Raw genomic sequence first — 56,503 nt, 5'->3', positions numbered from 1 at the left:
CGCGGTGCAGGTACGCCGGGCGCTTCCAGCCGTCGATCCGGACCGGGACCAGCTCACCCTCCTCGACCAGCTCGGCGATCGCCTGTTGCGTCGGTGCGGGCGCCGTCCGGAAGTAGTCACGCAGGCACTGCGCGGTAGCCACCCCGTGGGCCCGGGCCGCGATCGACACCAGCCCGCGGTGCGCCTCGTCGAGTGTCGGGGTCGGCGTCTCCACGACCGCGCGGGGCAGCACCCGCTCGGGTACGTCGTACAGCCGCTCGAACTGCTGGTTGCGGCGGGCGACCGTGATCTCGCCCGCGAAGAACAGGAACTCGAGGGCGCGCTTCACGTCGGACCAGTTCCAGCCCCAGTTGTCGCGGGCCCGCTCGACGTCGTCGTCGATCTCGCGGGCGGTCAGCGGACCGTGGTTCCGGACGTCGGCGAGCACCTGCTTGATCAGGTCCGGCCGCTCCTTCGCGATCGATCGCGGGCCGCCCCACGCCTCGGTCGTCGCCCGGGCCATCCGCCAGCGCATCAGCGGGTGCGTCTCGACCGGGATCAGCGACGCCTCGTGCGCCCAGTACTCCACCAGGCGGCGCGGAGCCTTCCCGGCCGCCCGGTCCAGCAGGTCGCGCGGGTAGGGGCCGAGCCGGGAGTAGAGCGGCAGGTACTGCGTCCTGCTCAGCACGTTGACCGAGTCGATCTGGATCAGCCCGATGCGGCCCAGCACCCGGCTGAGGGCCCGCATGTCGGCGACGCCCTTGGGGCGCGGGTCCGTGAAGCCCTGCGCCGCGAGCGCCACCCGGCGCGCCTGAGCCGTCGAGAGCTGCAACTGCGTCGTCATGCCGCAGATTCTGCCGGAGGCCACCGACAGTCCCGCCCCGTCTTTGAGAACCCACCAACCATTTCCGCGGCCCGAAAACGGTTGGTGGGTTCTCAAAGACATGCGGACATAACTCTGGTGTTACCCAAAGTGGGAGGTGCGCTACGGATGGTGTTCGAGGGAACCTGCGAGGAGGCCGTCCGCCCGTGCGGCCCCTATCACCCTGGAGTGAGGCATGACAGGAAAGAAGCATGCGGTCCGCGCTGCCCTCGCGGCCGGCGTACTCGCCGCGGCGTCCCTCGGTGCGGTGGCCGTCGCAGGCTCCGCATCGGCCGCGCAGTCGCCCGACGGACCCAAGACCCGCATCGTCGGCGGCACCATCGCCCACACCGCCGACACCCCGTGGGCCATTCAGCTGTCGAACAGCGGCTCGCCGTCCCCGAACCTCGAGTGGTGCGGCTCGACGCTGGTGAAGGCGAACAAGATCGTCACCGCGGCGCACTGCGCGCAGGAGGCCGCATCGACGTACACCGCCATTCAGGGCCGTGACGACCTGAGCGACAAGTCCGTCGGCAAGGAATCGAAGATCAGCAGCATCTGGGTGGACCCGGAGTACGGTAAGTCGCCCGGTCACGACGTGGCCGTGATGACGCTGGCGACGCCGTTCGAGGGTGTCGACACGCTGGCGCTGGAGACCGACAAGGCGGCCGACGCGGCCGGCGCGGCCTCGATCGTGTACGGCTGGGGCGAGACCGAAGGTACCGGCCCCGCGGACACGTTCCAGAAGGTCGACGTACCGGTGCTGGGCGACGCGTACTGCGAGAAGGCGTACGCGAGTGAGGGCTACACCGCCGACGGCGAGATCTGCGCCGGCTACGAGGAAGGCGGCAAGGACTCCTGCCAGGGCGACTCCGGTGGCCCGCTGGTCCTGAACGGCCGCCTGTTCGGCGTCGTCTCGTGGGGCATCGGCTGCGCGGACGCCGGCAACCCGGGCGTGTACGCCGAGGTCGCGACGTACGCCGCCGAACTGCAGCAGCAGATCGACAGCTGACCTGAACACCACAGCGAAGGGGCCCGGGCGGATCGCCCGGGCCCCTTCGTCCGTGCACCTCCTGAGGTCCTAGACGGCCAGCCGGATGACGCCGTAGTCGTAGCCGCGGCGCCGGTAGACGACACTGGGCTGGTTCTCGTCGGCATCGACGAACAGGTAGAAGTCGTGCCCGACCAGTTCGAGCTCGTAGAGCGCCTGGTCCAGGGTCATCGGCTTGGCGGTGTGGGTCTTCTCGCGCATCACCAGCGGTCCGTCGCCGGTGACCAGGAGAGATCCGTACTTGTGCGTCGCCACCTCGTCCTCGGCGACTGGTTCCTCCACTACAGGTGCGTTGCCGTTGAGCGGCTGCTTCGCGTTCACGTGCCGCAGGCCTTCCGGCGCACGCTCACCACGGTGCACACGGCGGCGGTCGGCCGCCTTGCGGACCTGGGACCGGAGCCGGTCCAGGCAGACGTCGAACGCTGCCTGCTTGGTCTCCCCGCACGCCTCTGCGCGGACCACCGGACCCTTGGTGTACATGGTGAGCTCGACACGCATCGCCCGATCGTGCTGTCGCGGGTTCTTCTCCTGGCTGACTTCCACCTCGCACCGCAGTACCCGGTGATCGACCTTCTCGATCCGCTCGAGTTTTTCCTCGACGTACTGCCGGAAGCGGTCACTGACCTCGCAGTGATGACCCTTGACAACGACGTCCACGGAAACCTCCATCGATCGGCGACTTCTTTTACGTGTTCGGACCCCCGTACTCGTGGTGACGGTGCCCGAAACGAGAACACCCGCTGTCGAACCCGTCGGACCCGGTGGCGAGGAATCCGGCTGATCCGGTCCTCCACCACTCCACTGCCCGACAAGCCCTAGCGGGTGTCATAAGCCAACGCTAGTCGGCTTCGGCGAAAACCGGTAGGGAAGTTCTCATGAACCAGACGTCCGGTGTCGCGAGGTCGCCGCGAGCAGCGCACAGCCGAGGACCTGGATTCCCCGGGATTCCAAGGCGCGGCAGGCCTCGCTGAGCGTGGATCCGGTGGTGATCACGTCGTCGACCAGCAGGACCGGTTGATCGATCAGCGTTTCAGCCCAGCGCGAACGCAGCCCGAACGCCCCGTCCAGGTTCGCGGTACGGCGTTCCGCGGACAACCCGGCCTGGTCGTCGGGACGTCCCACGACCCGCAGCGCGGCGGCCGTCCGGGCGTCGATTCCCTGTCTGCGCAGGGATCTGACGGCTGCCTTCGTCATCCGCCCGAGCGGGTCGTGCCCGCGCCGGCGGACCGTTGCCCGCGGCGACGGCACCGGGCAGATCCACGCCGCCTGCCGCTGCTCCAGGGCCGCCCGTACGACGTTCGCCAGCAGCTCACCGAGTGGCCTGGCAAGGGCGTACCGCGCGTGCTCCTTGTGCGCGAGGATCAGGTTCCGGAGCTCCCCGGCGTACGGCGCGGCGGCGGTCGGGGGCGCGAGACCGGGTGGACGCGGGTCAGGCCATGTACGGAACGGAGTCAGTTCGGTCAGTAGCCGACGGCAACCACCACAGAGAGTGACGCCGGGTCGCGTGCAGCCCGCGCACCGCCCGCCGAGCACCAGGTCCACGCACCCGTCCCACCCGCGCACCACCTCACGGTCCACGATCCGCGGCGGCCCCCGCAACCCCGGCCGCCCGAGCCTGTGGACAACCGGGTCAGCCGGGGATCAGCCGGGGTAGGTGGGGATGATGGTGGCCTCGCTGTTGTCGGAGTCCATGGAGACCCAGCCAAGGTCCTTGCTGAGCCAGTGGATGCGGCCGGCGTCGTCCTGGATCACCGGCAGCGTGTCCTTGTGCGTGTTCGACGCGACGTGTTCGGGGACGAAGCCCGGCGCCGAACCCGGCAGCAACTGCAGGCTGGAGCCGTCCGTGCTGACCAGCCAGGCCTGGGGCGCCGCGTTGCCGGACCCGATCACGATGATGTTCTGCTTGTCCCAGGCCGCGTCCGTGATGTTGGTCAGCTGCAGCCTCAGCTGCCGGAACTCCCGCAGCATCAGTTGCTTGCCGCCGTCCGTGGTCTGAACCGTCGCGGTCTGGACATAGTTCTGCCGGGTGGCCGCGCTGTGCATCACCAGCAGCGCCCGGACACCGTCCGGCGCCATCCTCAGAGCGACCGGAGTGTCTTTCCCGAAGTCGGTCGCGACCGAGACCAGACGCCCGTCGTCACGGCGGACGCGCAGCCGCGGGTGGTCGCTGTCGGCCCTGTCCAGGAACCACAGGTTGTCCTGGCCGTCGAAGCTCGGCGTCAAGGTCTTCCCTTCGACCTGGATCGGGGTCACCTTGCCGGCGTTGTCGGCCGGCTCCAGCTTCCCGTAGACGACCTTGTGACCGTCAGCGGTGACGATCGCCCCGGCGTCGCCCGCCAGCGTGACCGCGAAGGCCCGTGCCTTGTAGAGCGCCAACGGGCCTGAGTTCAGCGGCTCGGCGGAGATGTTCGAGGACCCGTCCAGTCCGACGATCCGCTGCGGTTTCTCCGCCAGCAGCCCGTACAGCTTGGTCATCGCACCGACCGACGCCTGCGGGTCGTACGCGCTGAAGTTGGTGAACGGCAGCACCTCCGGCTCGTCCGGCAGCAGCGGCGCGCCGCCGACGGTGATCTTGGCCCGGAGATTGAGCTGGTTGAGCGTCCAGACGATCTGCGCCGCCAGCAGCCGCCGGTCCTGGTCGCGGAGCGATCCGGCGGTGTCGTTCAGCGCCACGGTGGCCACGCCGAGGTCCACCGGGACCGACACCTGCACCTCGGTGCCGGGCGGTGCGATGGAGACGACGCCGTTGCCCAGCCGCGTGGTCGGGCCCTTCAGCAGCTCCTGGATGAGCTGCGTCGCGGCCTGGCCGGACGGGAGGTTCTGCGGCAGCCAGACCTGGTCCGGCACCAGCAGGTTCCTGGGCTGGTTGAAGAAGTACAGGTCCCGGGGGGCGAGTTTCAGGTCGACCTGGTTGCTGCCCAGGTACGCGCCCGGGGGCGCCTTGGCGACCCGGAGCTGCCCGTCGACCTTCTTCAGCTGGAAGAAGAAGTCGGCCTTCTCGTTCGACGCGGCCGGGGTCCACTCACCGCGCGCACCGATCGTGGCGATCTTCTTGGCGGTCAGCTGGATCCCGCCCTCCTTCCGGGTCAGTGACTCGGGGTTCTGGTCGTACACCACGGTCTGCGACTCCGGCTTCCATTGCCCCGCGGCCTCCGGGGTCATGTACTGCCGCGCCACGTCGTACGCCTGGGAGTCCGACATCGCCTCCAGGAAGCCGCTGACGATGGACATGTCGTCGACGTTCGCCCGCGGTGGCTTCGCCTCGACGCCGACGCCGCCCAGGTCCGGTGCGAGGCCCTGGCGCTCGCCGTTGCGGACGGTGCCCTTGGTCGGCACGGTCGCGCAGCCGCCGAGCAGCGCCACGGCCAGCAGTACTCCGAGCAGCCGGCGTCTCACAGCTCCTCACCGCCGCTCAGCTTCTGGTACGGCGCACCGACGTCGACGAGCTCGGTGACGACCCGGGTCGCGTCGGCCGGGCGCGGTGGCAGCGGCGAGCCGGTGAGCGCCACGTCCGGGCGGCGCGGCAGGGTCAGGCGGAAGTACGCGCCGTCGCCGGGCGAACCCCACGCGTCCAGGCGGCCGCCGTGCAGCCGGGCGTCCTCGAGCGCGATCGACAGGCCGAGACCGGTGCCACCCGTGGTCCGGGCCCGGGCCGGATCGGCCCGCCAGAACCGGCTGAACACCATCTCCGCCTCCTCGGACCGGAACCCGACCCCGTGGTCGCGGACGGCCACCGCGGCGGCATCGTCGTCGTACGCCGTGCTGATCTTGATCGGCAGGCCTTCGCTGTGCTCGATCGCGTTGCCGATCAGGTTGCGCAGGATCCGCTCGATCCGGCGGGAGTCGACCTTGGCCCGGCACGGCCTCGGCATGTCCAGCTCGACCGGGCAGCCCTTGCGGTCCAGCAGGGTCTCGTGGTTCTCGAGGACCCGGTTGACGATGTCGCGCAGGTCGACGTCCTCCAGGTCGAGGGCGGCCGCTCCGGCGTCGAACCGGCTGATCTCCAGCAGGTCGGCGAGCAGCTCCTCGAACCGGTTGAGCTCGTTCTGCAGCAGCTCCACCGAGCGGCGGCTGATCGGGTCGAACTGGTCACGGCTCTCGTGCAGCAGGTCGGCGGCCATCCGGACCGTGGTCAGCGGCGTCCGCAGCTCGTGGGACACGTCCGACACGAACCGGCGCTGCAGCCGGGAGAGCTCCTCCAGCCGGCGGATCTGCCGCTGCAGGTTGGAGGCCATCTTGTTGAACGACACCGCCAGCCGCGCCAGGTCGTCGGTGCCGCGGACCTGCATCCGCTCCTCGAGCTTGCCGGCCGCCAGCCGCTCAGCGATGCGCCGGGCCATCCGCACCGGCGTCACGACCTGCCGGGTGACCAGCCAGGCCACAGCACCCAGCAGAACGATCAGCAACAGACCCGCGGTCACCAGAGCCCGCTGTACGACGTCCAGGGTCTCCTGCTGCGCCGTGAGCGGGAACAGGAAGTAGATCGCGTACTTGTCGCCGGTCGAGTCGATCCGGATCTGCGAACCGATCACCAGCCCCGGGACGCTCGGGCTCTCCCGGTAGTTGATCAGCGTGTACGTGTCCCACAGCTTGGAGCCGTCACTCACCACGGAGGAGGCCAGCGGCTGCGGGATCGAGTTGCTGTCGACCAGTCCGGTGTAGCGGATCGCGTTGGACGCCGCCTGGTCGGTCGGCACCAGCAGGACGTCGTACAGGCCCGGGCGGTTGGAGCCCAGGACCAGCTTGGACAGCTCCTGGTTGACGGTGTTGCGGTTGGCGGCGTCGATCCGCACGGTCAGCTGCTGGAGCTGCGCGCGGACCTCTGCCTGGGCGCTGTCGCGGCGGGACTCCAGGACACCGTCGGTGACCTGGCTCATCATCACCCAGCCGACCAGGATCAGGACCAGCGTCGACATCAGCAGGGTGCCGGTGACGATCCGCGCCTGGATGGACCGCCGCCAGATGTCCGGCCAGTGCTTGGGGTGGGTCCGCCAGAGTGGCTGCGGCTGGGCAGACCAGTCCACCGCGGCGACGGTCACCAGTTCCGTCCCGCGGGACTCGGCCACCTCCTGCTCGGGCGGTGCCGTCGGCTGCCCACCCTGATGGTCGGCGATCTGTCCGGTGTGTACCTCGGTGCCGGGGTCCACACCGGAGTCGTCGGCGGCAGCCTGCGACTCTTGGCCGCGTCCGTACTCGATCAGTCCGCACCCGCCTTGTATCCGACACCGCGGACCGTGACCACGATCTCCGGGTGCTCAGGGTCCTTCTCGATCTTGGAGCGCAGCCGCTGGACGTGCACGTTCACCAGCCGGGTGTCGGCGGCGTGCCGGTAGCCCCAGACCTGCTCCAGCAGCACCTCGCGGGTGAACACCTGCCAGGGCTTCGACGCCAGGCAGACCAGCAGGTCGAACTCCAGCGGCGTCAGCTGGATCGTCTCGCCGGCCCGCTTCACCGAGTGGCCGGCGACGTCGATGGTGAGGTCGCCGATGGTCAGCGACTCCGGGCCGGGCTCGTCCATCCGGCGCAGCCGGGCCCGGATCCGGGCCACCAGCTCCTTCGGCTTGAACGGCTTGACCACGTAGTCGTCGGCGCCGGACTCCAGCCCGAGCACCACGTCGACGGTGTCGCTCTTGGCGGTCAGCATCACGATCGGCACGCCGGACTCCGCCCGGATCGCCCGGCAGACGTCGATCCCGTCCATACCGGGCAGCATCAGGTCGAGCAGCAGCAGATCGGGCTTGAACTCCCGGAACGCCGGTACCGCCTTGTCACCGGTTGCGACCAGATAAGTGTCGTAGCCCTCGTTGCGCAGCACGATGCTGAGCATCTCCGACAACGCTGTGTCGTCGTCGACGATGAGGATGCGGCCCCGCATCGTCCGGTTACCGTCTGCCACGCCCTTAGCTCCTTGCCGTCCGCTGCCGACCGATTCGACTGCTCGGGGTGCGCCCGGCGGGTGCCAGGCCGTACGCACTACGGATAGTGTCCCATTCCCCCGGTACTGCACACGCCGGATCGCCGTATGACCCCGAGTTGGGCTGTGATCATGGTGCACGGCGGGGGTTCACCACAACTCACGTGCCGGCTGGTACGACGGTTCACCCAAGACAGTCACCGGGAGGAGGTACGCAGTGGCCGACCAGAGTATGCGCCTGCACGACGACGTGGCGACCGAGCCGCTGCGGCCGTGGCTCCCGGCGGATCTGCTCGACAACGCCGCCCGGACCATCTCCGACAACAAGACGATCATGCTGGGGCTGCCGGTGCTGGCCGGGATCGCCCTGGTCGCGGTGCAGGCCGTTCTGACCGAGGTCGCCGTACCGGGTGGGCTCGGCGGGTTCTTCGGGACGGAGGATCCGTTCGGGCAGGCCGGTGCGGCGCTTTTGCTCACGTACGGCGTACAGGTGGTGCTGTTCTCGGTGGTGTCGAGCATGCTGGCCGGCATCATCGCGCTGGCGGCGGTGCGGAGCCAGCTGGCGCATCGGGCCGGTCCACGCGAGCTGATGCGGCTGGTGCGACCTGCGCTGCCCGCACTTGCTGCTGTCGGTCTGGTGCAGTCCCTGTCGTTCATGCTGCTGATCGGCGGCTGGGGACTCGCGGTGCTCGGTATCGGCGCCGGAGCGGACGCGGCGGTCTCTTCCGCGGCGGCTGGAGCCGCAGCGCTGGCGATGATGTTCGTCGGCGGCATCCTGGTGCTGATCTTCGGTATCCGGCTGGTGCTCGCGGGCACCGTGGTGCTGATGGAAGGCCGGCACGCACCGGATATCGGTCTGTACATCCCGGTCCGGGTGGGTGTCTGGGGTGCGCTGCGGCGGTCCTGGCAGCTCGTGAAGGGCAAGTTCTGGCGGGTGTTCGGGATCCTGCTGTTCGGCGGGTTGGTGGTGAACATCATCGGCTACGCGCTGCAGTTCGGTGTGACCGCGCTGATCGTCACCGTCGGCGCGTGGGCCGATCTGAGTGACAGCACCGGTGCCGTGGTGGTGACGATCGTGCTGGGCGTGGCGGCGGGGATCGCGACGCTGATGACGCTGATCGCGAGCCTGGCGTTCATGTCCGCCGTGCAGGCCCTGATCTACCTCGACCTCCGGGTCCGCCGGGAAGGTCTCGACCTGTGGATGCGGCCGGCCCTGCGGTTCGAGGAGACCGTGTGACCTTCTTCGTGACCTTCTTCCCGCTGGAGCCGCCGGTCGACATCGACCGGGACCAGGCCGCCCAGGAGGCGGCCAAGGAGCTGTCCAAGTCCGCGTACCGGGACTCCGGCTCGCTGATCGAGCGGGCCCTCGGCAAGGTGGTGGACTGGATCGGAGACCTGCTGGACAGCCTCACCGGCTCGTCACCCAACGGCCACGCCGGCCTGACCATGCTGATCGGTCTGCTGGTCCTTGTGGTGGTCGTGGTGCTCTGGCGGTCCGGCGTACTGCGAACCAGCCGGAGGGTGAAGGCCCAGGCCGTCTTCGACACCACCCGTCCGCAGAGCGCCGCGGAGTACCGCGCGCTGGCGGAGCGGGAGGCTGCGGCCGGAGACCTCGCGTTGGCGATCCGCAGCCGCTTCCGGGCGTGTGTAGCGGAGCTGACCGAGCGGACCGTGCTGGACGAGCGGGCCGGACGTACGGCGTACGAGGTCGTTGCTGATGCGTCGCGAGCGGCACCTGTACTTCGGGATCCACTGCAGCCGGCCGCACTGGTGTTCACGGAGGTTGTCTACGGCAACCGCCCTGGAACGCCGGAGCGGTACGCCGTTGTCGTGGCTGCTGATGACGCGGCGCGGACTGCACGGGTGGCTGCATGAGTACGCCGGTCGGGCGGAGCGTTGGCGAGAGCTGGCGTGCGTTGCGGACACCGCTCCTCGTCACTGGCCTCATTGTGCTGGCTGCGATCGTTGTCCTGATCGCAACGACCGCACGGACGTCAGGACAGTTCAGCCCGGACTCCACCGAGTCCACGGGAGCACGGGCGCTGGCAGCGTTGCTGGAGGACCACAACGTCGACGTGCACGGCACAGAGTCGCTGAACGACGCCGTACAAGCAGGAGGCGGCAGCACGCTCCTCATCGGCCCAGGTGGCTCACTGGACGACGGGGACTGGCGGCGGATCGCAGAGGCGCAGTGGAGCCACGTCATCCTGATGCGGCCCGGCAGTCGCGCTCTGGACGCTCTGGCGCCCGGTGTACGGCCGACTGGCAACTCGCTGGCCGTCCGCAGCCGTCAGCCTGGCTGTGAGCTTCCCGCCGCGGTGAAGGCCGGCACGGTCACCGTCAACGGACCGACGTACTCCGCTCCTGAGGGCGCGACCACCTGTTACGGCGACGGCATCAACAACACCGTCATCCGGCTGCAGGTCGGCGACCGGCTCGTCGACGTGATCGGTACGCCGTCGTCGTTCATCAACGACCGGCTCGCGGAGGACGGCAACGCGGCGTTGGCGCTCAACCTGCTCGGCACGCACCAGGACCTGACCTGGTACCTGCCGCAGTGGGAGTCGGACTACCCCGACTCAGACGGCGAGAGCAGCGCACAGCTGATCCCGCCTGATGTCCGCTACATCGCCTGGGCGCTGGCGTTCGCCGTACTGGTCGTAGCGATCTGGCGCGGGCGGCGGCTCGGCCCTGTGGTGGCAGAGCGGCTGCCGGTGATCGTGCACGCGGCTGAGACGACCGAGGGCAGGGCCAGGCTCTACCGACGCTCACGGGCCCGCGACCGCGCCGCGTCGGCCTTGCGCGAGTCCGCACTCGGCCAGCTGCACGAGGCGCACGGCATCCCGCGGCGGGCCGATCCGTCGGCCGTGGTCGCGACTGTCGCCGCACGCACCGGCCGGGACCCAGCCATGCTGTACGAGCTGCTCTACGGCCTGCCGCCGCTCACTGACGCCGCTCTGATGTCCTTGTCCCAGGAACTCGACGTACTGACGCAGGAGGTACGACACCCGTGACGACTACCGAGGTCACCGCGGACCAGGCCCGGCAGGCGCTGGTCGCGCTCCGGACCGAGATCGGCAAGGCGGTGGTCGGCCAGGACACTGCTGTGACCGCACTGGTACTCGCCCTGCTCTGCCGTGGCCACGTACTGCTGGAGGGCGTCCCGGGTACGGCGAAGACGCTCATGGTGCGGGCGCTGTCGACGGCGATGCGGCTGGACACCAAGCGCGTGCAGTTCACCCCCGACCTGATGCCGGGTGACGTGACCGGGTCGCTGGTGTACGACGCGAAGACGAGCGAGTTCGAGTTCCGGCCGGGCCCTGTGTTCACGAACATCCTGCTGGCGGACGAGATCAACCGGACGCCGCCGAAGACGCAGGCAGCGTTGCTGGAGGCAATGGAGGAGCGGCAGGTCACTGTGGACGGTGAGCCGCGCAAGCTCCCGGTTCCGTTCGTCGTCGCCGCCACCCAGAACCCGGTGGAGTACGAGGGCACCTACCCGCTGCCCGAGGCGCAGCTGGACCGGTTCCTGCTGAAGGTGACGCTGGACATCCCGCCCCGCGACGCTGAGATCGCCGTACTCGCTCGGCACGCCCAGGGCTTCGACCCACGCGACTTGGAGGCGGCTGGGTTGCGCCCGGTGGCCGGCCCGGAGGACCTGCTGGCCGGACAGAACGCCGTACGCCGGGTTGCGGTCCGGGAGGACGTACTGGCGTACGTCGTCGACCTGTGCCGCGCCACGCGCCAGTCGCCGTCGCTGCAGCTGGGTGTCTCGCCGCGTGGTGCCACGGCGTTGCTGGCGGTCTCCCGCGCGTGGGCGTGGCTGTCCGGCCGCGACTACGTGATCCCGGACGACGTGAAGGCGATGGCGCGTCCTTGCCTTCGGCATCGAGTGCAGGTGCGGCCGGAGGCTGAGCTGGAGGGTGTCAGTGCGGACGCGGTGCTGGAGAGCGTGCTCGCGACGGTGCCGGTGCCACGCTGATGGTCCTGACTGGCCGAGCCGGCCTCCTGGCTTCAGCTGGAGTGGTGTTCGTCGCTCTGGTGATGCCGTCGTGGGCCGGCGTCGGTGCGGTCGTTGCTGCGGTCCTGGTGGTGTGTCTGGTGGACATACTGCTGGCTGGATCGCCGCGGCGGCTGCAGTTCAGTCGGGAAGGCGACAACGCCGTACGGCTCGGTGAGCAGGCTGCGGTGAACCTCCTGATCACCAACCCGGGACGGCGAGTGCGCGGGTTGCTGCGGGACGCGTGGCCGCCGTCCGCCGGCGTCCTGGATCTGCCGCACAAGCTGGACCTGCCGTCGGGCGAGCGGCGGCGGCTGACAACACATCTGCTCCCGACGCGCAGGGGCGACCGGCACGCGTACCGGGTGACTGTGCGGTCCATCGGCCCACTGGGGTTCGCCGGACGTCAGGGATCGCATCAGGTCGCCTGGACGCTGCGGGCGCTGCCGCCGTTCAAGAGCCGGAAGCACCTACCGTCGCGGCTGGCCCGGCTGCGGGAGCTGGACGGCCGTACGGCGCTGCTGGTGCGCGGGCAGGGGACGGAGTTCGACTCGCTACGGGACTACGTGCCCGGTGACGACGTACGGAGTATCGACTGGCGCGCGACGGCGCGGCGCGGGAACGTCGTACTGCGGACCTGGCGACCGGAACGGGACCGGCAGGTCGTGATCGTGATCGACTCCGGACGGCTGTCCGCGGGCCGGGTCGGGGATGCGCCGCGGCTGGACCACGCGATGGACGCCGCGTTGCTGCTGGCCGCGCTGGCCACCCGCGCCGGGGACCGCGTCTCCTTGCTGGCGTGCGATTCCGCGGTGCGGGCCGACGTACGGCGTCCTGCGCCGGAAGACGTGCTGCCGTCGTTCGTGAACGCTCTCGCGAACGTCGAGGCAGAGCTCGTGCAGACCGACTTCCGCATCGTCGTGTCACAGGTGCTGGAGCGGTTGGGGCAACGCTCCCTCGTCGTTCTGCTGACGGGCCTCGACCCGGCGGTGATCGAGGAGTCCCTGCTACCCGTCATCGGCCCGCTGCTGCGCCGTCATGTCGTCCTGCTGGCGTCCGTCGCCGACCCACGCCTCACGGAGCTCGAGGCGGCCCGCGGCGATCTACTGGACGTGTACGGCGCTGCCTCGGCCGCTCGCACCCGCCTCGACCGGGACCGCCTCACCGCCACTCTCACGCGGGCCGGTGTCACTGTCGTCGACGAACCCCCGGACCACATCGCCCCCGCGCTCGCGGACACATACCTCGCCCTCAAGAAGGCCGGCCGCCTCTGAACACCGCTCTGTTAGCGAGCGTGAAGTCGTGTTCGCGGTAGGACCAGGCGATGCGCTCGGCACGGACGTCGTCCGCCACGTCGATGCTCGCCTCGGTCCAGAACTGGACGTTACGGAGCTGACGTTCGAGCGTGGCGTCGACGAGTGCGGTGCGGTCCGTCGCAGGTAGTCCGTACGCGTCCGCCAGGACACCGACCTGCGCCGCCTGGCGGTCGGCGTCGCCGTACTTGGACGCGATGCACCAGGTCCAGGCGGCGTACCCGAGGTCCTCAAGGGGATCGCCGGGCTCAGCCAGGTCGAAGTCGATCAGCGCGACGGGCAGGTCGTCCGTGAAGACGAAGTTGGTGGGAGCAGGGTCGTGGTGACAGACAACCTGCCGGCCGGCGGCCAAGGGGCTGTCTCGGGTGGCGTCGTGGAAGGCCCGGATCAGTGCACCTGCGGCGGCGACCTGGCGGTCGGACCAGCGTTGGTATCTCGACGGCACCCAGCCCTCGACGTACGTGAGGATGTCGCGGCCGCTGTCGTCCTGGCCCAGGTACTTCGGAGCGGCCGTGAACCCCTTGTCGGCAAGGAGTTCCAGGAGGTCCGCGGTGAACGCCGAGAACTCCGACGCGGGCCGGCGTACCGTGTCGGCGACCCGAACCACCCCGGCCGTCATACGGCCCCCGGTGAGCGGCTGCTCGGTCACGCCATCGTCGGGCGGGCCTGAGCGAACGTCCACTGGTGGCCCTCCAGGTCCTCGGCTTCGTAGCAACGGTACCCGTGCTGGTGGATGTCCGAGAGGATCTTCGCGCCATTCTCCTGACTGTGCGCGAAGTGGGCGTCGAGATCGTCGACGTACACCCAGACACCGTGGTCCAGTTGCGCGGTACGCTTCTCCGTGAGCCTGAAGAGCAGGATCGCGCGGGCGCCGACCTGCAGCTCGATCCAGGACGGGTCTGTGCCCTCGGCCGGGATCTTGTCCCACGAGTCCAGGCCGAAGACCGTGTGCAGCCAGCGGGCCGCGGCGGCAGGATCCTCGTAGTACAAGGCGATCGCGAGCCGGTCCAGCTCACGCGGTGTCCGTGACGCGTGATCGCGCCGTTCGGCCCAGGCCGGGAGCCAGTGGATCACGTTCGGCCAGAAGTAGAAGGCCTTCTTGCCACCGGGGACGAGCGACTGTACGACGGTCACGCGAGTGCCGCCGTCGTACGCCTCGAAGCCGATGCGGGTCTCGGTGTCGTCGACCGAACTGCGATAGGCGAACAGCGCGCCCGGGGTCCAGTCGGTGATCTTGCCGAGCTCGAGGACATCGTCGGGCGGCGAGTACACCTCGAGGATGCGGCCTCCGACGCCGGGCTCGATCTGCATCGCGGTGGCGCGGGCGGCGTCGAAGAAGTTGATCGGGCCGCGCACCCACCACAGATCGATCTCCTCGGTGAAGATCTCGAACGCAGTTGCCGGATCGACGGCGACCTCGACCGATGCGGTCGCGGACGGTTCAGTCATCGGACTTCCCTTTCTGCTCGACATGGCGTTTGAAGGAGCCCAGTTGCTCGCGCCAGTGCGCCTGGACCTGGTCGAGCCAGGCCTGGACGGCGACGACGGGCTCGGGGTTGAGGCGGAAGACGCGGACCCGGGCGTCGTCCGGGACACGCTCGTCGGCGACCAGGCCGGCCTCGAGCAGGATCCGCAGGTGCCGGCTCATCGCGGGCGACGACGCCCCGGTCGCGGCGGCCAGCTGCCCGGCGCGCCGCGGGCCTTCACCCAGCAGCTGTACGACGTGCCGCCGGGTGGGATCCGCCAGTACTTCGAAGAACCGATCCACCTGATCTTCCGCCATACCGCAATAGTTCTACTTCTTGTTAACTATTGTCAACCGCTCGAAGAACCCGCGGGCTGGTTGGATGGCGGCATGAGTGAGAGAGATGTCGAGAAGGACTACTCGGTCGCCGACTTCGCGGCCAAGCTGCGGCGGCTCGCGGACGCGCTGGAGTCGGGCAAGCCGTTCCGGATCCAGGTCGCGGGTGAGCGGTTCACGGTGCCGAAGAACGCGCGGATCAGCGTCGAGCACGAACGCGGCGAGGACGAGGAAGAGGTCGAGTTCCAGCTGAAGTGGGCGCTCGCCGACGCCGACCAGGAGCCCGAGGACGACGACGAGGTCTGAGCCGGTTCAGGTCGTCGCGAGGTAGCACGCGACCTGGGACTCCGTGCCTGCGGGCAGGATCTGTAAGGGTCGCGTGCTGCACTCCGGTTTTCCGTTGCCGGCGGCTACCAGTTGGCAGCGGGGGTGGAAACGGCAGCCGGCCGGGATGCGGGTCGGGTCCGGCGGTTCGCCAGTCAGGACGATGCGTTCTGGGGACTCGGGAAGAACGCTCAGAAGCGCTTGTGTGTAAGGGTGTTGCGGGTTCTTCAGGACCTCCTCGGTGGGGCCGGACTCGACGATCCTGCCGAGGTACATGACGGCGACCCGGTCGGCGATGTTCCAGGCCAGGCCGAGGTCGTGGGTGACGACGAGCGCGGACAGCCCGAGGTCGTCGCGCAGCCGGAGCAGAAGCGAGAGGATCTCGCCGCGGACCGAGGCGTCCAGGGACGCGACGGGTTCGTCGGCGATCAGCACCTTGGGGTCGAGCGCGAGCGCTCCGGCGATCACGACGCGTTGACGCTGGCCACCACTCAACTCGTGCGGAAAACGCTGGAAGAACCGTTCCGGCGGCCGCAGACCGGCCCGCGCGAGGGCGTCGGCCACCACGGCCTCTTCGTCGGGCAGGCCGTGGATCCGCGGGCCTTCGGCCACCGCCTCGTACACGGTGTGGCGGGGATTCAGCGATCCCATCGGGTCCTGCAGGACCAGTTGCACCTGACGGCGGAAAGCCCGCAGCGCGCGGCCGGAGTAGCTCAGCGGCGTACCGTCGTACGCGACCGTGCCGGACGTCGGGCGCTCCAGCCCGAGCAACGTGCGCGCGAGCGTGGTCTTGCCGCAGCCTGACTCGCCGACGAGGGCGAGGATCTCACCCGCGCCGACGGACAGGTTCACGCCGTCGACGGCCCGCGCCCGGCGGCCGCCGCGCCCGGGGAACTCGACCCGAAGATCAGTTGCCTCTAGCAAGAGTCACTCCCCTACCAGCACACAGGCGGCGGTCCGGTCGGCGCCGGACGCCCGCAGTTGTACGTCGGAGGTCGCACAGGACTCGAGTGCGACCGGGCAGCGCGGGTGGAAGGCGCAACCACCCGGCAGCTGTTGTGGGTCCGGCGGGTCTCCGGCCAGGCCGCGCGGGGCGAGGCGGGACGCGGGGTCGCCGACGGTCGGGAACGCCGCCGCCAGCGCCTGGCTGTACGGGTGCCGGAACTCCCCGGACGAAGGGCCGACCTCGACCAGCCGCCCGGCGTACATCACGGCCAGCCGGTCGCACACGTCCGCGAGCACCGACAGGTCGTGCGAGATCATCAGCAGCGAGATGCCGTGATCCGCGATCAGCTGGCGGATCAGCGTCAGCACCTGCGCCTGGACCATCAGGTCGAGCGCGGTGGTCGGCTCGTCGGCGATGATCAGCTGGGGGCCGCACGCCAGGGCCATGGCGATCATCACTCGTTGCCGTTGGCCACCACTCAGCTCGTGCGGATAGCTCCGGGCGCGCCAGGCCGGTAGACCGACCTGTGCCAGCAGCTCCCGTACCCTGGCCGCCGCGTCCGCGCCGGACGCCTGCCGGTGGACGAGCAGCGGCTCCGCGATCTGGTCGCCGATCCGCTGCACCGGGTTCAGTCCGTGTTGCGCGCCCTGGAACACGATCGACGCCGACGACCACCGAACGGCCCGCAGCCGGCCCCACTTCATCGCCAGCACGTCCTCGCCGTCCAGCAGCACGCGCCCGCTGACGGCAGCCGAGCGCGGTAGCAGCCGGAGCAGCGCGAGCGCGACCGAAGACTTCCCCGACCCCGACTCTCCCGCCAGCCCGAGAGCCTCGCCGGCGGTCAGTTCCAGCGAGACTCCCCGTACAGCGGGCACGTCGGCCGACTCGAGCCGGTACGTGACGGACAACTCGTCGAGCTCAAGCATGGGCACGCGTCCGCAGCCGGGGATTGAGCACTGTCTCCAAAGCCCTTCCGCACAAGGTGAAAGCCATCACCACGGTCACGATGCACAGACCCGGCACGAGGATGTACCACCACGCGCCGGAGGTCGCCGCACCCCAGTCGTAGGACCCGCGCAGCATCGTTCCCCACGAGGTCTTGTTCGCGCTCACTCCGAGGAACGCCAGCGTCGACTCGGTGACGATCGCACTCGCCACCTCCAGCGTCGTACTGGCCAGCAGCAACGGTGCGACGTTGGGCAGCACGTGCCGCGTCGCGATGTGCCAGTGGCCGGCGCCGAGCGCCAAGGAGCGCTCGATGTACGGGCGTGCCTCCACGGCCAACGTTTGCGCACGGATCAGCCGCGCCGTCGACGGCCAGGACGTCACGCCGATCGCGACGATGATCGTCGCGGTGGAGCCACCGAGGATCGCCGCCAGTACGAGTGCGGTGACCAGCGACGGGAGCACCAGGAACCAGTCGGTCACCCGCAGGATCACCGCACCGATCCAGCGCCGGAAATGCCCGGCCGCGATACCGAGCACGGTTCCGATCACCATGCTGAGCAGTGCCGCGAGGAAACCGATCAGCAGCGAGGTCCGGGAACCCCACCAGATCATCAGCAGCACCGACCGCCCCGACTCGTCCGTCCCCAACGGGTCGTCGAGACTCGGCGGCGCCATCTTCTCTCCGGTGCCGCTGACCACGTTCGTCACGCCGGCGTCGATGAAGAGTGGCGCCAGCAGCGCCAGCACCACGGCGACGGCCAGAATCACCAGGCCGGCGACACCGGCACGGTGCGTGCGGAAATCCGCCCAGAACCGTCCGATCGCGCGCCGCCGACGTACCCAGGCCACAGTGCTCATGCTGACCTCACTCGCGGATCCAGCAGGTGGTAGACGACATCGGCCAACGTGTTCATCAGGATCACCGACACCGTGATCAGCAGGAACGTTCCTTGCATCAACGTGAAGTCCGGCACCCGGATCGCCTCGTAGAACAGCTGCCCGAGCCCCGGCCAGCTGAAGATCGCCTCGACCGTCACGGCGCCCCCGACCACGAACCCGATCCGCATGAACACCAACGTCACGGTCGGCAGCAACGCGTTGGGTACTGCGTGTTTCCGTCGAATGTCGTCGTCGCGCAGGCCCTTCGCCCGCGCCGTCGTGATGTAGTCCTGGCCGACCTCGTCGATCACCGACGACCGCATCACCAGCAGGTACTGCGCGTAGACGACCGCCACCAGCGTCAGGCACGGCAGCACCATGTGCTGCCCGACGTCCAGGACGCCGGCGAATCCGTCCGGCTTGTCGACGCTCGAACTTCCGCGGGTCGGGAACATCCCCGGAATCGGGCCGATTCCGGCCGCGAACACCATCAGCAGCAACAGCCCGAGCCAGAACGTCGGCACCGACCACAGCACCAGCGAGATAGCGGTCGACACTTTGTCGAACCTGCTGCCGGGCTTCCATCCGGCGCGCGCTCCCTGCCAGAGACCGAGGCTCACCGCGAGCACCAGCGCCGTACCGGTGAGCAGCAGCGTCGACCCGATCCGCTCCCCGATCAGGTCGAGGACCGGCCGCTTGTACTCGTACGACACCCCGAGGTCGAACCGCAGCGTCTGACCCACGAAATGCAGGAACTGCTCAGGAATCGACTTGTCCAGCCCGAGCCGCGCACGCTCCAGATCCAGCTGTTCCGGCGTCATGTTCCGGCCCTGCGCGAGCGCCCGGACCGGATCGCCCGGCAGCATCCGGAACAGGAAGAACGTCGCGACGATCACCATCGCGATGCTGAGCAACGCCCCGCCCGCCTTGGTCGCCGCGTACCGCAGCAGACCATGGCGGACCGGCGTCTGCTCGAGCTCTTCGACGGTTGTCGTCATTCGCGCTCGTCGGCCGCACCGCCGCGGCGCCGCAGGACGAAGAAACCGGCCAGTGCGAGAACGACGACACCGCCCGCGACACCCGCGATCACGCCGGCGTTCGAGCCACCGCCGTCAGCCGACGCGCCGTCCTTCGACACCGCCTCGAGCGTGTAGAACGGCCAGTACCCGGAACCGCCGTACAGCAGGCCCTTGTCCTCCGGGATCGGGGTGATGCTCGCGATCCGGTCCTTGCGGTAGCCCTCGAGGTCGTTCGGGTAGTAGAGCGCGATCACCGGAGCGTCGGTGTAGAGCCTTTCCTCCATTTTCTTGATCGTTTCCGCGCGCTTTCCGCGGTCGAGCTCCTTCTGCTGCTCCAGGTACAGGCTCTCGTACGTCGGGTCGCAGTAGAACGACTCGGTGCCGCCGCCCTTGCCGTCGGCGCCCGGACGCCGGCTGCACAGGTGCGTGGCCAGCACCTCCTCCGGGTCCGGGTTCACCGACCAGCCGCTGATCGCGATGTCGAACAGCGCCGTCGTACCGGTCTCCTCGCTGAACTTGCTGGAGTCCAGGCGCTTGGTGGTCAGCGTGATCCCAAGCTCCTTGTACCAGCCGGTCAGGTACTCGGCGAGCTTGTCCTCGATCGGGGTGTCGGTGTGAATGCTGAACCGGAACTGCAGTTTCCGCGACCCGTCCGGCATCGTCCGGATGCCGTCCGCGCCCTTCTTGTAGCCCGCGTCGTCGAGGATCTTGTTCGCCTTCGCGAGGTCGAACGTGACCTTCTCAGCGCCGCTCGCCTCCCAGAAGAAGTCCTTGTACAGCGGCGGAACGATCGACCCGTCGGCCGGTTTCGCCAGCCCGCCCTGGACCTCGTCGACCAGTTTCTGCTTGTCGATCGCGTAGTGCAGCGCCGTCCGCACCTTCGGGTCCTTCAGCGCCGGATGCCCGTCGCCGATCGGCTTGTCGTCGCTGGTCGTCGCACCGTGGTTGATCTGCAGGTACGTCGCGCGCCGGCCCTGCGTGTTCCACTGGACGATGTTGCCGTCGTTCTTCAGCGACTCGAAGTCCGACGGGTTCAGACGGCCGATCAGATCGATGTCACCCTTGCGCAGGCCGACGATCGAGGCGGCGGGGTTGTCGTAGAAGATGATCTGCAGCTCGTCGATCTTCGGGCGGCCGCGCCAGTAGTCCGGGTTCGCCTCCAGCCGGACGAACTGGTCCTTCTTGTGCTCCACCGCGACGTAGGGTCCGCTGCCGACGGTCGGGTACACCTCGGCCTCGTACTTCGAGATGTCCGTGACCTTCTCCCAGACGTGCTTGGGCATGATCGGCACCGGGTTGTCCAGCATCGACGCCTGCGGGGCCTTGAGCTTGATCGTCAGCTCCTGGCCGTTCGCGGTGACGGACTGGAAGTTCTCCACCGCCGGGCCGTTGCCGGTCTTCGCGCCGTCGTCGGTCATCATCTTGTTGAACGTCCAGGCCGCGTCGGCGGCGGTGATCGGCTGCCCGTCCGACCACTTCGCCTGGCGGATCTTGAACGTCCAGGTCAACCCGTCCGGCGACGTCGTCCAGGACTCCGCCAGATCCGGGCTCGGCTGCAACGTCTTCGAGTCCGGCACCGTCAGGAACCCGTAGATCATCCGCTGGATCGACCCCGTCACCAACCGCACCGCGAGGAACGGATTCATCGAGTCGACCGACTGCGTCACCCCGATCTTGATGACCTTCTTCGACGCCGGTTCGGCCGCCATCGCCGTACCAGGAATCGCCGCCAGCACGCACAACGCCGCCAGCACCGCCAACAACTTCCTCATCCGGTCCGCCCCACCTTCAGCTGGTGTTGGTGTTTGGGGAAGAACCCACACCAGCAACCACCACCGTGTCAACAAGATACGAAACTTTGTCACCCCGAAGTAACCTTCTTACCGGGCTTTGCCGAAATGCGAGGGACAGGACGAGCTCGCGAAGGTAGCCTCACGGAGTCATGGAGATGCCCGAGCTCACGCGTGCGATCGCGGCCGCGACGTCGATCACCGGATCGCTCGATCTGCCGGCCGAGGACGCGATCGTTCTCCACAACTCGAACAAGCTGGCGCTACGACTGACGCCGTACGACGTCTTTGCCCGCGTCGCTCCGGTGGGTGAAGAGGTTGCGGCGTTCGAGGTTGAGCTTGCTCAGCGGCTTGGTGAGGTTGGGGCGCCGGTGGCCGCGTTGGAGCCTCGGGTGGACCCGTTGGTGTACACGCGCGACGGCTTCGCGGTGACGCTGTGGACCTACTACGAGCCCGCGACACCGCAGGTCTCACCAGCCGACTACGCCAAGGCGCTCGAGCAGCTGCATGCGGGCATGCGCAAGGTCGATCTGGCGAGCCCGCACTTCTCGGACCGGATCTCCGAGGCGGAACAGATCGTTGCCGACCCGCGCCTGTCGCCGGAGCTCCCCGAGGCCGACCGCGTGTTCCTTGGCGACAGGCTGCGGAGCCTGCGCCAGGCGATCGACGAACGCGGCGCCGAGGAGCAGTTGCTGCACGGCGAGCCACATCCGGGGAACCTGCTGAGTACGACGTACGGCCCGCTGTTCATCGACTTCGAGACGTGCTGCCGTGGACCGGTCGAGTTCGATCTCGCGCATGTTCCCGTTGCCGTCTGCGAGCACTATCCGAACGTCGACCAGGAGCTGCTGGACGACTGCCGCCAGCTCGTACTCGCGATGGTCGCCGCGTGGCGCTGGGACGTCGGCGACCAGTTCCCGAACGGGAGGCGCTTCGGCGAGGAGTTCCTGCGCGTACTACGCGAAGGCCCCCTTGGCCGACCCTCGACGCGATGGTCAGCCGAGTAGATGGCGTGCAGTCGACCTGATCTGGTGGCACTGAACAGGCTGTTGCGGCTCTTCTGTCCGGTGTGTGGGCGGCGATCACCCCGATCCGGGATCCTGCAACAGCCAATGGTGGGCCGGCAGCTGATATCACCAGTCCCCAGTCACCATGGCCTATTCCCACTGACCAGCGCATGTTCCCGATTGCCACGACCGACCGGCTGACACGAGTCGTGGATTTCGGCGATGCCCCGCGACAGCGAAGTGGTGTCGCCGAAGCGGATGACCCGTCTTGTCGGGAAAGAAACCGTCGCGATCTGCAACTTTGTTTCCCCGCTGTCCAGGGTTCACTCCCGGACCGGGCAGCAGAGCACAACCACACCTGCCCCCACCCACCACTCTCCCCAAGGGGGCCGCAAGGCTCCCCCAAACCGGTTTGGGGACGATCACCTGCCGTTTTCGGGGTGCCGGGCTCCCCGAACCGGTTTGGGGAGCCCGAGCAGCCACGGGGATTGCGAGGGTACCGGCGGCTCGACAGGTAGAGCACCGGTGGGACGCCGTACGCGCGGGCGCGATCACACCCAGGTGCACTACCCAGCCAGTCGACACGTCCTGTCGAAAATGCGCACTCCGCCGCCGGGCCGCGCCAACCACTCACACATCAGTCACAAGAGCCGAAACAACAACTCCCCACCCACCACTTCTCACCCGCCCACCGCAGCCGCCGGCTCCAGCTCACCGCGCCCTGACAACTTGACTACACGATCGTGTAGTAGTTTGCTGTTGTGTGTAGGGAGAGGAGTTGGGGATGGAGCGGTCGGCGGATGATTTGACGGCGCGGGCCCGGATTCGGGATGCGGCGATTCGGTTGTTCGGGGAGCGGGGGATCGAGGGGGCGTCGATTCGGGACATCGCGGCCGAGGCGGGTGTGTCGTCGGGGTTGGTGCGGCATCACTTCGGGTCGAAGGAGTCGTTGCGGGCGGCGTGTGATCAGTACGCGAAGGACCGGATGCTGCAGATCGGCGCCGAGCTGACGCGGGATCACGACCTGACCGGGCTCGATCCGTTGGCGCTGCATCCGCTGGCGTTTCCGCTGCAGCTCTATCTCGTGCGTTCGATGATGGACGGTTCGGAGACCGCGACCGCGTTGTTTCTCGAGGGGGTCGACGCGGTCGAGGACTGGACGAAGAGCTTCGGCATCGACCCGAAGGACCGGCGCGGGTACGCCGCCGCGCTGGCCGCGATCAAGCTCAGCGTGTTCGTGTTCCGCGACCAGGTCTCGAAGGCGATCGGCGAGGACATCACCACGCTCGAGGGCTACAACCGGATCGGGCAGGCCTTGATGGAGGTCTTCACGATCCCGCTACTCACCCAGGAAGACACCACCCGGAAACAGGAGAAGTGATCATGCCGGCTGCGATCAGCACGGAAGGTCTGGTCAAGCGGTTCGGGCGTACGCACGCCCTGGACGGTCTCGACCTCACGGTGCGAACCGGTGAGGTGCACGGGTTCCTCGGCCCGAACGGCGCGGGGAAAACCACCACCATTCGCATCCTGCTCGGGATGACCCGTTCCGACGAAGGCAAAGCTGTCGTCCTGGACGGCGACCCGTGGACGGACGCGACCGAGCTGCACCGCCGGCTCGCGTACGTGCCGGGCGACGTGACGCTGTGGCCGAACCTGTCCGGCGGCGAGGCGATCGACCTGCTCGGCCGGATGCGCGGTGGCGTGGACAAGAAACGTAAGGCCGAGTTGCTGGAGCGGTTCGACCTCGACCCGCGGAAGAAGGCGCGCGCGTACTCGAAGGGCAACCGGCAGAAGGTCGCCCTGGTGGCGGCGTTCGCCTCAGATGTCGAGCTCCTGCTTCTCGACGAGCCGACGAGTGGCCTGGATCCGTTGATGGAGGAGGTCTTCCGCGAGGTCGTGCAGGAGATCAGCGACCGCGACGGCCGGACGGTGCTGCTGTCCAGCCATATCCTGTCCGAGGTCGAGGCGCTGTGCGATCGCGTCACGATCATCCGGGCCGGCCGCGCCGTCGAGAGCGGCACGCTGAACGAACTAAGGCATCTCACTCGTACGTCGATCCAGGCCGAACTGGTCGGCCCGATGGACGGTCTCGCGCAGCTGACCGGCGTCCACGACCTCAAGACGATCGACGGGCGGGTCCAGTTCGATGTCGACACCGACGAGATCAACCCGGTACTACGACGCCTGACCGAGATCGGCGTACGCAGTCTGGTCAGCCAGCCGCCGTCGCTGGAGGAACTGTTCCTGCGGCTGTACGAGCCCGAGGCCGTGCGATGAAGTCGCTCGCGGGCACCGGCGGCCTGATCCGGCTGATCCTGCGCCGCGATCGCGTCGTCCTGCCGCTGTGGATCGTGCTGCTCGTGGCGATCTCGGTGAGCTACGTGCAGGAGTACGGCGACCTGTTCCCGACGCCGGAGTCGCGGGTCAAGTACGCGAGCAACGCCGGCTTCATCACCTTGTACGGCGAACTGTCCGGGCCGAGCCTGGGTGAGTTCGTGACCTGGCGACTCGGGTTCGTACCGGTGATGGTCGGGCTGATCAGCCTGCTGACGATCATCCGGCACACCCGTGTCGAGGAGGAGACCGGACGCCGTGAGTTGCTCGGGGCAACTGTCGTCGGGCGGCACGCGCAGCTGGCCGCCGCGCTGATCACGGTACTCGGCGCGAACCTGGCGCTCGCCGTACTGCTTGCCCTCGGCATGCACAGCCAGGACCTGCCGCTCGCCGGATCGGTTGCCATCGGCATCGTCTACGCGGGCACCGGCTGGCTCTTCGCGGCGGTCGGCGCCGTCGCGGCCCAGTTGACCGCGAGCGCCGGGACAGCACGCGGCATCGCGATCGGCGTACTCGGTGGCGCCTATGTACTGCGGGCCGCCGGTGACACCAGTGCGCACACGGACGGCCCGCTCGCGTGGCTGTCGTACCTGTCCCCGATCGCCTGGGCACAACGGATCCACCCGTACGCCGACAACCGTTGGTGGTTGGCGGTCGTCCTCCTCGCAGCGACCGTTCTGCTGGTGGTCACAGCCGTGAGTCTCGCCGTACGGCGGGATGTCGGCGCCGGCCTGCTACCCGATCGGCTCGGCCCAGCGGACGGGACCCTGGGCTCGCCGCTCGCGCTGGCGTGGCGTCTGCACCGCGGTCTGCTCGCCGCGTGGACGGTCGGATTCGCCTTGCTGGGCTTGCTTTTCGGCGGTGTGGCGGAAGGCGTCGGAGACATGATGCGCGACGATCCGGGCATCCAGGAGATGTTCCAGCGGATGGGTGGCGCGGCCGGGTTGATCGATTCGTTCCTGGCCGGGGTGATGACGCTCGTCGGCCTGATCGCCTCGGCGTACGCCGTCCAGGCAACGCTCAGGATGCGCGTCGAGGAGAGCAGCGGGCGGGTCGAGCCGGTGCTGGCGACCGCGACGAGTCGGTGGCAGTGGGCCGCGAGCCATCTCGTGTTCAGCCTGCTGGGACCGGCCGTCGCACTGCTCGCGGCCGGGGTCGCCGAAGGGCTTGCGTACGGCGCGGCGATCGGCGATGTGGGCGGACAACTGCCGCGACTGGTCGGTGCCGCGCTCACCCAACTCCCGGCCGTCTGGGTCCTGGCCGCGATCACGATCGCGATCTTCGGGTTCTTCCCGCAGGCCTCGATGGCATCGTGGGCAGGGCCAACGGTGTGCATTCTGATCGGCCTGGTGAGCGCGGGTGTCAGCACGGCCGGCTGGATTCGCGACATCTCGCCGTTCACGCATCTGCCGTCGCTCCCCGGCGGATCGGTCCAAGCCGGTCCGTTGATCGTCCTGCTCGCGATCGCGGTCGTCGTCGGTTTCGCCGGTCTGGTCGGGCTGCGCCGGAGGGATCTGCCCGCCTAGAGCAAGCAGCTCAGCGGCGGGCGTTCCGCGACCAGATGAAGCAGTACCCGCCGAAGGCCGCGATCCCGGCCGCCAGCACCGTCAGCAGCACCGAACCGAACGGCTGCTCCTTGATCGTGTGCAGTGCGCTGTCGAGACCGCCGGCCTTCTGCGGGTCATAGTCGATCGCCGCCCAGCCGACCAGTACGCCGACCACGGCGAACGCGATCCCCTTCGCGACGTACCCGATCCGGCCCAGCAGGATCGTCAGGTCGGAGACGCCGCCGACCAGGTCCTCGAGGAACTTCTTCGTGATCCCCTTGTACACGTGGTAGCAGCCGAGCGCGACGATCGCGATACCGACGGCGACCAGCAGCACTCGCCCCGCGCCGTGTTCCATCAGTCGCGCGGACATCGTCCGTTGCTGCCCGCTGCCCGAGCTTCCGGAGCCGACCGCGATCTTCACCGCGCTGACGCCCAGCACCAGGTACACGATGGCGCGACCGATCGAGGACACCTTCTTCTCCACGTCGAGATGGCCCCACACGAGCTCCAGGACCCGCCAGACGACCAGGGCGAACAGACCGATCGCCACGACCCACAACAGCACGCCACCGAGCGGTCCACCGGCCAGCTCCCGCAGAGCGCCCTGCTGCGAAGCCTCCTGCGATGACTTGCCGAACGCGAGTTGCAGAGCGATCCATGCGACCAGCAGGTGTACGACGCCGTACGCGATCAGGCCTGTCGTGATCGCGAGTTCGTACGGTCTGCTGTGGCGGACTTCCTGGGCAGCTTTCATTCCTGTCCTGTGCCCAGGACCGAAACAGTCAGGCGGAGACAGGTGCTGTGGCCTCGCGGTCCGCTTCGTCGATGTCGCCGTACTCGCCCTGGCGGTAGGCGCGGCGGCCGAGGGTCCAGACGTAGGTGAAGAACGCCAACTCGGCGAGGATGCCGATCGTGACGCGGACCGCGACCGGCAGGAACGGTGTGACGAACGCTTCGATCAGCCCGGTGACGAGCAGGACCGCGGCGAGACCGATCGCCATCCCGACGGTGGCGCGACCGGTCTGGGCGACGGACTGCATGCGGGTCCGCGGCCCCGGTACGACCCAGGACCAGCCGAGCCGCAGACCGGCCGCGGTCGCGACGAACACCGCGGTCAGCTCGAGCAGACCGTGCGGAGTGATCAGGCCGAAGAACAGACCGCCCTTGTCGTGGCCGATCATCAGCCCGGCGCTGAGGCCGAGGTTGAGCGCGTTGTCCCAGAGGATGAAGACGGACGGGATCAGCAGGATGCCGAGCGCGAGTACGGCGGCACTGATCGTCGCGTTGTTGATCCAGACACGGAGCGCGAAGTCCTGGGCGGGGTTCTCCGAGTAGTACGACTCGAAGTCGTGCTCGACGAGCTGTTTGATCTGGCCCGGCGTAGCGATCGAGTCCATTACCTCCGGGTGCGCCAGAACCCGCCACGCGGCCCAGGCCGTGACCAGGTAGAAGAGCAGACCGATGGTGACCCACCAGCGTCTGGACGCGTAGAGCGCGGCCGGGAAGCTGACCAGGAAGTACTTCGAGATGTCCCGCCAGACGGGAGCCTGAGCACCTGTCACGGCACCCCGCGCGTCGGCGATCAGCCCGGACAGGCGACCGATCGAGACCGGGTCCGCTCCGGCCGCTCGCAGCGCGGCCAGGTGCGTGCCGACGCGCTGGTAGAGCACTACGAGCTCTTCGGCCTCCGCACCGGACAGGCGGCGCTGGCGGCGCGTCAGGTAGGCCAGGCGGTCCCACTGCGGCTGGTGCACCGAGACAAAGGCTTCTACGTCCACCGCCACACCTCCTCCACCCGACTGGTGGCAGACTAACCGGACTGAGTGTCTACCGAGGAGGGGGGCTAGGTGTCGCAGCTGGTCACCGGCGAAGCGGTAGTCCTCCAGGTGCGGATCGCCCGGATGCCGACGCGGGCCCTGGCGTGTGCGATCGACATGGCGCTGCAGGGCATCGTCCTGACCGTGCTGATCGCGTTGCTGGCCGGTTTCCTGTTCGGGAGCGAGTCCAGTGAGGCGCTGGCGGTCGCGCTGATCTTCATCGTCGTACTGCTCGTGGTGGTCGGCTATCGGGTCGTCATGGAGACGCTCACCCGGGGACGGACGCTGGGCAAGATGGTGCTCGGGCTGAAGGTGGTGCGCGACGACGGCAGCTCGATCCGGTTCCGGCACGCGCTGGTGCGGACGCTGATGTGGTTCTTCGTCGACTTCGCGCCGTGGTTCGCGGCCAGCCCCGGGATCGTGGCCAGCCTGATGAACAAGCAGGGCAAGCGGATCGGGGACATGGTCGCCGGCACGGTCGTCATTCGCGAGCGGCACCAGTCGATGGCGTCACCCCCGCTGTTCGTCCCCGGCCACCTGGTCCAGTGGGCACAGTCGCTCGAGCTGTCCCGGCTGTCCGACGAGCTGGCCAACGCGGCCCGCGACTACCTGTCCCGGTACGCCGAACTCCTCCCCGGCGCCCAGCACGCCATCGGCGAGGCACTGGCCGCCCGGGTAGCCGCTGTGATCGCCCCCGCACCGCCGACCCAGATCATCGCCCCCGCCTACCTGTCGGCCGTCCTCGCCGAACGCCGCCGCCGAGAACTCCACCGCCTCTCCACCCAACGCCCCACCCACACCGGCCCGTTCGCCCCGCCAAGCCCGTACGGCGTCCTCCCGCCGCCCCCACCCGCCCCGGGCCCGTTCGCCCCGCCACCCCCGCTGTCGAAACCCCGCCCCGCCACAGTCAACGCCCAAGGCTGGGCCGCCCCGGGCAGCAACGAATCCGCCCACTCGTTCTGACCTCGGCGAGTTATTGTTGCGACCATGTCGCAGATTGAGTGGGGCGAGTGGCTGGCTCGGTGGGATCGGCAGCAGGCCGGCTACCTGCCGGATCGGGATGAGCAGTTCGACCTGATGCTCACGATCGTGGAGAAGGTCGCGGGGACCCCGGAGCGGTTCGTGGATCTCGCGTGCGGACCGGGATCGATCTCGGCTCGCGCCGCCGTCCGGTTCCCCGGCGCACAGGTCGTCGGAGTGGACCTGGACCCGTTCCTGCTGGAGATCGCGCGGAACGCCGTACCGGGTGTACGTTTCGCGGAGGCCGACCTGCGGGCTCCCGGGTGGGACGCCGTACTGGGTGACGGTCCTGTGGACGCGGTGTGCTCGGCGACCGCGCTGCACTGGCTGGATCCGGCCGACCTGGAGGAGCTGGCGCGGACGTTGGCGCGGCGGATCCGGCCAGGTGGCGTCTTCCTCAACGCGGACACCATGCGCCTCGGCCCGGCCGAGGTCCCGCAACTGGACGCCGTCGCGGTCGAGCTCCGGAACCAGATCTGGGCCGACTCGCACGCGGCCGGCGTCGAGGACTGGACGTCGTGGTGGGACGCGGCCGCCGAAGAGCCGGCGTTCGCGGCACTCCTGAGCGAACGGGAGCGTCGCTTCGCCGACCGCGCCAAGTCCCGCGAGATCACGCTCACCGACACGCTCGACGCGTTCCGCAAGGCCGGGTTCGCCGAGGTCGCCGTACTCGGTCAGGTCGCCGACAAGCACCTCGTCACTGCAGTCCGCTGAACAGCGAAGCGCCCCACAGGATCACCTGTGGGGCGCTTGCTGTGGGGGGATCAGTAGCGGTAGGCCTCGGCCTTGTACGGGCCCTCGACCGGGACGCCCAGGTACGCGGACTGCTCCTTGGTCAGCTCGGTGAGCTTGACGCCGAGGGCGTCGAGGTGGAGGCGGGCGACCATCTCGTCGAGGTGCTTCGGCAGCACGTACACCTCGGTCGGGTAGTCGGCGGTCTTCACGAACAGCTCGATCTGCGCCAGCACCTGGTTGGTGAACGAGTTCGACATCACGAACGACGGGTGCCCGGTCGCGTTGCCCAGGTTCAGCAGGCGACCCTCGGACAGCACGATAATCGTGTGGCCGTCGGGGAACCGGAACTCGTCGACCTGCGGCTTGATGTTGACCCGCTCGACGCCGGCCGTCTTGTACAGCCCGGCCATGTCGATCTCGTTGTCGAAGTGGCCGATGTTGCCGACGATCGCCTGGTGCTTCATCGCCGCCATGTGGTCGGCGGTGATGACGTCCTTGTTGCCGGTGGTGGTGACGAAGATGTCGGCGATCCCGACCACGTCGTCCACCGTCGTCACCTGGTACCCGTCCATCGCCGCCTGCAGCGCGCAGATCGGGTCGATCTCGGTGACGATCACCCGGGCGCCCTGGCCGCGCAGCGACTCGGCGCAGCCCTTGCCGACATCGCCGTACCCGCAGACGACCGCGACCTTGCCGCCGATCAGTACGTCGGTGGCGCGGTTGATGCCGTCGATCAGCGAGTGCCGGCAGCCGTACTTGTTGTCGAACTTCGACTTGGTCACCGAGTCGTTGACGTTGATCGCCGGGAACAGCAGCGCGCCGGCCTTGTGCATCTCGTACAGCCGGTGCACGCCGGTGGTGGTCTCCTCGGTGACCCCCTTGATGCCCTGACCGATCGTGGTCCACAGCTGCGGGTCCTCCTGCAGCGTGCGGGTCAGCAGCTTCAGGACGACGCCGTACTCCTCGGAGTCAGCGGTCGACGGGTCCGGTACGGCGCCGGCCTTCTCGAACTCGGTGCCCTTGTGGACGAGCATCGTGGCGTCGCCGCCGTCGTCCAGGATCATGTTCGGGCCCTCGTCACCGGGCCACTTGAGCGCCTGCTCGGTGCACCACCAGTACTCCTCCAGGGTCTCGCCCTTCCAGGCGAAGACCGGCACACCGGCGGGGTTCTCGGCGGAACCCTCCGGGCCGACGACGACCGCCGCGGCGGCGTGGTCCTGGGTGGAGAAGATGTTGCACGAGACCCAGCGCACCTCGGCGCCGAGCGCGGTCAGCGTCTCGATCAGCACCGCGGTCTGGATCGTCATGTGCAGCGAGCCCATGATCCGCGCGCCGGCCAGCGGCTTGCTCTCGCCGTACTGCGCGCGCATCGCCATCAGACCGGGCATCTCGTGCTCGGCCAGCCGGATCTCCTTGCGCCCGAACTCGGCCAGGCCGAGATCCGCCACCTTGTAGTCGAAGGTCATGCCGCTCCCCTGAAGACAGTGATTGGTTCGTGCCTGAGCCTAGAGGGCCGAGCCACGCGGTTTGATCGCTCCAGGCGCATTTTTGACACCGAAATGTCAGGATTGATGCTATGCGCATCACCGAGGCCGCTCGCCAACTGGGTACCACTCCGCGCATGCTGCGCTACCGGGAGGCACTCGGCCTGCTGCCACGTTCCAGATCCGAGCACACCGCGCAGCGCCAGTACGACGACCGCGACCTGGCCGCCGTCCGGCTGGCCCTCGATCTCGAACGCCGGTACGACGTGACGCCGGCCGCCCTCGCCTTCGCCCTGCGAGCCCTCGCCGAACCGTCCGTAGCCGCCGACATCCGCAACCTCGGCTACCGCACCGGACGGTTGACAGCACCTCCAACCCAAGCCCAGATCGACCGCGACCGCGCCCTCCGCTGGCTGGGCAGGTCCGGCGTGCTCCCGCCCAAACCGCGTTAGGTCAGTGCGAGGGGGCCTCGGGGACGGCGGGGCGGGCGTCGGGGACGTGGTTTTCGTGGAAGATGTCGGGCTCCAGGTAGATGTGGACGCTCATGGGTTCGGCTTCGCGGATTGCTCGTTCGGCGGCGTCGATGACCTCGGCGACGACGGACGCGTCGGCGGTGGGCTCGACGCCGAGTTTCGCGGCGACCAGGACCTCTTCGGGGCCGAGGTGCAGGGTCTTGATGTGGATCAGGCGCTGCACACCGGGGGTGTTCTCGATCGCGTCGACGATCTTCTGCTGGGCCTCGCGGGTCGCGGACTCACCCAGCAGCAGCGACTTCATCTCGATCGCCAGGAAGATCGCGACACAGACCAGCAGCACGCCGATCGCCATCGACCCCAGGCCGTCGTACACACCGTTGCCGGTGGCAAGCGTCAGCACGACGCCGATCAGCGCCAGCACCAGACCGGTGAGCGCGGCGAAGTCCTCCAGCAGGATGACGGGCAGCTCCGGGGCCCGCGCGTTCCGGATGAACCGCGTCCAGGACACGTGCCCGCGAACCTTGTTCGCCTCGACGATCGCGGTCCGGAACGACAGGGTCTCCATCACGATCGCGACCACCAGCACCGCGACCGGAACCCACTTCCAGTGGTCGATGCCGTGCGGGTCGTGCACCTTGTGGTAGCCCTCGTACAGCGCGAACAGACCACCGACGCTGAACAGCACGATCGACACGATGAACGAGTAGACGTACCGCTCCCGGCCGAACCCGAACTGGTGCAGTTCGTCGGCCGCGCGCTTGGCCCGCTGACCGCCGACCAGCAGCAGCACCTGGTTGCCCGCGTCGGCGAGTGAGTGGATCGCCTCGGCCAGCATCGACGCCGACTGGGTCAGCGCCCAGGCGCCGAACTTGGTGATCGCGATCCCGGTGTTCGCCAGCAAAGCCGCGACAACGGCCTTGTTTCCGCCACCAGCCATGGTTGTTCAGGTCCTCCGTGGAATCAGCGTGCGGACACGACGAACGCCGTGCCGGAACCACGCAGGGTACAGGGTCCTTCGGTTCCCGAGACGAACGCGGACTGCCCTGCGGACAAGCTCTCAGCAGATTCTTTGCCGACAGCATCGACGGTCCCGGCCACGCAGCAGACGATCCGCGGCCCGACGCCTTCCACAGTCTGCTCGCCGCCGTCCAGATCGACCCGGCGGACAGCGAAGTACGGGCAACCGGTCTCGTAGATCCCGTCCGCGGTCGCGGTCAGTACCGGATCCGCCAGCGGCTCGAAATCGACGACCGACACCAGCTCCGGTACGTCGATGTGCTTGCGCGTCAGCCCGCCGCGCAGGACGTTGTCCGAGTTCGCCATCACCTCGAACCCGAGTCCGCGCAGGTACGCGTGCACGTTCCCGGCCGGGAGGTAGACCGCGTCGAACCGCTGCAACCGCACCCGGTTCAGCAGCAGGGCCGCGAGGACGCCGGGATCGTCCGGGAAATCCGCGCAGAGCCGCGACATGGTCTCGCGCTCCAGCGCGAACGCGTCACCGGTGTAGGTGTCGATCGCGAACCCCAGGGCGGCGACCAGCGGACGGATCGCGTCCCGGTCGCGGCTCATGAAATCGGTGAACGCCTCGCGCAGCTTGCCGTTGCGCAGCAGGTCGGTCAGCTCGCCGAACCCGGCGGGCCCCAAGGCGTCCAGCAGCGCGACCGTGCTCTCCAGCGGCCGGAAACCGACCAGTGCGTCGAACGGCTCGAGCGCGATCAGGATCTCCGGCTTCGGCCAGGCGTCCTTGTAGTTCCGGTCCGCGGCGTCCCGGGGGATCCCGTCCGCCTCGTCCCGCGCGTACCCGTCGATCGCCTGCTCCAGGGACGGGTGCGCCTGGATCGACAACGGTTGTCCGGCCGCGAGCAGCTTCGCGAGGAACGGGAACCTGCCCTCGAATCGCTCGGTCGTCTCCTCCCCCAGCACCGCGGCGGGATCGGCAGACACGACGTCGAACAGCGAATCACCAGAAGGAAGCACTGACGGGGCGGACTCGTGCGCGCCCATCCACATCTCGGCCTGCGGCTTGCCGTCCGGTTGCACCCCGAGCAGCTCGGGGAGGGCGGTCGGCGAACCCCACGCGTAGTCGCGGATCGTGTTCTGCAGCGGAACTACCACGCTGGGTCCTCCGAAGGAATCCCCGGCTCGGCCGGATCGTCGTCGGTCGCCGTACCGTAGCGGCCCAGGCCGATCCCGAGGTACGCCGCGGCGTACCGGCCGTGCTGGGTCAGGGCGGCGTACCGGGCGATGTCCGTACCGTCGGCCTGCGTCACCGTGTGCACGCGGACATCGTGCGCCTGCGCCTTCTGCTCCAGCTTGCGGCGGTGCTCGGCGACTCCCGAGTCCTCCACACCGTCGTCGAGGATGATCAGAGCCGGCCGCAGCTCCTCCGCCTTGTCGAACGGGTCCGCGAACAGGTCCCGCGGCGGCTGGTTGAGCACCGGCAGCAGGTGACCGGCGTCAGCGGCCAGAGCGGGTCGACCGCTCGCCAGCCGCAGTGCCTCGACCACACGCCGTGCCGCCCGCGCAGCGAGCACCGAACCGCCCCACACCAGCGGCAACGCGTCCGCGAGCACCAGTGCGAGGTCCTTGGCCTGGTTGGACGCCACGTCCTTGTTGGGCGAGCACTCGATCGCTACGTCGTCCAGGATCGACGCGACGGCCTTGTGGTCCACCTCGGGCCCCAGGTCCATCTGGTGCAGCGCCTGCAGTACGGCGACCGCGGACGCCAGCTGGTCGTCGGACTGGGACGGTAGGCGGATCGCGTGCCGCAGACCGGCCGAGGCGATCGCCACCGGTGAGTCCTCCGGCGCGGCGACCATCAGCCCGCAACCACGCCGTACCGCTTCGCCCGCGGCCGAGATCGCGTCCAGGTCCTCGGAAGCACCGGCGAGTACGACGACCAGGTCGAGGGGACCCGCCCAACCGGGCAGTCCCGGGCCGGGCCAGGCGAGGAACGGAACCGGGCACACCGGCTCCAGCACGGCCCGGACCAGCCGGGCGTCCCGGCCGGCGGCCACCACAGCGCGGGGCCGGAAGCCGTCGGAGGTCAGCTTGGACAGCACGTCCTCGGACGCTTCGAGCTCGGCGCGGACCCGGGCGCCGGCCATCGCGAGCCGTCGCAGCAGATGGTCCGCCGCCTGGAGTGCGGCCGGGTCGTCCAGCCGGGTGTCGTCGAAGACGCTCATCAGCTCGGTGTCAGCTCTCTGTCGCGGCTGGTTCCCTGGTGTCCCGGGCCTCGTCGATCAGCAGCACCGGGATGTCGTCGCGCACCGGGTACGCCAGCCCGCAGGCGGCGTTGGTGCAGATCAGCTCGTTCGCCTCGTCGTCCACGCGGAACTCCGAGCGGCACTTCGGGCAGACCAGGATGCTCAGCAGGTCCGGGTCCAGATTGACTGCCATTCAGTTCTCCCTACGCACCAGTGATCAGGGCCAGTACTTCGTCGCGGACGCGTTCCATCTCGGGCCGGTCCGCCGCCTCGACGTTCAGCCGCAGCAACGGCTCCGTGTTCGACGCACGGACGTTGAACCACCACTGTCCCGCCGACACGGTCAACCCGTCCAGATGGTCGACGGTCACGCCCTCGAGGCCAGAATATGTGTCTTCGATCGCCGCGACGGTCGCCGCCGCGTCCGCGACCTTGTTGTTGATCTCGCCGGACGCGACGTACCGCTCGTACTCGGCGAACAGCTCGCCGGCCGGTTTGTCCTGCTCACCCAGCGCGGCCAGGACGTGCAGCGCCGCCAGCATGCCGGTGTCGGCGCGCCAGAAGTCGCGGAAGTAGTAGTGCGCGGAGTGCTCGCCGCCGAACACCGCGTCGGTCTCGGCCATCTTCTGCTTGATGTAGGAGTGGCCGACGCGCGCGCGGACCGGCGTACCGCCGTGTTCGGTGATCAGCTCCGGGACGGCCTTCGACGTGATCAGGTTGTGGATGACGGCCGACCCGGGGTGCTTCACGAGCTCGCGGACGGCGACCGCGCCGGTGATCGCGCTCGGCGAGATCGGGTCGCCCTTCTCGTCCACCACGAAGCAGCGGTCCGCGTCGCCGTCGAAGGCCAGGCCGAGGTCGGCGCCGGTCTCGCGGACCTTGGCCTGCAGGTCGACCAGGTTCTTCGGGTCGAGCGGGTTGGCCTCGTGGTTCGGGAAGCTGCCGTCGAGCTCGAAGTACATCGGGACGATCGTCACCGGCCCCTCGGCGAACACCGCCGGGACGGTGTGGCCGCCCATGCCGTTGCCGGCGTCGACGACCACGGTGAGCGGGCGGATGCCGCTCAGGTCGACCAGGTGGTGCAGGTGGTCGGCGTACGCGGTCAGCAGGTCCTTGTGAGTGATGTGCCCCGCGGCGGATCCGGTCGCCGGGCCCTCGGTCAGCGCCTTGGCGACCAGGTCGGCGATGTCGCGCAGCCCCGAGTCGGAGCCGACCGGCGCGGCGCCCGCGCGGCACATCTTGATGCCGTTGTACTGCGCCGGGTTGTGGCTGGCGGTGAACATCGCGCCGGGCAGATCGAGCCGGCCGGACGCGAAGTACAGCTGGTCGGTGGAGGCCAGGCCGATGTCGATCACGTCGGCGCCGGTGCTCGCCACACCTTCGGCGAAGGCAGCCGCCAGCCCTGGGCTGGACGGCCGCATGTCGTACCCGATCACGACCGCGCCGGGCCCGCCGAGCACGTCCAGGACCTCGACGAACGCAGCCCCCGTCGCCCGGGCCACCGACTCGTCGAACTGGTCCGGAACGACCCCCCGGACGTCATAAGCCTTGAAGATCCCCGCAACATCAACCATGCACGGACCCTATCCGGCACAGCGACCAAGCTGTATCTCAGCCTCGCTCCGTGCGGTCCAGACAACAACTGGGCATCGTTGTCACGCCGCGTCCTGACGCTGCCCCCTCTTTTCCGTATGTTCGGTCCTTGGTCACCGACCGGCGTGACCTGGCGGCTGGGGGGTGGCCAAACATGTTCCTGCGGATGGCTCTGCGGTACCGGTGGTCGCAGGCGCTGGTCCTGGCCGGGATCAGCCTGCTGATCGGCGCCTGCGCGGCGTTCGCGCCCTGGTTCTCGCGAGCGGTCGAGCAGACCGTCACGACCGAGGCCTTGACGCACCAGTGGAACTCCGCGGCCTGGCAGCTCAAGACGATCCCTTCGACGGCCGTCCGCGGTCCGGCCGAATCGACCCCGCCGGAGGACCTCGACCAGCTGATCCCGGCCGATCTGAAGCCGCTGTTCACCCCACCGGTGTACGGACGGGCCGCCGCGGTGATCTGGGGTCGCGGCAACGACAGACCGACCGTCCAGGGCCGGGTGGTGTGGCGGGACGGTTACTGCGCCCAACTCGAGCTGACGGCCGGCCGGTGCCCCAGCGGCCCGGGTGAGGTCGCCGCGTCGACAGCGGACGCGAAGAACTTCAGCCTGAAGGTCGGGACGACGCTCAAGGCCCAGACCGCCAGCGACCCCACGCGCAGCCCGCTCCGCGTGGTCGGGATCTACCAGGCGAACGCCGAGGACGGCTACTGGTTCGGCCGCAGGCCGATCGGGAACTCACGGCAGGCCAGCGACTCCCAGCCCCCGCTGGGCGACTTCCTTCTCGCCGAACGCGACACGCTCTCCGTGAAGTCCTTGGCCGCCTACTCAACGCTGGACACCCGCCCGCGGCCGGGCAGCGCGCGAGCCGACGATCTGGACCGGATGCGGCAGGCGACCGATCAACTCGAGGTACAGATCGCCGAACGCGGCATGGACGCGCAGAACAGCTCAGGACTGATCTCGGTCATCGACAGCATCCAGGCGGAACGACAGCAGGCTACGACGATCATTCCGCTGGTCATGGTGCAGGTGGCCCTGTTCGGAGTGGTCGTCCTGGCGCTGGCGCTGGCCACGGTGGTCGACCAGCGCCGACCGGAACTTGCGGTGTCCCGGCTGCGAGGGTCAGGCGCCGGTACGACGGGCCGGACGCTGGCCGTCGAGCTGGGTGTACCCGTGCTGCTCGGCACCGTGGTTGGCGCTGTGGCCGGCTTCGCGATGCTCCTCGCCGTACGAGTGGCCTGGCTGGGCGGAGGCGCTCCCCTGGAGCTGCCGTGGACTGTCCCGGCAGCGGTCGCCGTGGCGGCGCTGGTCGGGCTGACGGTCGTCGCGCTGTCGGTCCGCACCGTCGTCCGCCGCCCGATCTCCAGCCTGCTCCGGCGGATCCCGCTCCGCGGACGGCACCGCACGATCGGCCTGATCGATCTCACCGTCATCGTCGTCGCATCGGCCGGACTGGTGACAGGACTGACCAGTGGCGGCCGCGGCCCACTCCCCATCCTGACCCCCACCTTGCTCGCTCTGGCCGTGGGACTCGCCTTCGCACACCTGCTGCTGCCGGCCGCGGGACTGGTCAGTCGGCAGGCGCTGCGCAGCGGGCGGCTCGGTCTCGCGCTCGGCGCTCTGCAGGTGGCGAGGCGGCCGGCCGTGACGCGGCTCGTCGCCGTCGTCGCGGTCGCGACCGGCCTGGCGTCGTTCGCCGGTCAGGCGGCTTCGGTCGGCGATCGCAACCGGGACACCCGGGCCGGCTACGAAACCGGCGCCGAGGCGGTCCTGGCGATCGACACCGCAAACCTCGGCGACTTCACCGCGGCCGCCGACAAGGTCGACCCGGAGCGCCGGTGGCTGACCCCCGTCGTACTCACCAGTCCGCCGTCCGCGGAGAGCCTGCGCGCCGTCCTGATCGAGCCGGACAGCTATCAGCGGATCGCCTTCCGCGGCGACCGGCTCACCGATACCGACGGCTTCAGCAAGCTCCGGGCGCCCACGGATCCGAAACCGATCGAGCTGACCGGTCAGCGGCTGACGGTGACCGCGGACGTCAGCGGAGTCTCGCCGTACGAGCCGGAGACCAATGACGGCGTGATTCCTGCCCCCGAGGAGCCGGCCAAGTCGGTGATCGTGCAGGCGACGGTGGTCAACCAGCGCAGCGGCGGGCGCTATCTGGTGCGTTTCCCGCCGATACCGCTCGGCCGCGAGGGCCCGGTGACGCTGAGCACGGTCATCGGCTGCGAGCCGTCCTGCCTTCTGCTCCGGCTCGGGGTGTCCCGCGAAGTCGGAGATGTCGCGGGCATCAGGGGCCAGATCGCGATCAGCCGGCTGGCGACCGACACCCAGCAGATCCCGCTCGGCCAGGCGGAGAACTGGAAGAGCGGCCAGCAGATCGAAGCCGATCAGGGCGGCATCACGGCAACGGACGGACCGAACGGGTTGACGCTCGCCGTCACCAGCCTCGGCGGCGAACTGAACCTCCAGCATGCCGCCGTCCCCACGCCGGTGCCGGCGCTGGTCAGCCCGGACGCCGTCGGCGATTCGCTGACGGTGCCGGGTTTCGACGGGATCGCGATCCCGATCGCGAAGCTGGCCAATCCGCGGATCCCGGTACCGCGCCATACCGATCAGGTCGCCGTCCTCGACCTGGAGACCGCCCGCCGGTTCGGCGGGGGTGTGGACCGCGCTTCGACCGAGTTCGAGCTCTGGCTGAACGCCGACGGTCTGGCGAACGTCGGCAAGGTCATGGACGGCCTCACCGCGGCCGGTGTCACGCCCACGCTCGTCGATCAACGGTCGGACCGCATCGCAGGGTACGGGCGTTCCGCCAGCGCCCTCGCGCTGCAGCTCACCCCGATCGTCGGGCTCGCCAGCTGGGCGCTCGCAGTCGTCGTACTGCTGCTGATGGGCGTCAGCTCCTGGCGCTCCCGGGCGCAGGATTACGCGAGTCTGCGCATCAACGGCGTACCGGCGGCCACGACCGGAGGAGCCGCGCGCTGGGAGCAGACCGGGCCGGTCGTGCTGGCGGCGCTGCTCGGGTCGGCCTGTGGGGTCATCGGCGCCCACATCGCGCTGCCAATGTTCCCGCTCTTCGCCGAGACCACCGAACCGTCGCCGATACCGCTCGACCTGGCGATCAACTGGCCCGTGGCGTTGATCCTCTGGCTGGGCGGCACCGTCGTACTGACGGCCACGACACTGACCCTGGGCACCACCGTGAACAGGCGCGCGGGCTACGGCCGGATCCGGGAGGAGCTGTCATGAGCGGACTGGCGATCAGCACCAGCGGCCTGGTGCACATCTACCGCAGCCAGGGCCATGACGTCGCGGCCTTGTCCGGGATCGGGATCACTGTGCGGCCCGGCGAGATCGTCGGTCTGCTCGGCCCTTCCGGCGCCGGCAAATCCACACTGCTGCAGCTGTGCGGCGGTCTGCTGACGCCGAGCGCAGGGCGTCTGCAGATCGGCGAACACACCCTGACCACGATGACCGAGCCCGAGCTGGACCGGATGCGCGCCAGCGACGTCGGCATCGTGTTGCAGGGCGCCGGGCGCAACCTCGTCCCGTACCTGTCGCCGGTGAACAACGTCAAGTACGCACAGCGCGCCGCGGCCGGCGATCGGTCGTTGCCGGCACCGGAGGACGTACTCGACCTGGTCGGCCTGACCGACCATGCCCATGCTCGGCTGCAGTCGCTGACCCCCGGGCAGATCCAGCTCTGTGCGGTGGCCGTCGGGATCGCCACGTTCCCCGGTCTCCTACTGGCCGACGAGCCCACGAGTCAGCTGGACCACGCGGCCCGGGACGAGGTCCTCGCCGCGATCTCGACCATCAACGCGAGCACCGGCATGACGGTCCTGCTGGTGACTCACGACCCCGAAGTCGCCGCCCTGCTCCCCCGCACCGTCACCATCCGGGACGGACGCATCGCCTCCGAGGGCCGCAGCGGCGAGGAGTTCGCAGTCGTCGCCACCGACGGCTCCCTGCCGCTGCCACCGCACGTCGCCGAACTCCTGGCACCAGGAACCCTGCTCCGGGTCACGACCACCGAGGACGGCGACGTACGGCTACGGCCTGTACAGCAAGAAGACCAAGCGTGATCAGGCCTTCTCGAACCAGCCCGGGTCCTTGCGGTGGTGGACGGTCGGCAGCTGGCGCGGGCTGGTCGGGGCGGCCCACTTGGCGGCGTTGGCGATGATCTGCTGGACCTCGGGCTGGTGGTACGTCGGGTACTCCTGGTCGCCGGGGCGGAAGTAGAAGACCCGGCCCTGGCCGCGGCGGTAGCAGCAGCCGGAGCGGAACACCTCGCCGCCGGAGAACGAGCTGACGAACACCAGCTCGTCCGGCTGCGGGATGTCGAACAGCTCGCCGTACATCTCCTCGCGCTCGATCACCAGCGGGTGCGGGACGCCCTGCGCGATCGGGTGCCCGGCGGCGACCGTCCAGATCAGCTCGCGGTCGTTCTCGGCGCGCCAGTCGAGCGAGCAGGTCGTCCCCATCAGCTTGATGAAGATCTTGCTGAAGTGCGCCGAGTGCAGCGCGATCAGGCCCATCCCGGACAGCACGTGCTGCTGCACCCGGTCGACGATCGCGTCGTCGACGTCACCGTGCGCGGCGTGCCCCCACCAGGTGAGTACGTCGGTGTCGGCGAGCACTTCCTCGGTCAGACCGTGCTCGTCCTGCTGCAGCCACGCCGTACGGACGACCACTTCCTGACCGAGCTTGTCCCGCAGCGCCGCCGCGATCGTCTCGTGCATGGTGTCCGGGTAGACCTTGCGGACGGTCTCGTCGCGGCCCTCGTGGACGTTCTCGCCCCACACCGTCACGCGAATGGGTTCAGTCATGGAGCACAACCTCTCGTCCCGCCTTCGCCGAGGCGTAGCAGGCGTCGATGATCTCGGTCCGCAGCAGCGCCTCGGACCCGTTCTGGCCTTCCCATTCACCGCTCTTGACGATCCGGACGAACTCCCGCACCACCGCGCGGTGGCCGAGCCCGGCGCCGGTCGCCGGCTTCACCTCGGCCGGTACGCCGCCGACGTCGGTGAAGATCCGCAGCGTGTCCTCGTTGGTGTAGTTCTGCACCTCGATCTTGGCGCCGCCGTCGGTCCCGAACAGCTCGATCCCGAAGTTGTCGCCCGGCGCCCGGTACGTCGCCCAGCTGGTCTCCAGCTGCAGCGCGCCGCCGCCCTGCAACCGCAGGTACGCCGTGGCCAGGTCCTCCACCTCGAACGCCGATCCGAGCGTGTTCGCGTTCGGGTCCCGGCTGCCCTTGCCGCGCGGGCCGAGCTCGGCGAACGTGTTCGCCGACACCGTGCTGACCTGCGGCTCACCCATCAGGTGCAGCGCCATGTCGAGGATGTGGACGCCGAGGTCGATCAGCGGCCCGCCGCCGGACAGCTCGCGGTTGGTGAACCAGCCGCCCATTCCGGGGATGCCGTTGCGGCGCATCCAGTGCGCCTTCGCGTAGTAGATCCGGCCGAGCTGGCCCTCGTCGATCTGGTGCTTGAGCGCCGCGACGTCACCGCGCTCGCGGTGGTTGAACACGACCTTCAGCACCCGGCCGGCCTGCTTGGACGCCTCGACCATCGCGGTGCCCTCGGCCACGGTCCTGGCCAGCGGCTTCTCGGACAGCACGTGCAGACCCTTCTGCAGGGCCGCCAGCGCGATCGGGGCGTGCAGCTGCGTCGGCGTACCGATGCTGACCGCCTCCAGCCCCGGGGTCTCGAGCAGGTCCTCCCACCGCTCGTACAGATGCGGTACGCCGTGCTTCTCGCCCAGGCTGGTCAGGATGTCCTTCTCCAGACCGGCCAGACCGATCACCTCGACGTCCGGCAGTTCGGAGAACGCCTCCAGCGCCGTCCGTCCGGCAAAGCCCAGTCCTACGACACCGACCCGCAGTTTTTGATCGTTCACAAAGACGATCCTCTCCCGATGACAACGAAGGACACAACTGCTTCCCACACTACGGAACAGGTTTGAACACCCGTCAACCCGCCTGGTGTAACAGACCGGTCACGCGGCGGCGTAGGCCACGGTGGATCAGTCGTCGTCGGTGTCGAAGTCCGGATCGATCTGCTCGGGAGACAGCGCGAGCACGTCGGCCAGCTCCAGGACCAGCGCGGAGCGGACCAGCCAGGACAGGCCGGCGCCGGAGCGTTCGGCGCGGAGCTCGATCGGGCGCCGGAACACCACGATCCGGTACGGCTCATGCGACGTACCGCCACTGGCGTGCGTGAGCGGGATCTCGGTGGCGTCCAGGTCCAGGTTCGGCACGTCCTCGATGGCGAACTCGACCCGCGCGACCACCTGCGGCAGCCGCTTCTCGAGCCGGGTCACCTCGATCGCGACCACCTCGTCGAACTGCGCGGCGGCGGACCGCTGCAGCGGCAGACCACGCGGCGCGAACTTGCTCGGCCGGCTGATCGGGCCGAGCATGCCGCGCCCATGGCGGTCGATGTGCCTGCGATGACGGCGAGCCTCGGTCACGCGCTCAGCCTAGTGGGCGTAATGTCTGGTCGTGAGCATCGCCAGGATCTGTTCGCGCGCCGGATGTCAGAAGCCTGCCGTATCGACGCTCACCTACGTGTACGCCGACTCGACCTGCGTCCTCGGTCCGCTCGCGACGTACGCCGAGCCGCACTGCTACGACCTGTGCGCCGACCACGCCGACCGCCTCACCGCTCCGAACGGCTGGGAGGTCATCCGGCTCGCTCCGGACCCCGCGGCCGCCGGTCCGTCGTCCGACGACCTGGAAGCCCTGGCGAACGCGGTCCGCGAGGCAGCACGGCCCCTGCCACGTCGTGAGCCTGGCACCGGTACGCCGGGCGCTCCGGTCGAGGTGGCCCGCCGCGGCCACCTGCGCATGCTGCAGGACCCGGGCGCCAACACCAACGAAGGCTAGGTCCTAGTTACCGCAGCGCGGCGCTGACGTCCGGCTGGGCGCCCAGCTGCGCGCGGAACACCAGCGACGTCGTCAACGGCCACGCGGCCACCTGCGGTACGTCGTCATCGCCCGGCTTCGCCGCCGGCATCAGCGTGACACCCGCGACCACCGTCCCGCGGGTCTGCTGAACCATCAGGTACGTCGGCCGCGGCTGTGCCGGGAACGAGATCGGTGTCGTCGCGCCACCTACGATGTCCAGCGCCCGCGTGGTCAGCACCCGGTCGGCCGCGTCCCGCAGCTCGAACTTCACGCTGCCGGTCTTTCCCGGCGCGGTCACCTGCAGCACAGCCGGCTGCTGGTGCGCCGGAATGACCAGGTACGCCGGTCCGGTCAGCGCCTCCGCCGACCCGATCGACGAGAACTCGGTCCGGCTCGCGTCCGTGGACCGCACCGACGCGGTCACCGGCTGATCCGACGTGACGGTGATCGCGCTGGCGTCACCGTGCAGCACCGAGTCGAGCATGAACGTCTTCACCGAGCCGGCCTCGATCTGCACGGTCTCCAGACCGGCCGGCTTGAACGGCCCGTTCGGCCCGTTCACCGTCAGGCTCGCGGTCGCCTGCAGGTCGGTGGGGTTCGCGACGGACAGGATCCGCAGACCGGCGCCGGGAGCGACCGCGGGTACGAACACCTTGGTCGCGGGCGCCGCTGAGGTGTTCAGCCAGTCCACACCGGCCGGCTGACTGCCGTTCGACGCGTTGGACCGGACGGCGGCCGCTACCCGACCACCTGTCGATTCCACGTGCAGGGCGAGATCGCGGAGATTCGGAGCGACCTGCTTCAGGAACAGCTCGAAGGTGCCGAGTGCCGGGACCACGATGCCCCGGGCCGCGGGCAGGTCCTGCGCACCGTTCCGCGCGTACACACTGACGTTCACTTCCGCGTTGATGCTGTCCAGGTTGGTCAGCACCAGCACATCGCGCCGCTCGACCGCACCGGACGCTCCGACGAACCAGAAGTCCGACCCGGGCACCTGGCACGGCACGCTGGCCATCCCGCGGTTCACGCCCTCCTGCGCGGTCGTCGTACTCGTGCCGACCGTCCCCGCGGCCAGCGGTCCGGTGCCCTTGATGGACAGCGGCTCCGGCTTGACCACCACCGCACTCGAACCGATCGTTCCGCGCTTCAGCAGCGACCCGACCGGGTCCGACGTGGTCGGCAGCGGAGCGATCGTCAACGGCTCAGCGGTCCCCGGCGCCGTCGGCGTACCTTCCGGCAGTGTCGGCGCCACGCCGTTCACCACGCTGGCCATCTTGCCGCCAGGAGACAGCACCGGGCAGGAGAGCGCCGTACGGTTCACCACTGTGCGAGCGGGCTCGGTGACAGCGGCCTGCGCACGGGTGTCGGCCTTCTCGGGCTTGATGACCAGACCGATCCCGGCCAGTGCGGCCATAGCGACGACGACGGCTCCGATCCGGAGACGCGGGTCGGACAGCAACCGGCTCACCGGTCCCTCCTCGCGTGGGTGCCCTGCGGTATGGCGACGGTGCGGCGCACCGTCGGCAGACAGAAGATCAGCGCGAGGATCCAGCCGATCAGACCGAGGATGCGCCAGACGTTGTGGGTCTGGTCGACCAGCGGCGTCTCGCCCTTGATCTTCGACCGGTCGACCAGCCACGAGGCGTCGCCGTCGTTCGCACTGGCCCTGGTCAGGCCCGGCAGCGAGTCGAGCGTCGACTGCAGCGTCGGGTCCACCGGACCGGGCAGGTACACGTAGTCGATCGCGAGAGCAGCCAACTGGCGGCCTTCCTCACCGCTGCCGCCACCACCCAGTGTCGACAGGACGTCCGTGAGCGGCTTGGTCTGCGCCGCGGTCGGAGCTGCCTCGAGCGCCCCCATCCGCGGCCCGCCGTTCTTGACCAGCGAGAACCGCATCTGGCCTTCCGGCGCCTTCCGCACCACCAGGATCGACTGGTTGTCCGGCGGGTCCTGCGAAGCGACCAGGTACGCCGGGAGGTCCTGAGCGGGACCACGCCACAACGGACCGTCGACCCCACGCACCAGCCAGAACCCGGCCGTCACCACGGTCGTCAGCAAGACGATGCCGAGCACGCCCTGGACGATGATCTCGGTGGACTTGCCGACCGAGTCCCAAGCGACCGCGACGGTGATGATCCAGCCGGCCGTCATGAGGAACATCATCGGCCCGCTGCCACCGCCGAGCCGGCTGGCGACCAGTGTCCCGGCCAGACCGGCCAGTGCGGCGAACCACCCGAGCAGCTCGTACCGCTGCCGCGACTGACGCAGCAGACTGACCAGAGCCACCAGAATCAGCGGTACGGCGAACCACCACGGCGCCGGCGCACCGACCGGCGTACCGGTCAGCAGATGCGGCAGGCTGTCGCCCGGACCGATCGCAGCGGTCGGCGGACCGCCCGCCTCCCAGCCCAGCTTCGACGGGTGCTGCACGAGGTCCAGCGTCCACGGCAGCACGAGCAGCAGGCCCAGCACGACCGAGAACACCAACTGGCGCCCCTGCCGCCGCCAACCGAGGCCCAGCACTGCGCCGAGGACCAGGATGACGCTGACCAGCAGAGCCAGTGCCGGCGTGAACGCGAACAGCACCGCCAGACAGATCCCCGCGAACCACGCGGCCCGCCAACTGCCCTGAACAACCACACGCCGCCGTCGAGCAACGGTGTGCACGGCCGCACCGAGCAGTGGCAGCACGATCGCCGCCACACACGTCCCGATCCGACCCTGCGTGATCGCACCGTTCGTGAAGACAGCCAGCCCGTACGCCGATGCGCCCCAGGCCCGGGCCACGCGGTCGACGACGAACGCGCGCAGCAACGCCCACGCGGCCAGACCGGCCAGCGGGACCGCGCCGAGCAGCAGCACGTTGGTCGCACCGGTCGGACTGAACATGACCGTCGAGAACGCCCAGAACTGCGCCAGCCAGGCAGGTGGGGTCACGCCCGGCGGGGCGGACGCCGCCGCATGCCACAACGCCGCCAGGTTCTCCTGCGCCGGCAGCAACAAGTTGGACCGGAGCACTCCGCCGCTGAGCAGATCCCGTGCCGCGATCAGTGCACCGATGGCCAGCACGACCCACGCGATCAGGAACGGCCGCCGGATCAGCTGACGCCGCCACCTCGGCTGGTCGACCGCTACGCGCGCGGTGGACTTGGCTCGGCGGGCAGTGGTGACGACCTGCTCCTCCGGCTCATCCGCCCACGCTTCGCGGATCCGCTCGGAGATCGTGCTGGTCGTCTCCTCCAGGTTGTGCCGCAGTGCGTGCACAGACCGGGAGAACAGTCCCTTGATGTCGTCGTACGGGACCTGGTCGAGACTTCGGCGGTTCTTGCGGGCTTGCGTCCAGCCGCCCGCGAGAAGGGTGCCGAGCAACGCGGTCCACTCGTCGACGGCGCCGGACGGCGTCTTGCCGAGCAGGAACCAGATCGACCGCATCACGGTGCCGAACAGGAACCGCAGGATCAGCAACGGCAGCAGCTTGCCGGGAGCGTTCGCGAGAACGGTGTAGTAGGCGTGAGCGCGGTCGAGCTGGTACGCGTGCCGTCGGGTGCCGGCCAGCGCTCGCTCGCCGGTCGCCGCGGCCTGCGCGTGGTAGACAACCGCGTCGGGCGCGACGCCTACCTGGTAGCCGGCGCGGCTCGCGCGCCAGCCGAAGTCGATGTCGTCGCGGAACATCGGCAGCCGCGGGTCGAAACCGCGCAGTGTCTCCCAGACGTCGCGGCGTACCAGCATGCCGGCCGAGCTGACCGCGAGCACGTTCCGCGGCTGGTCGTGCTGGCCCTGGTCGAGCTCACCGTTCTCGATGCCGGTGTCGCGGCGGCCACCGAGTGACGTGGTGACGCCGACCTCCAGCAGCTCCCGGTCCCGCGGCCAGAGCCGCAGCTTCGGGCCCCAGACACCGGTGTTCGGCGCAATGGTGGCCTGGAGCAACAATTTCTCCAGGGCCTTCGGCGCCGGCGCGCAGTCGTCGTGCAGCAGCCACAGCCACTCGACCACGGGCATGTGGCCGTCGTCGCCGTACGGGCCGACGGCACTTGGGATCGGCGCGAAGCCGTGTGCCTCGAGGCCGCGGGCGACCGCGACCCCGAAACCGGTCCGCGCGGAGACGCTGACGACCGGCTCGACGCCGGGCATCCCGGCCAGCAGTTCGGCGGTTTCGTCGGTGGATCCGGTGTCGACCGCGATCAGCCGGTCCGGGCGCGGGTTGAGCGCCCACAACGCCTCGGACAGTCGCGGCAGCCAGGCCGCGCCTTCATGCCCGACCACCACCGCGGTGACGACATGCCGGACCCGCGGACGACGCATGTGGTCGCCGGTGTGATCGGTCGGGAAATCGACGGAGTCGAAGAATTCCCAGCCGGCCGGGGCTTCTTGTTCCATGCGGAGCTGTGACACCTCGATGCTTGCGGACGGTCACCGTGACCGCAGGTCCCGGCGAGGACTCACCATACAGCCGCCGTCGAGGAGTCAGGAAAGCCGCGGCCTCCTGGTCAGGAAAGCCGCGGGCCCCGGGCGACGTTCGCCCGGGGCCTCGCGGAAGTCCTGATGTGTGGTGCCTTGGATACCGACGGTCAGACGGCCTTCTTCTTCAGCTTGCGGCGTTCCCGTTCCGACAGGCCGCCCCAGATCCCGAAGCGCTCGTCGTTCTGCAGCGCGTACTCGAGGCACTCGCCCCGGACGTCGCAACCGAGGCACACCTTCTTGGCCTCGCGGGTGGAACCGCCCTTCTCCGGGAAGAAAGCCTCTGGATCGGTCTGGGCGCACAGCGCCCTTTCCTGCCAGTTCGGCTCCTCCTCGATCGCCTCACCGTCGACAATCGCCATCAGCTCTGTCACGGTACGACCTCCTCGACCCTGTTCGTTCCCCTGTACATGTGGGTTTGCGGTCCACATGCCTGACCTCGTCCGTCCTGCGCTCTGCAACGGTCCCCGATACCGAGTGTCCTAACGAACGACACGGTTGAAATTACATTCCTGCAATCCACGAAAGTCAAGCCGTGCTCTGCTATTGGGATCATCCGCAACACGGCCGCAAAAGAACGAGAGGCCTGTAGATACAGGCCTCTCGCGCTGTGTACCCGACCTCAAACCTTGTACTGCCGGGATTTTCCTAGATGCTCGGCAAGGGCTTGCCGTCCTGGATCACTGAGTGATCAGGAAGGTTGCGACCACCAACCCTGCTGGCCCTGACCCTGCTGGTTCTGGTCGTTCTTGTCCGCATCGACCCGCGGGTCGATGCGGGTCTCGTCGGCGGCCTCGGCCTGCGGTGCCGGGTCGGCAGCGCCCGGCTGCTGCTCGGCGGCCGGGGTCTCCTCGGCCTGCCAGGCCTGCTCCTGCTGCCACGCCTGCTGAGCCTGCTGGGCCTCTGCCGGCTCCTGGGTGCCCTCAGCAGCGCCGTGCTCCTGCTGGCCCCACTCCTGCGCGGCGGGGGTCTGCTGGCCGTACTCCTGGCCACCCCACTGCTGCTGGCCGGCGTCAGCGCCGCCCCACTGCTGCTCCTGCGGCCACTGCTGAGCCTGCTGGCCCTGGTCCTGGCCGCCCCACTGCTGCTGGCCCTCAGAGGCCCACGGCTGCGTCGGCTCGGCAGTCTGGCCCTCGGCGGGCCATGCCTGCTCAGCGCCACCGGCGTGCTGCGCGGAGTGCTGACCGGCCTGCTGGGCCTCGGCCTCACCAGCCGACCAGGCCTGCTGCTGCTCGCCCTGGTTCCAGCCCTGCTCCTGCGGCCACTGCTGACCCTGGTCCTGGCCGGCGGCGTAGCCACCTGCGGCGCCCGCAGCACCAGCGGCCGCGTAACCGCCGTACTGCTGGCCCTGGTCGTAGCCCTGCTGACCGCCGTACTGACCCTGCTGGCCCTGGTCGTACCCCTGCTGGCCGTAGCCCTGCTGCTGGCCGTACGGCGCCTGCTGGCCGTACTGCTGGCCCGGCTGACCCTGCTGGAACTGACCCGGCTTCGGCGCACGCACCGGCGCCGGCAGCGCCTGGAAGGTCTTCAGCGCGTACAGACCGATACCGCCGTACAGCGCGAGACCACCGAGGGAGTAGATGAAACCGACGATCTTCTCGCCGGCCGTGCCGTTCCCGTTGAACTGCGCGAACGTGGCGACCAGGCCGATCAGCAGGAAGAGGCCGGTGACGATGAGGGCGCCCAACACGACAATGCGTGCGTTCGGCGTCCGCTCACCTTCGTTGACCAGCCAGACCGCACCGACCAGCGCAGGAAGCAGCGCCAGCGTGGTGACGGACGGCGGGACAATGACGGAGTGCACGCCGCTGGAAGCGGCGACGAAGCCGATCCCACCGACGAACAACTGGAACAGCGAGGCCAGTGCGAGCAGGCCGGCGAATGCGAGCAAGGTGTACGCGACCGGCTCTCTGAGCTTCTTGGTTGCGTCGGTGACCACGAGGGCTCCTCGGATGTTGGGGGGCCGTACAACTGAGCTGTGCGGACGTGATGACCCTCCGCAGCATAGTCGTGCGGTGGTCCGACGCATTGACGACTCGGGCAGACTCTTCCCATGCGATTGACAGTGCTGGCCGGCGGCATCGGCGGCTCCACCTTCCTGCTCGGGCTCCTGAAGGCCCGTCCGGACGCCGAGATCACCGTCGTGGGGAACACCGCGGACGACATCACCCTGTTCGGGCTGCGGGTCTGTCCCGACCTCGACACCGTGATGTACACGCTCGGCGGTGGCATCTCGGAGGAGCGGAAGTGGGGCCGCGAGGACGAGACCTGGGTGATCAAGGAGGAGCTCGCGGCGTACGGCGTGGAGCCCACCTGGTTCGGGCTCGGCGACCGGGACGTGGCGACGCACCTCGTGCGCACCCAGATGCTGGACGCCGGCTACACGCTCAGTGCGGTCACCGAGGCCCTGTCCACGCGCTGGAAGCTGCCGGTCCGGCTGCTACCGATGAGTGACGACCGGATCGAGACCCACGTGGTGGTGGACGACCCGGAGCAGCCCGGGCGGCGCAAGGCCATTCATTTCCAGGAGTACTGGGTCCGTTACCAGGCCAAGATCCCCGCCCACCAGATCGTTGCCGTCGGCCAGGAGAAGGCCAAGCCCGCGCCCGGCGTCCTCGAGGCGATCGCGGACTGCGACGTACTGATCGTGCCGCCGTCGAACCCGGTGGTCTCGGTCGGCACGATCCTCGGCGTCCCCGGGATCCGGGACGCGGTCCGGGAGACCAAGGCCCCGGTCATCGGGCTGTCGCCGATCATCGGCACCGGTCCGGTGCGTGGAATGGCGGACAAGGTGCTCGCCACCGTCGGTGTCGCGTCCACCGCGTCGGCCGTGGCCCGCTACTACGGTTCCCGCACGTCCGGCGGCGTACTGGACGGCTGGCTGATCGACTCTTCCGACGCGATCCAGGCGGATTCGATCGCCGGCGCCGGAATTCACGTCCAGGCGGTGCCGTTGTGGATGACGGACGACACCACCACCGCCGCGATGGCTGACGCGGCACTGACCCTCGCGGAGGCCGTACGGCGATGAGGAAGCACCTGGAGATCTTCCCGGTGACCGGGCTGCCCGAGGTGGCGGCCGGCGACGACCTGGCCACGCTGATCGCCGAAGGCGCCGACCTGCGCGACGGCGACGTCGTCTCGGTGACGTCGAAGATCGTCAGCAAGGCGGAGGGCCGGCTGACGTACGGCACCCGCCAGGAAGCGGTCGACGCCGAGCTCGTGCGGGTCGTCGCACAGCGCGGTGAGACCCGGATCGTGCAGACCCGGCACGGCCTGGTGATGGCCGCCGCCGGGACGGACACGTCGAACACGGCGCCCGGCACGGTCCTGCTGCTCCCGGTCGACCCGGACGCGTCGGCCCGTGACCTGCGGACCGCCTTGAAGGAGCGGTACGACGTGAACGTCGGCATCGTCGTCACGGACACGCTCGGCCGCCCGTGGCGCAACGGTCAGACCGACCTCGCCATCGGCGCCGCCGGCGTCCGCGTCGTCGAGGACCTGCGCGGTACGACGGACAGCCACGGCAACGTCCTCGCGGTGACGGAGCCCGCGCTGGCCGACGAGATCGCCGGCGCCAGCGAACTGGTGAAGGGCAAGGCGGACGGCGTACCCGTCGCCGTACTGCGTGGTCTGGAGGACGTCGTCCTGCCGGTCGGTGAGCACGGACCGGGCGCGCGGGCGCTGGTGCGGGACGCCGAGCACGACATGTTCAGCCTGGGGACGCGGGAGTCCGCGCGGGCCGCCGTACTCCATCGTCAACCGCCCAGTGGGCCGCGTGCGGCCGATCCGGCGCTGTGGTCGGGGCTGCTGGGCGACGTCGACGGCGTCCGGCTCGAAGCGGCGGAAAACGCTGTCACGGTATTCGGCGACGAGCCGGTGACCGTGGGCCTGGTCGCGGAACGGCTGGCCGTCCTGCTGCACGCCGAGGGGTACGGCGTGGCGGTGCGTCCCGGGCCGGGCAGCGAGGCGACGGTCACGTTCGGCTCACGGTCCGGATAGTTTTCTGGGCAACTTCTCAGGGGCACCTCGTACACTGCCTTCGCATGGCGGCGCGGTGGCCGCCCCGATCCGGGAAGACCAACACTGTGGGTAAAGCGTCGTCGCAGAAACAGTCGCGCCGCGAGATGATCGAGAAGATGCAGCGCGAGCAGGCCCGCTCGGACCGCCGCCGGACGATCCTCATCGTGGTGTGCTCCATCGTGGTCGGCCTGGCCATCATCGCCTACCCGGCGATCAAGCTGATCCAGGACTCCCGGACCAAGGACCAGGCCCTGACCGAATTCGGTGTCGCGTCGACCGCGGCCTCCTGCGACGCCCCCACCAACGACGAGGGCGGCGGTACCCAGGACCACCGCCCCGACGGCGAGAAGATCATGTACGCCGTCTCGCCGCCGTCCTCCGGCCCGCACTACGCGAACTGGGCGCCGTTCGAGAAGAAGTTCTACACGACGGACGACCGTCCCGCGGTGGAGAACCTGGTGCACAACCTCGAGCACGGCTACACGATCCTCTGGTACAAGGACTCGCTGCCGAAGGACCAGATCGACCAGATCGAGAAGATCTCCAAGTCGCAGCTGCCCGAGAGCTCGCTGAACAAGTTCATCGCCGCTCCCTTCAAGCAGGACGAAGGCAAGGGCTGGCCCGACGGCAAGAACCTCGCCTTCGCCCACTGGAGCGGCCCCGACTCGGCCCAGAAGTCCTTCGGCCACCGCCAGTTCTGCGGCTCCGTCAGCGGCGAGGCCCTCAAACAATTCATGGAAAAATACCCAGCCACCGACGCTCAGGAACCCAACGGCGGCTGACAGACGAGAACGCCCCCGAGGAGCTGCTGCTCTTCGGGGGCGTTCTCGTGTCAGTTGGTGACAGCTGCGGCGCCTGCGATGACTACCGCGAGGCATTCGGTGAACAGGTCGTCGACCGTGCGGCCGGGGCGGAAGTACTCGGTGATGCCGGCGATCACGGTCGGGTGCTGTTCGGTGAACGCCTCCATGTCGAAGCCCTTCAGTTCGTCAGGCGCTGGGCGGGGAGCCTGTTCCTCCAAGACATGGCCGACCGTGAAGCGTTCCACGGTCAGCACGATCACCCGTGCGCGGTGCAGCGGAATGCCCTGTGCCACCAGGGCGCTCATCGCCTGTTCGGAGATGTCGGCCATCTTCACCGAGAGCTGAGAAGCCGACAGCACGCGTGCGCCGTCGGGGTGCGCGAGGAGTGCGCGGCGGAGTCGTTCGGCCAGCACGGTCAGCCAGTCCTGCCAGCTCTCGCCCGGCGCTGGCGGCTCCAGCTCGCCGAACTCCTGTCCGAGGATCGCTTCGGCGATCGCGGTGACCAGTGCTGCCTTGTTGGGCAGATGCCAGTAGAGGCTCGGCTGCCGCACATCCAGCCGGACGGCGAGCTTGCGCAAAGTCACGCCGTCCAGACCTTCGTCATCCAGCAAAGCGAGCGCCTCGGCGACGATGCGCTGACGATCCAATGTCACTCCGTACCTCCCGCCGTTACTCTATCACTGATAGAGTCGTCTCTATCGGTGATAGGGACGACTGTCACCACAGACACAGGAGGACGAAATGAACCACCGGCACCCACTGCGGAATCTGCTGCACCTGGCAACTCACAGCGTTCCCGGGATCCCCGCCCACGCCGAGCAGCCACCCGGCCACCAGGGCCCCGCGCGCCACGCCCACGGCCGGCCGAACCCACCCGCGAACCACCGTCAGCACCGTCAGCCGCGCGTGCTGATCGGCCTGCAGACCCGAATCGCAGCCCTGTTCGGCCAGGACCTGCGCTAAGCCCGCCGCACCACACGAGATCGGGGACGTTCCGCGCCCCAGGAACTTCCCCGATCCAGCGGCCGTGCGGAGCGTGCGCCCTTCGCGGCACGAGTCATGTCCGTCACAACCTCGCGGAGAGCGGCGCCAACTCGTGGCCAACCCCGCCCACCACAGCGGGTCTGGGGCGGACACATCCGCTGCGTCGCGAAGAGCATGAGCCCTTCGGGCGCGAGGTCGCGTGATGACGGGGCGGTTGCTCCGCGCGCGTGGGGCTGACCACAGCCCTCGAACAACCCAGAACTCAGATGTAGTTCGCGTGGTCTGACTGGACTTGGGCTACCAGGTCTTTGACTCGTTCGCCGTCTGAGAGGGGGCAGACCATGGTGACGTCCTGGGTGTGGACGATGATGTGGCTGCGGAGGCCTACGGTGGCGACGAGGTGGTTGGGGTCGTCGGTGACGATGATGTTGTCGTGGGAGTCGAGTAGGCAGCTCAGGGTGACGCTGTCGGTGCGGTTGCCGTTCGGGTCGGCGTCGTACGTGTCGGCCAGCGCGGCCCACGAGCCGACGTCCAGCCAGTGCACGGGCATGGGTACGACGACCACGTCCGCGTCGACCTTGCCTTGGGACGCGGGTTCCATGACCGCGTAGTCGACGCTGATCTTGCGCAGGTTCGGGTAGATCTCCGCGAGCGTCGCCTCACGCGAAGGGGTGTCCCAGACCGCGGCGACCTCACGCAAACGACTCGCCGACTCCGGCAGCAGCGTGTCGAGCACGTTCAGCACCGTCGAGGCCCGCCACACGAACATCCCGGAGTTCCACCAGAACCGCCCGGTGGCCAGGTATTCCTCGGCGGTCGCCCGGTCGGGCTTCTCGCGGAAGCGGTCCACGACGTACGCCGACGTACCCTCGATCGGCGCGCCGCGCTCGATGTATCCGAGCCCGGTGTGCGGGTGGGTCGGCTCGATCCCGAACGTCACCAGCGACCGCGGACGCGCCTCCACGACCTCGAATCCGTGCTCGATCGCGGCCCGGAACTCGTCCTCGGGGCTGATCAGGTGGTCCGACCCGACGAACGCGACCACCGCGTCCGGGTCGTTGCGCGCCACCACGGCGGACGCGAGACCGACGGCGTTCGCGGTGTCCCGGCGGGCCGGTTCACCGATGATGTTGTGCGGGCCGAGCTCCGGCAATTCCTTGCGCACCACGTCGGTGATCGCACCGACGGTGCATACGTAGATGTTCTCCGGAGCGACCAGTCCCAGCAGCCGGTTGTACGCCACCCGCAGCAGCGACTGCCCGGCCGCCAGCGGCAGCACCTGCTTCGGCCTGTCGTCTCTGGACATCGGCCACAACCGCGTCCCTGAACCACCCGCCAGGATCACCACGTTTCGCATGAGGAGAGACCCTACCGGTCGTCACCAGGCGACTGCGGAATCCTCAGGTGCTTGAGGTCCGGCGGTACGGGCGTGTCCGAGGGCTGCCAGAACAGTTCGGACTGTCCGTCGACGCCCGTTGCGGGGGCGTCCGTGAGGCGGAAGCGGTCACGGAGCCGTCCGTAGAAGTCGGTCGGACGCAGTCGTACCAGCCGCAACCGCTGCGGCGACCCGTACACCCCGATCCAGTCCCCCGGATCGAGTACGCCGCGCAGCTGACCGTCGATACTGACCGCGGCCTGTCCGGAGTGCGGCAGCACCCGCAGCGCGATCGGCTCGTCGGGCGCCGCGACCACCGTGCGGTTGAACGTCATGTGCGGTGCGACCGGTGTGAACACGATCGCTTCGGTGTTCGGCGACAGGATCGGTCCACCGGCGGCGAAGCTGTACGCCGTCGACCCGGTCGGTGTCGCGACGATCACCGCGTCGGCGGAGTACGACGCCAGCAGGCGGCCGGACAGGTACACGCCGAGCGCCACCTGATGGTCGCGCGCGAGCTTCTCCACGACGACGTCGTTCAGCGCGGTCACGTCGAGCGCCATCCCCCAGCCGTCGCCCTCGGCCATCTCGTGCCGTACCGGCGGCGGAGGCAACGCCGGCCCGTGCCCGTACCGCAGCAAGGACTCGATGCCCTGCGGGATCTCCAACGGCCGCGACGCCCGCATCGTCAGCGTCATCCGTTCCTCGTACGTCGCCCCGCCGTGATGGACCGCTTCGAGCGCCTCTTCGACGTCCTTGCACGCGACCTCGGTGAGAAAACCGACCTTTCCGAGATCGACCCCGAGGACGGCGGCGTTGTTCTTCGCCGCGATCCGCGCGCCGCGCAGGAACGTGCCGTCACCGCCGAGCGTGACCACCAGATCCGGATCCCCGGCGTGATGCAGCTCCGCGGTCCCGGTACGCCGTTCGTGGTCCGTCCACACGTCGATATCGGTGCACCCGATGCCGTGATCGGTTGCCCACCGACGCACGGTCTCCGCGGTCTGAACCGCCACCGGACGCCCCTGATGCACCACCAGCCCAAGCCGCCTAACCGCCACAACCCCTCCTCGACGCTCGCCACCCAACCGTAACCCGGCGACTTTGGGCACCCATCAACCGTTCTGAACGCGCCAAGACGGTCGGTGCGGGCTCAAAGACGCCGGGGTGCGGGGTCAGCGGGGCGGGGTGGGGCGGGCGGCGGTGATGATGGGGTCGGTTTCGTCGTCGAACTCGCCGATGACCTCTTCCAGGAGGTCCTCCAGCGCGACGACGCCGATCGCTGTGTTGCCGCCGCAGACGACCGCGAGTTGGGCGCGTTCGTCGCGCATGGTGCGGATCGCCTTCGCCACCGGGGTGTTGTCGCCGAGTTCGAGGGCCGCTGTCATCAGGTCCGACGCGCGGCTGGTGGTGTCGCCCGCGGTGGTCACGCGGGCCGCGTCGCGGACGTGCACGATGCCGCAGATCCCGGTGGACCCGTCGGTACGCCGGCCGACGACCGCGAGCCGCGAATGCCCCTCGCGGCGGCTCGTCAGCTCCACCTCGCGGGCCGACGCGGACGCCTGGACCGTGGACAGCTGGGCGATCGGCGTCATCACCTGGCCGACGGTGGTGTTCTGCAGCGCGAGCATCGCGGTCAGCAGTTCGTGCTCGGGTTGTTCGAGGGTCCCGTGTTCGCGCGAGGACTCGATCAGCAGCCGCAGCTCGTCCGGGCCGTGCGCGTTGGCGATCTCGTTCTGCGGTGTCACGCCGACCAGCCGGACGCACAGGTTCGCGATCCAGTTGAGGACGCTCAGCAGCGGGCGGACTACGTACGTGAAGCCGCGGAACGGCATCGCCAGCACGAGCGCGGCTCGCTCGGGGTCGCTGATCGCCCAGGATTTCGGCGCCATCTCGCC

54 protein-coding genes and 1 pseudogene (2 of these 55 cut by a window edge) are annotated in these 56,503 nt (G+C 69.1%); 21 read left to right on the top strand and 34 right to left on the bottom strand.

Translation table 11 applies throughout. The annotated features are described in order from the left end of the window. Positions 1-823: the 5' portion of a winged helix-turn-helix domain-containing protein gene (locus E0H92_RS23715; RefSeq protein WP_131497755.1), read on the bottom strand. 392 nt of this gene lie to the left of the window's left edge; the window shows 823 of its 1,215 coding nt (coding positions 1-823); it begins with the start codon at positions 821-823; its stop codon lies off the left edge, out of view. 214 nt (positions 824-1,037) lie between these two features. Here E0H92_RS23715 and E0H92_RS23710 point away from each other — a divergent pair, with 214 nt between their 5' ends. Continuing rightward, positions 1,038-1,853, top strand: coding sequence for a S1 family peptidase (locus tag E0H92_RS23710; protein WP_131460118.1), 816 nt, complete (start codon positions 1,038-1,040; stop codon positions 1,851-1,853). A gap of 69 nt (positions 1,854-1,922) precedes the next feature. Here the strand turns inward: E0H92_RS23710 and hpf are convergent, their stop codons facing one another. The 5 genes from hpf to mtrA form a co-directional block, all read right to left on the bottom strand. Further along, positions 1,923-2,549, bottom strand: coding sequence for a ribosome hibernation-promoting factor, HPF/YfiA family (hpf, locus tag E0H92_RS23705; protein ID WP_198682368.1), 627 nt, complete (start codon positions 2,547-2,549; stop codon positions 1,923-1,925). Positions 2,550-2,765: 216 nt separating this feature from the next. Then, the gene (locus E0H92_RS23700; protein WP_238173562.1) at positions 2,766-3,455 is read right to left on the bottom strand and encodes a ComF family protein; all 690 of its coding nucleotides are present in this window, start codon (positions 3,453-3,455) and stop codon (positions 2,766-2,768) included. 78 nt (positions 3,456-3,533) lie between these two features. Further along, entirely contained in the window at positions 3,534-5,288 is a 1,755-nt protein-coding gene (locus E0H92_RS23695) for an LpqB family beta-propeller domain-containing protein (RefSeq protein ID WP_131497754.1), read from the bottom strand. Continuing rightward, the gene (gene mtrB / locus E0H92_RS23690; protein WP_238152501.1) at positions 5,285-7,039 is read right to left on the bottom strand and encodes an MtrAB system histidine kinase MtrB; all 1,755 of its coding nucleotides are present in this window, start codon (positions 7,037-7,039) and stop codon (positions 5,285-5,287) included. Before mtrB ends, E0H92_RS23695 begins: the two co-directional genes overlap by 4 nt. 50 nt (positions 7,040-7,089) lie before the next feature. After that, positions 7,090-7,767 (bottom strand): MtrAB system response regulator MtrA, encoded by a 678-nt coding sequence (mtrA, locus tag E0H92_RS23685; protein ID WP_130445425.1) that lies wholly within the window; start codon positions 7,765-7,767, stop codon positions 7,090-7,092. Positions 7,768-8,023: 256 nt separating this feature from the next. On the opposite strand from mtrA, the gene E0H92_RS23680 reads away from it, so the two are divergent. The 5 genes from E0H92_RS23680 to E0H92_RS23660 are packed head-to-tail and all read left to right on the top strand — an operon-like array spanning position 8,024 to position 13,080. Then, positions 8,024-9,043: a hypothetical protein gene (locus E0H92_RS23680; RefSeq protein WP_238173561.1), complete on the top strand. Its 1,020-nt coding sequence runs from the start codon at positions 8,024-8,026 to the stop codon at positions 9,041-9,043. Further along, a complete protein-coding gene (locus E0H92_RS23675) occupies positions 9,040-9,681 on the top strand; it encodes a DUF4129 domain-containing protein (protein WP_238152503.1) in 642 nt (213 codons plus the stop codon). The genes E0H92_RS23680 and E0H92_RS23675 overlap by 4 nt, the downstream gene beginning before the upstream one ends. Beyond that, positions 9,678-10,820, top strand: coding sequence for a DUF4350 domain-containing protein (locus E0H92_RS23670; RefSeq protein ID WP_131460120.1), 1,143 nt, complete (start codon positions 9,678-9,680; stop codon positions 10,818-10,820). The genes E0H92_RS23675 and E0H92_RS23670 overlap by 4 nt, the downstream gene beginning before the upstream one ends. Then, positions 10,817-11,788, top strand: coding sequence for an AAA family ATPase (locus E0H92_RS23665; RefSeq protein WP_131287453.1), 972 nt, complete (start codon positions 10,817-10,819; stop codon positions 11,786-11,788). The genes E0H92_RS23670 and E0H92_RS23665 overlap by 4 nt, the downstream gene beginning before the upstream one ends. A 44-nt stretch (positions 11,789-11,832) precedes the next feature. After that, positions 11,833-13,080 carry a DUF58 domain-containing protein gene (locus E0H92_RS23660; protein ID WP_238152504.1) on the top strand — a complete coding sequence of 416 codons (1,248 nt, stop codon included), beginning with the start codon at positions 11,833-11,835 and terminating at the stop codon, positions 13,078-13,080. On the opposite strand, the gene E0H92_RS23655 is transcribed toward E0H92_RS23660, so the two are convergent. From E0H92_RS23655 to E0H92_RS23645, 3 genes are read right to left on the bottom strand one after another with little or no spacing between them, the layout of a single operon-like run. Next, positions 13,058-13,768 carry a phosphotransferase gene (locus tag E0H92_RS23655; protein WP_202873784.1) on the bottom strand — a complete coding sequence of 237 codons (711 nt, stop codon included), beginning with the start codon at positions 13,766-13,768 and terminating at the stop codon, positions 13,058-13,060. The two genes, E0H92_RS23660 and E0H92_RS23655, sit on opposite strands and share 23 nt — an antisense overlap. Beyond that, positions 13,765-14,568: a VOC family protein gene (locus tag E0H92_RS23650; RefSeq protein ID WP_131497753.1), complete on the bottom strand. Its 804-nt coding sequence runs from the start codon at positions 14,566-14,568 to the stop codon at positions 13,765-13,767. The genes E0H92_RS23655 and E0H92_RS23650 overlap by 4 nt, the downstream gene beginning before the upstream one ends. After that, complete coding sequence (locus E0H92_RS23645) at positions 14,561-14,902, bottom strand: ArsR/SmtB family transcription factor (protein ID WP_131497752.1); 342 nt, start codon at positions 14,900-14,902, stop codon at positions 14,561-14,563. Before E0H92_RS23645 ends, E0H92_RS23650 begins: the two co-directional genes overlap by 8 nt. Before the next feature lie 72 nt (positions 14,903-14,974). On the opposite strand from E0H92_RS23645, the gene E0H92_RS23640 reads away from it, so the two are divergent. Next, positions 14,975-15,226: an amphi-Trp domain-containing protein gene (locus tag E0H92_RS23640; RefSeq protein WP_131460124.1), complete on the top strand. Its 252-nt coding sequence runs from the start codon at positions 14,975-14,977 to the stop codon at positions 15,224-15,226. A gap of 6 nt (positions 15,227-15,232) precedes the next feature. Here the strand turns inward: E0H92_RS23640 and E0H92_RS23635 are convergent, their stop codons facing one another. From E0H92_RS23635 to E0H92_RS23615, 5 genes are read right to left on the bottom strand one after another with little or no spacing between them, the layout of a single operon-like run. Next, a complete protein-coding gene (locus E0H92_RS23635; protein ID WP_131497751.1) occupies positions 15,233-16,168 on the bottom strand; it encodes an ABC transporter ATP-binding protein in 936 nt (311 codons plus the stop codon). A 3-nt stretch (positions 16,169-16,171) separates the two neighbouring features. Further along, positions 16,172-17,116 carry an ABC transporter ATP-binding protein gene (locus E0H92_RS23630; protein WP_238173560.1) on the bottom strand — a complete coding sequence of 315 codons (945 nt, stop codon included), beginning with the start codon at positions 17,114-17,116 and terminating at the stop codon, positions 16,172-16,174. Next, the gene (locus tag E0H92_RS23625) at positions 17,109-17,996 is read right to left on the bottom strand and encodes an ABC transporter permease (protein ID WP_131497749.1); all 888 of its coding nucleotides are present in this window, start codon (positions 17,994-17,996) and stop codon (positions 17,109-17,111) included. The genes E0H92_RS23630 and E0H92_RS23625 overlap by 8 nt, the downstream gene beginning before the upstream one ends. Then, positions 17,993-19,015 carry an ABC transporter permease gene (locus E0H92_RS23620; RefSeq protein WP_131460128.1) on the bottom strand — a complete coding sequence of 341 codons (1,023 nt, stop codon included), beginning with the start codon at positions 19,013-19,015 and terminating at the stop codon, positions 17,993-17,995. The genes E0H92_RS23625 and E0H92_RS23620 overlap by 4 nt, the downstream gene beginning before the upstream one ends. Next, a complete protein-coding gene (locus tag E0H92_RS23615) occupies positions 19,012-20,808 on the bottom strand; it encodes an ABC transporter substrate-binding protein (RefSeq protein WP_131497748.1) in 1,797 nt (598 codons plus the stop codon). The genes E0H92_RS23620 and E0H92_RS23615 overlap by 4 nt, the downstream gene beginning before the upstream one ends. Before the next feature lie 176 nt (positions 20,809-20,984). Between E0H92_RS23615 and E0H92_RS23610 the strand changes: the two genes are divergently transcribed. The 4 genes from E0H92_RS23610 to E0H92_RS23595 all read left to right on the top strand — a co-directional run bounded on the left by E0H92_RS23610 (position 20,985) and on the right by E0H92_RS23595 (position 25,696). Next, positions 20,985-21,833, top strand: coding sequence for a phosphotransferase family protein (locus tag E0H92_RS23610; protein WP_238173559.1), 849 nt, complete (start codon positions 20,985-20,987; stop codon positions 21,831-21,833). Between the two features lie 784 nt (positions 21,834-22,617). Beyond that, positions 22,618-23,214, top strand: a complete 597-nt coding sequence (locus E0H92_RS23605; protein WP_131497747.1) for a TetR/AcrR family transcriptional regulator — start codon at positions 22,618-22,620, stop codon at positions 23,212-23,214. 2 nt (positions 23,215-23,216) lie between these two features. Then, positions 23,217-24,113 (top strand): ABC transporter ATP-binding protein, encoded by an 897-nt coding sequence (locus E0H92_RS23600; protein ID WP_131287481.1) that lies wholly within the window; start codon positions 23,217-23,219, stop codon positions 24,111-24,113. Then, entirely contained in the window at positions 24,110-25,696 is a 1,587-nt protein-coding gene (locus E0H92_RS23595) for an ABC transporter permease (protein WP_131497746.1), read from the top strand. Before E0H92_RS23600 ends, E0H92_RS23595 begins: the two co-directional genes overlap by 4 nt. A 10-nt stretch (positions 25,697-25,706) precedes the next feature. On the opposite strand, the gene E0H92_RS45665 is transcribed toward E0H92_RS23595, so the two are convergent. The 3 genes and pseudogenes from E0H92_RS45665 to E0H92_RS23585 all read right to left on the bottom strand — a co-directional run bounded on the left by E0H92_RS45665 (position 25,707) and on the right by E0H92_RS23585 (position 27,504). Then, positions 25,707-26,192: a DUF1206 domain-containing protein gene (locus tag E0H92_RS45665; RefSeq protein ID WP_338068878.1), complete on the bottom strand. Its 486-nt coding sequence runs from the start codon at positions 26,190-26,192 to the stop codon at positions 25,707-25,709. Positions 26,193-26,237: 45 nt separating this feature from the next. Further along, a pseudogene (locus tag E0H92_RS45660) lies at positions 26,238-26,561 on the bottom strand (DUF1206 domain-containing protein); the annotation flags it as partial. After that, positions 26,503-27,504 carry a stage II sporulation protein M gene (locus E0H92_RS23585; RefSeq protein ID WP_238173558.1) on the bottom strand — a complete coding sequence of 334 codons (1,002 nt, stop codon included), beginning with the start codon at positions 27,502-27,504 and terminating at the stop codon, positions 26,503-26,505. The pseudogene E0H92_RS45660 and the gene E0H92_RS23585, both read right to left, overlap by 59 nt. Before the next feature lie 63 nt (positions 27,505-27,567). Here E0H92_RS23585 and E0H92_RS45540 point away from each other — a divergent pair, with 63 nt between their 5' ends. Together E0H92_RS45540 and E0H92_RS23575 are read left to right on the top strand one after the other, a co-directional pair. After that, entirely contained in the window at positions 27,568-28,500 is a 933-nt protein-coding gene (locus E0H92_RS45540; RefSeq protein WP_275670100.1) for an RDD family protein, read from the top strand. Positions 28,501-28,524: 24 nt separating this feature from the next. Then, positions 28,525-29,271: a class I SAM-dependent methyltransferase gene (locus tag E0H92_RS23575; RefSeq protein WP_131497744.1), complete on the top strand. Its 747-nt coding sequence runs from the start codon at positions 28,525-28,527 to the stop codon at positions 29,269-29,271. Between the two features lie 50 nt (positions 29,272-29,321). On the opposite strand, the gene ahcY is transcribed toward E0H92_RS23575, so the two are convergent. Further along, complete coding sequence (gene ahcY, locus E0H92_RS23570) at positions 29,322-30,758, bottom strand: adenosylhomocysteinase (RefSeq protein ID WP_131460137.1); 1,437 nt, start codon at positions 30,756-30,758, stop codon at positions 29,322-29,324. 110 nt (positions 30,759-30,868) lie between these two features. Between ahcY and E0H92_RS23565 the strand changes: the two genes are divergently transcribed. Further along, a complete protein-coding gene (locus E0H92_RS23565; protein ID WP_131460138.1) occupies positions 30,869-31,228 on the top strand; it encodes a MerR family transcriptional regulator in 360 nt (119 codons plus the stop codon). A 1-nt stretch (position 31,229) separates the two neighbouring features. Here E0H92_RS23565 and E0H92_RS23560 read toward each other — a convergent pair whose 3' ends face one another. The 5 genes from E0H92_RS23560 to E0H92_RS23540 are packed head-to-tail and all read right to left on the bottom strand — an operon-like array spanning position 31,230 to position 36,032. Then, positions 31,230-32,189: a cation diffusion facilitator family transporter gene (locus E0H92_RS23560; RefSeq protein WP_131497743.1), complete on the bottom strand. Its 960-nt coding sequence runs from the start codon at positions 32,187-32,189 to the stop codon at positions 31,230-31,232. Positions 32,190-32,212: 23 nt separating this feature from the next. After that, the gene (gene manA / locus E0H92_RS23555; RefSeq protein ID WP_131497742.1) at positions 32,213-33,367 is read right to left on the bottom strand and encodes a mannose-6-phosphate isomerase, class I; all 1,155 of its coding nucleotides are present in this window, start codon (positions 33,365-33,367) and stop codon (positions 32,213-32,215) included. Beyond that, positions 33,361-34,437: an SIS domain-containing protein gene (locus E0H92_RS23550; RefSeq protein WP_131497741.1), complete on the bottom strand. Its 1,077-nt coding sequence runs from the start codon at positions 34,435-34,437 to the stop codon at positions 33,361-33,363. The genes manA and E0H92_RS23550 overlap by 7 nt, the downstream gene beginning before the upstream one ends. A 10-nt stretch (positions 34,438-34,447) precedes the next feature. Beyond that, the gene (locus E0H92_RS23545) at positions 34,448-34,651 is read right to left on the bottom strand and encodes a Trm112 family protein (RefSeq protein WP_131460142.1); all 204 of its coding nucleotides are present in this window, start codon (positions 34,649-34,651) and stop codon (positions 34,448-34,450) included. Positions 34,652-34,661: 10 nt separating this feature from the next. Beyond that, positions 34,662-36,032, bottom strand: coding sequence for a phosphomannomutase/phosphoglucomutase (locus tag E0H92_RS23540; RefSeq protein ID WP_131497740.1), 1,371 nt, complete (start codon positions 36,030-36,032; stop codon positions 34,662-34,664). A 173-nt stretch (positions 36,033-36,205) separates the two neighbouring features. Here E0H92_RS23540 and E0H92_RS23535 point away from each other — a divergent pair, with 173 nt between their 5' ends. Next, the gene (locus tag E0H92_RS23535) at positions 36,206-39,304 is read left to right on the top strand and encodes an FtsX-like permease family protein (protein WP_131497739.1); all 3,099 of its coding nucleotides are present in this window, start codon (positions 36,206-36,208) and stop codon (positions 39,302-39,304) included. Then, positions 39,301-40,140, top strand: a complete 840-nt coding sequence (locus E0H92_RS23530) for an ABC transporter ATP-binding protein (RefSeq protein WP_131497738.1) — start codon at positions 39,301-39,303, stop codon at positions 40,138-40,140. Before E0H92_RS23535 ends, E0H92_RS23530 begins: the two co-directional genes overlap by 4 nt. On the opposite strand, the gene E0H92_RS23525 is transcribed toward E0H92_RS23530, so the two are convergent. The 3 genes from E0H92_RS23525 to E0H92_RS23515 all read right to left on the bottom strand — a co-directional run bounded on the left by E0H92_RS23525 (position 40,141) and on the right by E0H92_RS23515 (position 42,526). Next, the gene (locus tag E0H92_RS23525; RefSeq protein ID WP_131287505.1) at positions 40,141-40,884 is read right to left on the bottom strand and encodes a ThuA domain-containing protein; all 744 of its coding nucleotides are present in this window, start codon (positions 40,882-40,884) and stop codon (positions 40,141-40,143) included. Beyond that, on the bottom strand, positions 40,877-41,953 hold the full coding sequence (locus tag E0H92_RS23520) for a Gfo/Idh/MocA family protein (RefSeq protein WP_131497737.1): 1,077 nt from the start codon (positions 41,951-41,953) through the stop codon (positions 40,877-40,879). The genes E0H92_RS23525 and E0H92_RS23520 overlap by 8 nt, the downstream gene beginning before the upstream one ends. 126 nt (positions 41,954-42,079) lie before the next feature. Beyond that, on the bottom strand, positions 42,080-42,526 hold the full coding sequence (locus E0H92_RS23515; RefSeq protein ID WP_238152506.1) for a metallopeptidase family protein: 447 nt from the start codon (positions 42,524-42,526) through the stop codon (positions 42,080-42,082). A gap of 31 nt (positions 42,527-42,557) precedes the next feature. Here E0H92_RS23515 and E0H92_RS23510 point away from each other — a divergent pair, with 31 nt between their 5' ends. Then, complete coding sequence (locus E0H92_RS23510) at positions 42,558-42,941, top strand: DUF3499 domain-containing protein (RefSeq protein ID WP_131287509.1); 384 nt, start codon at positions 42,558-42,560, stop codon at positions 42,939-42,941. Between the two features lie 7 nt (positions 42,942-42,948). On the opposite strand, the gene E0H92_RS23505 is transcribed toward E0H92_RS23510, so the two are convergent. From E0H92_RS23505 to E0H92_RS23490, 4 genes are all read right to left on the bottom strand, one after another. After that, positions 42,949-44,430, bottom strand: a complete 1,482-nt coding sequence (locus E0H92_RS23505; RefSeq protein ID WP_131460147.1) for a DUF5719 family protein — start codon at positions 44,428-44,430, stop codon at positions 42,949-42,951. Continuing rightward, the gene (locus E0H92_RS23500; RefSeq protein WP_131497736.1) at positions 44,427-47,339 is read right to left on the bottom strand and encodes a glycosyltransferase family 2 protein; all 2,913 of its coding nucleotides are present in this window, start codon (positions 47,337-47,339) and stop codon (positions 44,427-44,429) included. Before E0H92_RS23500 ends, E0H92_RS23505 begins: the two co-directional genes overlap by 4 nt. 191 nt (positions 47,340-47,530) lie before the next feature. After that, positions 47,531-47,782: a WhiB family transcriptional regulator gene (locus E0H92_RS23495; protein ID WP_020389877.1), complete on the bottom strand. Its 252-nt coding sequence runs from the start codon at positions 47,780-47,782 to the stop codon at positions 47,531-47,533. Positions 47,783-48,111: 329 nt separating this feature from the next. Beyond that, entirely contained in the window at positions 48,112-49,359 is a 1,248-nt protein-coding gene (locus E0H92_RS23490; RefSeq protein WP_131497735.1) for a hypothetical protein, read from the bottom strand. 114 nt (positions 49,360-49,473) lie between these two features. On the opposite strand from E0H92_RS23490, the gene cofD reads away from it, so the two are divergent. Genes cofD through E0H92_RS23475 form a run of 3 tightly spaced genes read left to right on the top strand, consistent with a single transcriptional unit; the run spans position 49,474 to position 52,225 of the window. After that, a complete protein-coding gene (gene cofD, locus E0H92_RS23485; RefSeq protein WP_131460150.1) occupies positions 49,474-50,451 on the top strand; it encodes a 2-phospho-L-lactate transferase in 978 nt (325 codons plus the stop codon). Continuing rightward, positions 50,448-51,422: a coenzyme F420-0:L-glutamate ligase gene (locus tag E0H92_RS23480; RefSeq protein ID WP_131460151.1), complete on the top strand. Its 975-nt coding sequence runs from the start codon at positions 50,448-50,450 to the stop codon at positions 51,420-51,422. Before cofD ends, E0H92_RS23480 begins: the two co-directional genes overlap by 4 nt. Positions 51,423-51,466: 44 nt before the next feature. Then, the gene (locus E0H92_RS23475; protein ID WP_238173557.1) at positions 51,467-52,225 is read left to right on the top strand and encodes a DUF3105 domain-containing protein; all 759 of its coding nucleotides are present in this window, start codon (positions 51,467-51,469) and stop codon (positions 52,223-52,225) included. Positions 52,226-52,275: 50 nt separating this feature from the next. On the opposite strand, the gene E0H92_RS23470 is transcribed toward E0H92_RS23475, so the two are convergent. After that, positions 52,276-52,899, bottom strand: a complete 624-nt coding sequence (locus E0H92_RS23470; RefSeq protein ID WP_131497734.1) for a TetR/AcrR family transcriptional regulator C-terminal domain-containing protein — start codon at positions 52,897-52,899, stop codon at positions 52,276-52,278. A gap of 88 nt (positions 52,900-52,987) precedes the next feature. Between E0H92_RS23470 and E0H92_RS23465 the strand changes: the two genes are divergently transcribed. Then, positions 52,988-53,209: a hypothetical protein gene (locus E0H92_RS23465; RefSeq protein WP_131497733.1), complete on the top strand. Its 222-nt coding sequence runs from the start codon at positions 52,988-52,990 to the stop codon at positions 53,207-53,209. Positions 53,210-53,492: 283 nt separating this feature from the next. On the opposite strand, the gene E0H92_RS23460 is transcribed toward E0H92_RS23465, so the two are convergent. From E0H92_RS23460 to E0H92_RS23450, 3 genes are all read right to left on the bottom strand, one after another. Continuing rightward, positions 53,493-54,587 carry a mannose-1-phosphate guanylyltransferase gene (locus E0H92_RS23460; protein ID WP_131497732.1) on the bottom strand — a complete coding sequence of 365 codons (1,095 nt, stop codon included), beginning with the start codon at positions 54,585-54,587 and terminating at the stop codon, positions 53,493-53,495. Positions 54,588-54,598: 11 nt separating this feature from the next. Further along, positions 54,599-55,639, bottom strand: coding sequence for an NAD(+)/NADH kinase (locus tag E0H92_RS23455; RefSeq protein WP_338068877.1), 1,041 nt, complete (start codon positions 55,637-55,639; stop codon positions 54,599-54,601). Positions 55,640-55,780: 141 nt separating this feature from the next. Continuing rightward, positions 55,781-56,503: the 3' portion of a hemolysin family protein gene (locus E0H92_RS23450; RefSeq protein ID WP_131497731.1), read on the bottom strand. 357 nt of this gene lie beyond the right edge of the window; 723 of the gene's 1,080 nt are visible here — the last part of the coding sequence; its start codon lies off the right edge, out of view; it ends in the stop codon at positions 55,781-55,783.

This window comes from Kribbella speibonae, assembly GCF_004331375.1.
GTDB classification, from domain to species: Bacteria; Actinomycetota; Actinomycetes; order Propionibacteriales; family Kribbellaceae; genus Kribbella; species Kribbella sindirgiensis.
The sequence above is the reverse complement of the archived record's forward strand: the minus strand, read 5'-3'. Positions and strand labels throughout refer to the sequence as shown.

Excerpts from the sequence above, each read along its gene's own strand:
- E0H92_RS23480 (WP_131460151.1), top strand. The coding sequence starts at position 50,448 with ATGAGGAAGCACCTGGAGATCTTCCCGGTGACCGGGCTGCCCGAGGTG.
- E0H92_RS23530 (WP_131497738.1), top strand. The coding sequence starts at position 39,301 with ATGAGCGGACTGGCGATCAGCACCAGCGGCCTGGTGCACATCTACCGC.
- E0H92_RS23620 (WP_131460128.1), bottom strand. The coding sequence starts at position 19,015 with ATGACGACAACCGTCGAAGAGCTCGAGCAGACGCCGGTCCGCCATGGT.
- E0H92_RS23500 (WP_131497736.1), bottom strand. The coding sequence starts at position 47,339 with ATGGAACAAGAAGCCCCGGCCGGCTGGGAATTCTTCGACTCCGTCGAT.
- E0H92_RS23610 (WP_238173559.1), top strand. The coding sequence starts at position 20,985 with ATGCCCGAGCTCACGCGTGCGATCGCGGCCGCGACGTCGATCACCGGA.
- cofD (WP_131460150.1), top strand. The coding sequence starts at position 49,474 with ATGCGATTGACAGTGCTGGCCGGCGGCATCGGCGGCTCCACCTTCCTG.
- E0H92_RS23600 (WP_131287481.1), top strand. The coding sequence starts at position 23,217 with ATGCCGGCTGCGATCAGCACGGAAGGTCTGGTCAAGCGGTTCGGGCGT.
- E0H92_RS23545 (WP_131460142.1), bottom strand. The coding sequence starts at position 34,651 with ATGGCAGTCAATCTGGACCCGGACCTGCTGAGCATCCTGGTCTGCCCG.
- E0H92_RS23595 (WP_131497746.1), top strand. The coding sequence starts at position 24,110 with ATGAAGTCGCTCGCGGGCACCGGCGGCCTGATCCGGCTGATCCTGCGC.
- E0H92_RS23540 (WP_131497740.1), bottom strand. The coding sequence starts at position 36,032 with ATGGTTGATGTTGCGGGGATCTTCAAGGCTTATGACGTCCGGGGGGTC.
- E0H92_RS23670 (WP_131460120.1), top strand. The coding sequence starts at position 9,678 with ATGAGTACGCCGGTCGGGCGGAGCGTTGGCGAGAGCTGGCGTGCGTTG.
- E0H92_RS23535 (WP_131497739.1), top strand. The coding sequence starts at position 36,206 with ATGTTCCTGCGGATGGCTCTGCGGTACCGGTGGTCGCAGGCGCTGGTC.
- E0H92_RS23645 (WP_131497752.1), bottom strand. The coding sequence starts at position 14,902 with ATGGCGGAAGATCAGGTGGATCGGTTCTTCGAAGTACTGGCGGATCCC.
- E0H92_RS23625 (WP_131497749.1), bottom strand. The coding sequence starts at position 17,996 with ATGAGCACTGTGGCCTGGGTACGTCGGCGGCGCGCGATCGGACGGTTC.
- E0H92_RS23525 (WP_131287505.1), bottom strand. The coding sequence starts at position 40,884 with ATGACTGAACCCATTCGCGTGACGGTGTGGGGCGAGAACGTCCACGAG.
- E0H92_RS23605 (WP_131497747.1), top strand. The coding sequence starts at position 22,618 with ATGGAGCGGTCGGCGGATGATTTGACGGCGCGGGCCCGGATTCGGGAT.
- E0H92_RS23565 (WP_131460138.1), top strand. The coding sequence starts at position 30,869 with ATGCGCATCACCGAGGCCGCTCGCCAACTGGGTACCACTCCGCGCATG.
- E0H92_RS23495 (WP_020389877.1), bottom strand. The coding sequence starts at position 47,782 with ATGGCGATTGTCGACGGTGAGGCGATCGAGGAGGAGCCGAACTGGCAG.
- E0H92_RS23615 (WP_131497748.1), bottom strand. The coding sequence starts at position 20,808 with ATGAGGAAGTTGTTGGCGGTGCTGGCGGCGTTGTGCGTGCTGGCGGCG.
- E0H92_RS23630 (WP_238173560.1), bottom strand. The coding sequence starts at position 17,116 with ATGCTTGAGCTCGACGAGTTGTCCGTCACGTACCGGCTCGAGTCGGCC.
- E0H92_RS23575 (WP_131497744.1), top strand. The coding sequence starts at position 28,525 with ATGTCGCAGATTGAGTGGGGCGAGTGGCTGGCTCGGTGGGATCGGCAG.
- E0H92_RS23460 (WP_131497732.1), bottom strand. The coding sequence starts at position 54,587 with ATGCGAAACGTGGTGATCCTGGCGGGTGGTTCAGGGACGCGGTTGTGG.
- E0H92_RS23475 (WP_238173557.1), top strand. The coding sequence starts at position 51,467 with ATGGCGGCGCGGTGGCCGCCCCGATCCGGGAAGACCAACACTGTGGGT.
- E0H92_RS23550 (WP_131497741.1), bottom strand. The coding sequence starts at position 34,437 with ATGAGCGTCTTCGACGACACCCGGCTGGACGACCCGGCCGCACTCCAG.
- ahcY (WP_131460137.1), bottom strand. The coding sequence starts at position 30,758 with ATGACCTTCGACTACAAGGTGGCGGATCTCGGCCTGGCCGAGTTCGGG.
- E0H92_RS23560 (WP_131497743.1), bottom strand. The coding sequence starts at position 32,189 with ATGGCTGGTGGCGGAAACAAGGCCGTTGTCGCGGCTTTGCTGGCGAAC.
- E0H92_RS23465 (WP_131497733.1), top strand. The coding sequence starts at position 52,988 with ATGAACCACCGGCACCCACTGCGGAATCTGCTGCACCTGGCAACTCAC.
- E0H92_RS23640 (WP_131460124.1), top strand. The coding sequence starts at position 14,975 with ATGAGTGAGAGAGATGTCGAGAAGGACTACTCGGTCGCCGACTTCGCG.
- mtrA (WP_130445425.1), bottom strand. The coding sequence starts at position 7,767 with ATGCGGGGCCGCATCCTCATCGTCGACGACGACACAGCGTTGTCGGAG.
- E0H92_RS23710 (WP_131460118.1), top strand. The coding sequence starts at position 1,038 with ATGACAGGAAAGAAGCATGCGGTCCGCGCTGCCCTCGCGGCCGGCGTA.
- E0H92_RS23650 (WP_131497753.1), bottom strand. The coding sequence starts at position 14,568 with ATGACTGAACCGTCCGCGACCGCATCGGTCGAGGTCGCCGTCGATCCG.